This is a genomic window from Paenibacillus sp. MDMC362, from assembly GCF_003269305.1.
In the GTDB taxonomy this organism is placed as follows: domain Bacteria; phylum Bacillota; class Bacilli; order Paenibacillales; family Paenibacillaceae; genus Paenibacillus_AQ.
In genome coordinates this window covers 1-57,671 of record NZ_QLYT01000008.1, presented here as the reverse complement: position 1 = coordinate 57,671, position 57,671 = coordinate 1, and the positions used below count along the sequence as shown (strand labels likewise).

Below are 57,671 nucleotides of genomic sequence, written 5' to 3'. Positions count from 1 at the left end.
GTTTGGTTACATTCGCAGCAGCCGCAAAAAGTTTTGGAAGTAGAAGCATTTAAAGGGAAAGAATATAAGGTATACGCAAATTTAGTTTGGAGGTGCATCCTAATGGATAAGATGAAGGTTACTTACGAGGTTATGTTAGGTCTGGCGGCCGAAATGGTGTGGGACGAAGCATTGCGCAAGCATCGGAGTGAAGAGCTGTATAAAGAAATTGACGAAGCGCTGGCTTCCGGCGACGAAGTGGCTTTCCGAAACCTGACGGATGAACTGAGGACTTTGAATTGAAGAAATGCTTTAACGCATTTCTTCTTTTTTTTGCTTTACCCGCCCCTGCACTCGTATAATGATAACAAAATGATGATGAGTGAGCAGAAAGGATGTACCTTGCATGAAATTTAGTGAAGTGGAAGAGCAGACTTGGCCGGAACTTCAACCTTTTTTTGATACCTGCCTGATTCCGTTTACCGGATTATCGGGTATGGAAACCCCGTGGGAGGCGACAGCTGCGCTTGAACGGCTGCGGGATTTTATGGATTTGGCTGAAATTCCGTTTAAGGGAAGATTGGTTACATATCCTGCTGTACAATATGGAAATACTGAAGATATAAAGCTTCTAAATGAAGTTTGTCACAATGTCAAATCCAGCGGGTTTAAATTTGTTGTTATCATGACAGCGGATGTTGAGCTCTCTAAAGAGGATGTGCCTGAAAGTACGCTGGTCCTGTCCCGGCGCAGGTTGCAAGGCATCGAAGGCGTCCCCCTGTCAGCCATCGTTACCGGGCAAATCAGTGAAATGTGGCAGCAGGAAAGCTGAGTCTAAATGTGACAAAAAACCAACAATTTATGAAAGGGCTATTGGAAGCGAACCCAAATTTGGGGTTCAAATTCTTGACGGTCTTGGGAGCCTAAGATATTATTAGTATGTCCTAGTAAGTCGTGTGATTTTAATCATTGATGACACTTAAGAACGGTTGACAAAGGGGGTTGAACACAGAATGAGCAGCAACCACAATGACGAGCATGAAGAATCGCACAATCCACCCCGACAGAAAGAGATGTCCCGCAGACAATTTCTTACATACACGTTGGGCGGTGCCACAGCTTATATGGCTGCTGGAGTAGTTTTGCCAATGCTTCGCTTTGCCGTTGATCCGATTCTTCAAAATAAAGAAGAAGGGTCTTTTGTAAAGGTCGCGGAAGAGAGCAAAATTACCAACGATCCACAGGAATTCCATTTCGAGCTCAAACAGCAGGACGGCTGGTACAACAGTACGGCTACTTTGACGGCGTGGATTCGTAAGAACGATCAGGGTGAAATTGTAGCGCTTTCACCGATCTGTAAGCATTTGGGATGCCTTGTTGGATGGAATAACAACAAAAATTTCCCTGATGAATACCACTGCCCTTGCCACGGTGCGCGTTATACACCGGACGGTAAGAACCTGGCAGTAGCGCCGAAGCCGCTTGACCAGTACGAGACGAAAATCGAGAACGGCTGGATTTACCTCGGCGCCATCGTGCCAAATACCGTAGTTAAATAGGAGGCGTAGATTCAGATGTTGAAGAATGTCTACAACTGGATTGATGAACGTCTCGATATCACGCCGATTTGGAGAGACGTTGCAGATCACGAGGTACCGGAACACGTAAACCCGGCCCATCATTTCTCCGCGTTTGTGTACTGTTTCGGCGGCTTGACGTTTTTTATCACAGTCATCCAGATTCTGTCGGGGATGTTCCTGACGATGTATTATGTACCGGATATCATAAACGCTTACAACAGTGTTGAGTACCTGCAGACGCAGGTTGCCTTCGGACAGATTGTCCGCGGTATGCACCACTGGGGCGCAAGCTTGGTAATCGTGATGATGTTCTTGCATACGATGCGCGTGTTCTTCACCGGTTCTTATAAAGCGCCGCGTGAAATGAACTGGGTTGTTGGTATGCTCATTTTCTTTGTTATGCTCGGTCTTGGTCTGACAGGTTACCTGCTGCCATGGGATAACAAAGCTTACTTCGCTACAAAAGTTACATTGGAGATTGCGAACTCCGTACCTTGGCTTGGACCTATCATTAAAGAATTGCTGCAAGGCGGTACGATCGTAGGCGCCGAAACGTTGACGCGTTTCTTCGCGATTCACGTATTCTTCCTTCCGGCTGTCCTTCTTGCTCTATTGGTAGGACACTTTATCATGATCCGCAGACAAGGTATTTCCGGTCCACTATAAGAAGAAGGGAGGCGCATATTTATGGCACATGGTCATAAATCTGATGAGAAAGTAGTTTATGTCGGCGATTCGCGTGTGAAAAAAGGCAGCGGTTGGGTTACGCCGCCGGATTACACCGCATATCCCGGCAAATCAGAAGCGTTCATTCCTAACTTCTTGTTGAAGGAATGGATGGTTGGTGTAGTTGTACTGGTCGGTTTCCTTGTGCTGACCATCTCGGAGCCGGCTCCGCTCGGTTATCCCGCGGATCCGGGAGCTTCAGTAATCCCGATGCCGGACTGGTACTTCCTGTTCCTGTATGAATACCTGAAGCTTCCATACGCTTCCGGTGATTATGTAGTACTTGGTACGATTGGTGTTTCGGGCGTGGCCTTCGGCGCATTGCTCCTTGTTCCTTTCCTGGATACGGGAAAAGAGCGGCGGTTCTACAAGCGGCCTATTACTTCGGCCCTTATGATTCTGTCGTTATTTGCAGTCATCTATTTGACGAATGCAGCATGGACGCACTATGTGCATGAGCTGGAAGCTACCGGACAGAAGCCTGAGCATATTCAGCGTGAAGAAGAGGCGGAAGAGAAGCATGCAGCTGGCCTGCCAACGAGTAGTGGTAAGCAGCCAGAAGACAGTATTGTAGCGATCGTTGATAAGGATAATCCCGCGATGGAAACCTTTAAGACAGCTACCTGTATCTCTTGTCATGCTGCAGATTTGAAAGGGGCATCCGGACCGTCGCTTCGCGGTGTCGGGGATACCCACACGAAAGAAGAGATCATGGCTATTATTGAAAATGGCCAAGGCGGCATGCCGGCTATGAAAGACACTGCGCTTGCGGCCGGAGTAACCGAAGAACAACTCGATCAGCTGGCTGATTGGCTCGCAAGCCAAAAGGCAGAAGCAGCTGCAGAGTAAGATGCACAGACGAACCTGACCGCATTGCGGTCAGGTTTTTTTAAATGTTAAATATAGATGAAATGTATGTGGGGATTAGGTATAATCGGCATTAGTCGTAAAATGAACAATACAAGGAACAGGACAGGAGGACAGAGTTTGTCGATTTCGTATTTTTGGAGCCGGGAATTTCTAAGTAAGCGTTCGATTCTCTGGTTGCTGCTCATATGCAACATCCTTGGAACGATTTATGGATACATATGGTATGGGAGTCAAATGGTCGATACCGTGGAGCATGGCTTGCTATGGCAGGTCATATTCGTACCGGACAGCCCGACGGCCAGTTTATTCTTCAGTTTAGCGCTTCTGCTGCTCCTTTACCCGCCTCGGGGGCTTGGAGGTTCCTTGTTTCAGCAATTCATTGAGGCGCTGGCGGTCGTTACTTCGGTGAAGTATGGAATATGGGCTGTTGCTATCATATTTGCCGGACAAGCCCAAGGGGATGTGCTGGCATGGCAGGATTGGATGCTCGTTGCTTCACATACCGCGATGGCGGTAGAAGCGTTATTGTTCGTACGATTGTTTCATTATCGCTGGACAGCGCTCACTGGGGCCATTGCATGGACACTGTTGAATGACACCGTAGATTATACGTACGGCGTATTTCCTTGGCTGCCGGGTCAATTATATGATGACCTTTCAGCGGTCGAGCTGTTCACCTATCTATTGACTCTCTTCAGTGGTTTTGCCGGCTGGATCTTCATGAAATACGGGAATTCCAAACACCGTTAGCCGTGCAGGCAACGCGGTTCTATGAGCATCCCTTCTGCCATACATATACGGTAGGAGGGATGTCCCATGTTTCGAACCTTTCCGAAGCTCCTGCTGTGCCTGTCTGCACTGCTTATGCTGGTTACCGTCAGCATGGGTGATTCTGTATGGGCTACCCCGGCAAATGAACAGTCGGAGACTTCGCCCGCCGCATCCATACAGGCCAAGGCGCTGAACAAGGAAGTGGAGCAGCTATACCGTCATGTGGAGGAAGGCAATGTCCAAGCCGTGCTGGATGATATTCGCCGGGTATCCGGGTTGTTTGAGGCTTCGTCATTTCAGGGGTTGACCGGTGTAGAAGGTATTCATGTTTTGGCTGAGAGCATTCTGGAGATGAAGGAAGCCACGGCACGGGCCACGCAGGAGCCGCAGCACTGGATGGTGTCCGCAGGTAAACTCCGTATGGCAACCGATAGCCTGATCCATGCCAGAGATGCGTTATGGCTCCAATATTACAAGGTCATACGTGAAGACCTGAGAGTCATGGGGGAATATGCCGCCCAGCAGGATCAGGCTGGCATGAGACGAGCGTATGCCAGCCTCAGTGAACATTATGAACTCATCCGTCCTTCCGTTGTCATACAGCGAAAGCCTGAGGATGTCAACATGATGGAGTCCTGGATATCCTATGCCGGGGGTCTGGTGTCTTCGGGGGACACGGCACAGGTGCAAAAAATGGTTCCGCAGGGCGAGGAAATGATCAACACATTGTTTGGCAAGAAAAAGGATGAACCTGCCCTAGCTCCACTGGGAGAGGTCAAGGAACCATGGACCTGGCAGCTGGTCATCGGCGCTTTCATTTTGGCGGCATTAACGTTTGCTGGATACCGCAAATACCGTGGTCAGCTGTATAGCTCAAAACCAATGTTCCCTCGCAAAATGTAGGCGGGAATCCATAGCTGTTCCGATTGTGGCCCGGTGCGAACCGGGCTATTCCTCTTTAAATCCTTCGCCATGCACATCATTGACATCATTAATGATTATAAATGCCCGAGGGTCCAGCGATTTGGCGATTCCCGTTAAGCGGCGAATTTCCTGCCGGGATACGACGCAGTATACCATATGCTTGGCTTGCTTGGAGTAGGCGCCGATGGCGGGGATTAGCGTAACCCCGCGATCCATCTCGCTTGAAATGCGATGGGCGATTTCGGGCGCCTGATCACTGATGATGGTGAAGGCTTTGGCGGCATAAGCGCCTTCCTGTATGAAATCGATGACCTTGGAAGCGATGAATACGGCGACGAGGGTATACAATATCCGCTCGAGCGGGATAAAGAATAAGGAAAGCCCGATGATCAAGATATCCAGGGATAGAATAATTTGGCCCATGCTGAAGCCGAATTTCCGGTTAATGATTCTGGCAATAATGTCTGAACCGCCCGTCGTACCGCCAAACCGAAACACAATGCCGAGCCCTGCCCCCAATGTGACACCTGCGTAGAGCGCAGCAAGAATATAGTCCTGTTCGGTATGAAACGGCACAACATAGCCGCGGTCGATTAGCGCTTCAAACAGCCACAGAAACAGGGTTAATGAGGCAATGCCCAGACCTGTGTAAATAGACTGGCGTTTACCGAGAATTTTCATGCCGACCAGGAATAGCGGGATATTGAGCGCCATGGTTGAGATGGACGGCGATATGTTAAAGGCATAGTTAAGCAGTACGGTAATGCCGGTGACGCCCCCCTCCATGAGCTCATTCGGAATGATGAAATACATAAGGCCGAATGCGTAAATGGCGGAGCCGGCGATGATCGGAATGATCGTTTGAAGCTGATGGAGCAATTTGGACGATTTCATAAGACCCCTCGCATTCCCGATGGTGGATATTACCCGTATGTCCGGGTTGCTCGTACACCTACCTAGTATGTGCCGATCATGTCGCAGCCATAAAAAATTATTTGTTTTCAAATCCGCTTTACGATAACATAGGTTTAAAACCAATCGCTCGTCATGAGAGAATGCTGCTTTTCAGCTTGAATTTACAAGTTGAGGCAGACTGTGCAGTGAAGGGAGTTATAAAGTCTTGGGAAAATCAATGGCTGAAATGCAGCAGGAAGTCGATCAATACATATCACAATTCAAGGAAGGTTATTTCAGTCCTTTATCCATGATGGCCCGGATGTCGGAAGAGGTGGGCGAGCTCGCCAGAGAGGTTAATCATCAGTTCGGAGAAAAACCGAAGAAAGCGGATGAAGCAGACAATTCCATCGAAATGGAACTTGGAGATATATTGTTTATTACGATTTGTTTTGCCAATTCCCTTGGCATCGATCTCGCGGAAGCGCACGCGAAAGTCATGCATAAATTTGCGACGCGTGATGCCGATCGTTGGACGAAAATAAACACCGATTAGGCTGTTGCTACATATGCTGTACCAAACCCGCTGTGGGGAGGGACAGCCCGTGAAACCTGAAAGTTATATACAAAAAGCATATCGATGCATACTTCAGAATGATTTCGAAGAGGCGTTACGTTGGTTTGAGCAAGCGATCATTGCGAATCCGGGAGATGCGGAAGTGCATTACCGATGCTCCATTACCTACGGCAGAAGCAACAAACTGGAAATGGCGATTACTCACGCGGAAGAAGCCGTCCGGCTGCAGCCGGACAAACCGGAATTTGCACTTCACTTACAGCATATCAAAGCGGCGGAGCTGGTGCAGCGTGCCAGAAAAATGGTGGAGAATCGCAAGGATGTAACCAAGTCTGAACTCTATCAGGCCGTGTCTCATCTGAAATCAGCCGTAGCGATGGACCCTTTATACGCCCAGGCCTACGTATGGCTTGCTCTGGTCTACAGCGAACTTGATGAGCATGCACGCGCCATTTCCACGCTAAAAGAGGTCATTTCATTGTACCCGCAGGAGAGCGGGCTTCAGCATATTATGGAGGAACTCAAACAGCGCTTGAAATCATATATGCAGGTACAGCATCGGATTGAAAGTGAGGACATGTAGAATGGCAAACAAATGGACAGTTGCGGTCGTCGGTGCCGGCGGCCGTATGGGTAAAGAAGTAGTGAAGCTTGTTTTGGGCGATGACGAACTGGAATTGGTTGCCGCTGTAGGCCGGTCGGATGCAGGTGCTGATGCAGGGACGCTTGTGGGTCTTCCTGCCTGCGGCATTACGGTGACTTCCGATCTGGAGATGGCGCTGGTCGAATCGAAACCGGATGTCATGATTGATTTTACAGCACCGCAGTTTGCCTATACCAACACGGCTCTGGCCATTAAGCACGGCGTACGTCCGATCATGGGCACAACCGGCTTCACGCCAGAGCAAATCGAAGAGTTGGACAAGCAGTGTGCGGAGCAGAATATCGGCGGTTTGATCGCCCCGAACTTCTCCATCGGAGCGATCCTGATGATGAAGTTTGCCGCTGCGGCTGCCAAATATTTGCCTCATGTTGAAATCATTGAAACTCATGGCGACCAGAAGCTTGATGCGCCATCGGGAACATCGATCAAAACAGCTGAAATGATTGCCGCAAACCGCGAGGAGATCCGGCAGGGCAATCCGAAGGAAGAAGAGGTCATCGAGGGCGCCAGAGGCGGGTATTATAACGGCTTCCGCATTCACAGTGTTCGTCTGCCGGGCGTATTTGCCCAGCAGGAAGTTATATTTGGCGGTTACGGACAAAGCTTGAAGATTCGACATGATTCCTATGAGCGTGCAGCTTATATGCCGGGCGTGAAGATGGCTATAGAGAAGGTAATGGGGTATACCGGCTTGGTCTATGGATTTGATCATTTTATCGACTAACATAGGGGAGAAATTACTATGAATATTGCATTTATCGCTCATGACCGAAAAAAAGAGGAAATGGTCAATTTCGTTATCGCGTATGAAAATGTATTCGAAGATCATAATCTTTACTCAACGGGAACGACGGGAACTCGTATTATGGAGCAAACCAACCTTAGCATTCACCGTTTTGCTTCAGGGCCGCTTGGCGGCGACCAGCAGATAGGCGCACTCGTTGCGGACAATGAGATGGATTTGATCATTTTTTTACGGGATCCTTTGATGGCACAGCCTCATGAACCGGACATTAACGCACTTCTTCGTCTGTGCGACGTGCAGGGAATTCCGCTTGCTACCAATGTGGCAACGGCCGAGATTCTTGTTAAAGCGCTGGACCGTGGCGATTTTGCATGGCGGGAACTCGTTCATAAATACAAACCGGGTGTGGATAGCTAATGAACAGCAAACTGGATATCTTAATCTTCGGAGCACATGCAGACGATGCCGAGATCGGAATGGCGGGAACGATTGCAAAGCATACGGCTGCTGGGCTGTCGGTCGGGATCTGCGATCTGACAAAGGCCGAGATGTCGTCCAACGGCACGGTCGACCTTCGCAAGAAGGAGGCAGACCAAGCTGCCCGGATTTTGGATCTCAAGGTCCGTACGAATCTGGGATTGCCGGACCGCGGCTTATTTGTGACACCGGAAAACATTGAAGCGGTCACAGCCGAGATTCGCAAGTTTGCTCCCTCGATTGTGTTTGCTCCCTACTGGGAGGATCGCCATCCGGACCATGTGGCTTGCAGCCGATTGGTTGAGGAAGCGGTATTTAATGCCAAGCTTCGCCGTTACATGCCCGAGCAGCCGCCGGTTAAGGTGGACGAGCTTTATTTTTATTTCATAAATGATATCGGAAGAACGGACCTGGTCGTTGACGTTACGGATGATTACGCCGTTAAGGAGCAGGCCCTGTCTTGTTACCGTTCCCAGTTCCAAAAGGCTGAAGAAGATGCAGTCTCTACCCCGCTGACCGAGGGGTACATAGAGCGTGTGCGGGCCAGGGATTCACTGCTTGGAGCGCGCAGGCTTATTCCTTATGCAGAAGGTTTCGCTTGTAAAAGTCCGTATGTTGTTCATCTATTCGGCTCCAAGCAGGCATAATATATAGAGGCGTACGTAAAGGAGGCCTGACATGAATCAACAACCATTAAAAATCGGCATTACCTGTTACCCTTCATTGGGCGGGTCGGGCGTGGTGGCGACAGAGCTGGGGAAACTCCTGGCCGAGCAAGGCCACCAGGTTCATTTTATTGCTCACAGCATTCCGTTCCGGTTAGGAACTTTCCATAAAAATATTTTTTATCATGAAGTTGAAGTGAACGACTACTATGTGTTTCGATACCCGCCATATGATTTGTCGCTAGCGACAAAGATGGCTCAGGTAGCCAAAATGCAGCAGCTTGATGTGCTTCATGTGCACTATGCGGTGCCGCATGCCGTGTGTGCCTTCTTGGCAAAGCAGATGGTCGGAGATCAACTGAAGGTCGTCACGACGCTGCATGGAACCGATATTACGGTTCTGGCACAGGATGAATCGCTGAAGGACCTGATTCGGCTCGCCATTAACGAAAGTGATGCCGTTACGGCTGTCTCTCGGGATCTCATTCGAGAAACGCGGGAGCTGCTGGATATAAGCCGGGATATTGACCTTACCTACAATTTTGTGGATCCCCGGGTGTATTATCCGCGGGATTCGAAATCGCTGCGTAAAGATTATGCGGATGAGAATGAAAAGATTTTGATGCATATTTCCAACTTCCGTCCGGTAAAACGGGTAGCAGACGTGCTGGAAATATTCGCCCAGGTCCAGGAACAGGTACCGGCGAAACTGCTGCTTGTCGGGGAAGGGCCGGAGCTTCCGAAAATCCAATGCCGGATCAATGAGCTCGGACTCGGCAGCAAGGTGCATTTTCTAGGCAAACAAGATGAAATTGCGCACGTGATATCGATGGCCGATGTGCTGCTGCTTCCTTCCGAGAAGGAAAGCTTTGGGCTGGTTGCTCTGGAAGCGATGGCCTGCGGAGTGCCTACCGTCGGCTCCACGGCAGGCGGGATTCCCGAGTTGATTACACATGGCGAAACCGGCTATTTGGCTCCAATCGGAGACACCTATTCAATGGCTCAGCATGTGCTTGAAATATTAAAGGATGAAGCGCTTAGTGAGCGGCTTCGCAAGGCTTGTCTCCATCGTTCTAAGACGATGTTCTGCAATGAATTGATACGGGGCAAGTACGAAGAAATATATTACCGAGTATTGGGACGGGAGGTTAGCGAGCTGAAGCCGGTCTGCGGCTAAGCTCGACCCTCTCGTTGTTTTTCGGATAAAGGAACGGGAAACTATGGCAGATATGTTTAATTCAATACGATGGAGCAACGCGGATCCTGATATGGCTGAGCGGAGTGCGGACGTGGTCCGGACTCTGCTTCGGCATGGACATGAAGCGTATTGGGTCGGAGGCTGTGTCCGTGATGAATACATGGGACGCAGGGTCAATGATATGGATATAACTACCTCCGCCTTGCCCGAAGTTACCTGTTCTATCTTTCCCAAGGTTATTCCTACAGGAATCAAGCATGGGACCGTGACGGTGCTGATGGAGGGCCAGTCTTTCGAAGTGACGACCTATCGCGTGGAGAGTGGTTACGAGGACCATCGTCATCCAACGGAGGTTGCTTTCGTCGAAGAAGTGACGGAGGATTTGCGACGGCGAGATTTTACGATGAACGCGATGGCCCGAGGGATTGATGGCTCCTGGGTAGATCCGTTTGGCGGACGGGCCGATATTGACAGGCAGGTGATCCGCTGCGTGGGCGATGCACGCCTCCGTTTCCGCGAAGACGCCCTGCGCATGGTTCGCTGCATCCGTTTTGCTTCCGTGTTCGGTTTCTCTATTGCGGTTCATACATGGAGAGGAATTCTCTCGGAGAGAGACACCTTAAGCTGGATTGCGATGGAACGCATTCGCAGTGAATTTGAAAAGATTTTAACGGGCCCGGCCCCCTTACGCGGATTGGAGCTGTTTGTCCGCAGCGGCTTGTACGCCCGAATGAAAGCACCCTTTCCATATACCGGGCATGACACGAAAGCGATCGAAGCCATGAATGGGATCAAGCCGGAGCACTCTACGATCCGCTGGACGCTGCTGCTGCTTGCCTGCGGCATTTCAGCCCAGGAAGCAGAGGAGCTGTTGAGATCGTGGACGTTCTCCAATAAGCAGCGGGAAGCCATCGTGAAGCTGCTCGCGCTTCATGAGTCCTATCGACAAAAGAAGGAAGGGGAAGCTACCGAAAGCGCCAGGCACCGATGGGTTAAGCTCGTCCTTGCCCACGGAGCCGAGGCAGCTCAAGGATGGCTGCAGCTGCAGAAGGCGTTGAACCATACGGGAGCAGCCTCAGCTTCATTAAGCGTAATTGAACAGCTTGACGGTTGGCTCCGGGAACTCCGGATTCGGAGTTTGAAAGATTTGGCCATTACCGGAAACGAACTGCTTGAATCGCTGGACAAGCGTGGAGGCCCATGGCTAGGAGCACTTCTCGGGCAATTGCTGGAGAAAACGGCGGCAGGTTTGATTAACAACGATAAGGAATCGTTGATTGAAGAAGCAAAGCGGGTGGTAATTCAGAATGAAGGACTATGATCAAGACAATACGCTTCTGAAAATGTTCCAGGAGCATTCCGGGCAATTTTTGTCCGGAGAAGAGATCAGCCGTAAATTGTCCATTAGCAGGACGGCCGTATGGAAGCAGATCAATAAGCTCCGTCAATTGGGATATGATTTTGAGGCCGTTCCGCGGCTTGGCTACCGCATGTTAGATGAACCGGACAAACTGAGCGTGGCGCAACTGAAAGCGGGAATGACCAGTCAAACCTTCGGTAAAAAGCTGATGCTGCTTGACAAAACGACATCAACTCAGGAAGATGCCCGGCAATTGGCGGAAGAAGGGGCAGCCGAAGGCACCCTTGTGATCTCGGAAGAGCAGACAGGCGGTCGCGGAAGAATGGGAAGGAAATTCCATTCCCCCAGAGGCAAAGGCATATGGATGAGCCTGGTGCTCAGACCGAAGCAGCCGCTGCATTTAACCCAGCAGCTGACCCTATTGACAGGCGTAGCGGTATGCCGTGCAATTACGAAGTGCGCCGGTGTTCAGACCGATATTAAATGGCCAAACGACATTCTGTTTCAGGGTAAAAAGGTTTGCGGCATTCTGCTGGAGTCTGCAACAGAAGACGAAAGGGTGCGCTACTGCATAGCCGGTATCGGAATCAGCGCCAATCTGAAGGAATCGGATTTTCCGGAGGAACTGCGCGGCGTTGCGACGTCGATTCGCATGGCTTGCGGAGCAACCGTCAACCGGACAGCGCTGATCCAGTCCATCATGGCGGAGATGGAGGTTCTATATGAATTGTATAACGAGCAGGGCTTCGAGCCTATCGCCTCTCTCTGGGAAGCATTATCCGGGACGGTGGGCAGGGAAGTTCAGGTGCAGACGGCCCGTGACCGTTTTAGCGGGATTGCCACAGGACTCAATCGAGACGGCGCGCTGCTGGTTCGCAATCAAGATGACGAGCTAATTCCCGTATATTCCGGTGAAATTCTTTTTAATACCAGGTAAATGAAACATGGTGAAATCATGGCTCGAATTTGTTATACTATGACCAAGAGGCGGTATCGCCATAAGCGAATTGCACTCTTCAGCAAGTAGCAACGAACAATATTTATTTTTTAGAACACCTTCATAACTGTTATGCCGGTTACGTTGGATTCTGCTCTGAGCCGAAAGGACCGAGACAGAAGGGACGATCGCAAGTGACTCTTTTTTGCCTTTCGGACTTTTTAGCAAGTATGTGCTAAAAGGTTTTTTTTATTGTGTCTAACTTATTTACACAAAGGAGGCTGTGTCACAATGGCAGGCAAACAACCACTGAACATCGTAAAGATGAAGAACATGAAGAAGAAGGGTGTACCGATCACCATGCTGACCGCGTATGATTATCCTTCCGCCAAACTGGCGGAGGAAGCGGATATTGATATGATATTGGTAGGAGATTCCCTCGGTAATGTCGTGCTTGGCTATAACTCCACCATTCCGGTTACGCTTGACGACATGGTATACCATACCCGTGCAGTCGCTCGTGGGGCGGAAGAAACGTTCATCGTAGCGGATATGCCGTTTATGACCTACCACGGAGATATTGATGAAAGTCTCCGCGGGGTGCGGAGATTGATGCAGGAAGGCCATGCGCATGCCGTGAAAATGGAGGGCGGAGAAGAAATCGCCGGCACCGTGAAACGGATTGTACAGTCCGGCGTACCGGTGCTGGGCCATATCGGGCTGACGCCTCAATCGGTGAATCAGATTGGCGGCTATCGCATTCAAGGCAAGGATGCCCAAGACGCGCAGCGGCTCATGAATGATGCGAAGGCACTTGAAGCGGCTGGAGCATTTGCCATTGTACTGGAGTTGGTTACGGAAGAGGCAGCTGCGGAAATATCCAAAGCGCTAAGCATACCGACGATTGGCATCGGAGCGGGACGTTACTGTGACGGTCAGGTGCTGGTATTCCATGATATATTGAAGTACGCGTCCCCTTATCGGGACAAACGCTTCGTGAAAGTCTACGCCGATGTCGGCTCCATCATCCGGGAAGGCATCACGCAGTACGTGAAGGAAGTGAAGGACCGCTCATTCCCGGCCGAGGAGCATGTCTTCAAGGCCGAGAATCATGCAGGTTCGGAAACGACAACCACATTATATGGAAGCCAAAAGGAAAAGGTGGGCACGACATCATGAAAGTGATTCGCACCATTGCGGAACTAAGATCAGAACTCCAGGACCGCCGAGAATCCGGCAGTGGTCCGGTAGGACTTGTGCCTACGATGGGTTATTTGCATGAAGGGCACGCCAGCCTGATGCGCAAGGCGCGTGAAATGGCAGGTACGGTGGTCGTCAGTATCTTTGTCAATCCGATTCAATTCGGACCGGGTGAGGATTATGAGACCTACCCACGGGATGAGGCACGCGATCTGGCGTTGGCGGAATCCGAAGGGGTGAATGTGGTTTTTATTCCCACGGTTCAGGAAATGTATCCCCAGCCAACCAAAACGAAGATTGCCGTATCGGACATTACCTCATTGTTGTGCGGGGCCTCCCGTCCCGGGCATTTTGACGGTGTTACCACGGTTGTTAATAAATTGTTTAATATCGTAAAACCTGACTATGCTTTCTTCGGAATGAAGGATGCCCAGCAGGTGGCCGTGATTGAGCAAATGGTACAGGACCTGAACATGGACGTGACCATCGTGCCTTGTCCGATCATTCGCGAAGCTGACGGCCTTGCTCTAAGCTCGCGCAACGTGTATTTGAAGCCGGAAGAGCGGGAACAGGCACTTGTGCTGTCGGGCTCATTGCGGACGGCCCAGGAGGCAATCCGGCAGGGACAAGCGACGACGGCAGGAGAGATCCGTGCGCATCTTCGGGATTATATATCCCGGTCCCCGCTCGCAGATATTGATTATGCAGAATTGCTCACTTTCCCGGAACTTGTTCCGGTGGAAGATTCATATCGCATTGCGGATGAAGGCAGAACCGTCATTATGGCGCTGGCCGTACGATTTGGCCGTACCCGCCTCATTGACAATGCGTTACTTCAACCAAAAGTAGGGGGATCCCATGTTTAGAACAATGATGAAATCCAAAATCCACCGCGCGACGGTGACGGAAGCCAATCTGAACTATGTGGGCAGCATTACCATTGATGAGGATCTAATGGAGGCTGCAGATCTTCTGGAGAATGAAAAAGTTCAAATCGTGAACAATAACAATGGCGCCCGTTTGGAAACGTACGTGATCAAAGGCGAACGCGGCAGCGGCGTGATTTGCCTGAACGGGGCAGCTGCAAGGCTTGTACAGCCTGGCGACAACGTCATTATCATTTCTTACGCCATGATGTCCAAAGAGGAATACGACAATCACACCCCAACGGTCGTGATCGTTGACGAATTGAATAAGCCGGTAAACACGGAATACCGTGAGGTACACGCCGCGGTTCTCTAAAGGTCATCCAAGAACCAAAATGTGTCGGGACCTTAAAGGGATGAAAAGACCGTCTTCTACAGAAAATGAGTTCAGGTCGACGCACTGATCTCATTTTTCCGCTAAGGGTGGGATGCAGCTATGTTTCAACATGTATTCGCTGAAATGAACAACATGTTAGATGAAATTGTGAAGCATTACCCTTCTGCTCAAGGTCCCCAAAAACAGGCGCTGGTACAAAACTGGAACATGCTCAAAAGCATGAGCGAGGGCATTATCGAGGAATGGCTCCATTTTGAAGAGAAGATGGCCATCTTCCGCGAGAGTGCCGCCTCGCCTCCTGTTTTTCCACCGACCGAAGCGCCTGAATTGCAGCTTGATGCATTTATTCGCGGTCAAGGTTATTACAAGTTGTTGATGTTCCAGCCGGCCATACAGCAGTTTGAGGCGGCAGCCACCGTATTTCCGGAAAGCCTTCTGATCAAGCTGTATATCGCGATGTCCCATCTTTATTTGGGGCAAACCATACCAGCATCCGATGTATTGGTGTCCATCCTGCCCCTGGCAGACAACAAGAAGATGCGGGCGATGATTTACAATGCGCTTGGATGCATCGAGGTGTTGAATGGACAGCAAGGGAAGGCCGAGGAGCATTTCGCACTGGCGATTCACAGCGACCCGACGCTTCCTGACCCCATTATCAATTTGGAGGTATGCAAGCAGAATCGCGGAGAACTCCAATACGGCAGCCAATTGATCTCTTTGCTGTAAAAATCAAGCCGGAAACAAGAAGCGATGCCAGGGCTCATCCTTGAGACCTTTGGTATCGCTTTTTGCCGTATGGAGCTTATGGAGAGAGCGGGGATTTTTTACCCGGAATGTTCAAAACCCGCAACTTCTGGTATGCTGTTAATTAGTCTGGAGGAAAGGGATTTTATCGAAATGAAATTTGCCGTATTGGATTTTGAAACCACGGGCAACCAGTCAGCAGATGAGATCATTCAGGTTGGACTGGCCATCATCGAAGAGGATCGAAGCATCTCCCGCGTATACGGCACCTATGTCAATCCCGGGATTCCGATCCCTCCTTTTATTACCGGTTTGACCGGCATTTCCGACCGTGATGTAGCGGATGCTCCTTCATTGGAAGAAATGATGATGGAACTCGTGCCCATGCTCGACGATGTTGTATTGGTTGGGCATAATGTCGCTTTTGATTTTAACTTTTTGCAAAATGCACTCGATCGCTGCGGTTATTTACCGTTCAGCGGCCGAATTCTAGATACGATGCACTTCTTAAAAATATGTTTTCCCTCGCTGTCTTCTTATCAGCTTGGGATGGTGTCCTCCCATTTCGGCCTGGAGCATGACCGTCCGCATCAGGCGGACAGCGATGCGCTTGCCACAGCCTATGCGCTGCTGAAATGCCTGGAGGAGATCGATGAGCTTCCCCTGCTTACCGTGCAGCGGTTAAGCGACCTGTTTGCCGACGAGGACAGCGACCTGGCCTGGTTCTTTGACGGCATCCGTGCTGACAGGGAGCTCCAGGCTGTACAAGCCGGAGACACCCATACGTACTATCGTCAATTCGCCCTGGCCGTTGACGATTGGAACGATATTGCGCCTGCCAGAGATGAGACGGAGCCTAATCCCTTGGCTGATGTAAGCTTTGAGCAATACATGAATGATGTCCGTGAACGTCTAAAGGAAACGCTGCCTCATTACGAGAGCAGGGATGCCCAAGACATGATGTTTCAGGAAGTGATGCAGGCACTCGATGATAATAAACATTTATTGATCGAAGCCGGCACGGGAACGGGCAAATCCCTCGGTTATTTGCTGCCGTCGATTTATCAAAGCGTGAAGCAGGAACAGAAGGTTATGGTGAGCACGCATACGATCAACCTTCAAGAACAGCTGCGTGACCGGGATATTCCCCTGCTCACCCAGGTTGTTCCTTTTCCTTTTAAAGCGGCTATTTTCAAGGGAAGAGGCCATTATTTGTGTTTGAGAAAATTTGAACATAAAATAAATAGAAGAGATTTTCATTCCCCGAAGGAAGATGTGATCACCGCAGCGCAAATGCTGGTTTGGCTGACCCAGACGGAGAACGGGGATGATGAGGAGCTGAACCTTGGCGGCCGCGGAGGGGACTTCTGGGAGACCATCTCCAGCGATTCGGATTCCTGCCTGGGCCGTGCCTGCCCATGGTTCCGCAAATGCTATTATCACAGGGCCAAACATGAGGCGGGCATCGCGGATGTTGTCATTACGAACCATTCGAAGCTGTTCACCGACGTGAAAGCGAATCACCAGCTGCTTCCGAGTTATGAGCGTCTCGTCATCGATGAAGCGCATCATCTGGAGGACGTCGCGGGCAAGCACCTGGGCTTGCAGATGAAATATTTTTCGGTTGTCCATACGTTGACCCGTATGTACAAAGACAGCCGAAGCGGTCAGCTTCCGGCTCTTCGCCAGCTGCTGCAAGCGTCGTCCCATGAGAAGGCTGTCGAGTGGTCTTCCATCATCGACCGGATTTATCCGGATCTGATCACCGTCAAAGAGAATTGGGACCGGCTCAGCGACCAATTGTTCGGACTGCTTCCGGAGCGCGGAGACGCGACTCCGGGGGATGCCGGTCAATTCTCGCTTCGCTTATCGCCGCTGAAGAAGCCGAAGGATTGGAATTCGCTGGCCGAGCTGGAGCATCAAATCCATCTGACGCTGGGCGATGTCGTTCGCAAGGGTGACAAGTTGATTGCCGAAATGAAGGAAGATCTGGACGACTACAGCGCGGACAGTCTGTTAACAGACCTATCGGGTCTATTTAAGGACCTGGCGGCACACCGCGAGGACCTGAGGACCTTCATGTCCCTGAACGATGAGGGCACGGTATACTGGATGGAGGCGAACGGCAACTTCCGCGGCAAATCGCTGCAGCTTTATGCGGTGCCTGTCGACGTCAGCACCCACTTAAAGGAATTGTTTTTTGACAAAAAACAAAGCGTGATTCTGACATCGGCGACCTTGTCGGTGGACAAATCGTTTCAGTTCATGATCGAGAACTTGGGTCTTCAGGAAGCGGCAGACAACGGCAACCTGAACACGGTCCTGCTGCCGTCCCCGTTTAATTACAGGGAGCAGGCTCTCCTTGTTGTGCCGCGCGATTTTCCGAGCGTGAAGGGCTCGGTCGGGGATGCACTCTTTGTGAATACACTTGTGCAGTCATTGGCTGATACGGCCATCGCGACGCACGGTCGCATGCTTGTCCTGTTCACCTCGTACCGCATGCTGCGTCAGGTGCATGAGCCCTTGAAGGAGGCGCTGGGATCCAGCGATATTACGGTACTGGGACAAGGGATGGACGGAACCAGCCGTACCAAGTTAATCCGGAGATTCCAGGATAGCAGCGCTTCGGTTCTGCTGGGCACCAGCTCCTTCTGGGAAGGAGTAGATATACCCGGTGAGGCGCTCACCTGCCTTGCCATCGTCCGGCTGCCGTTCCAGCCGCCGAATCACCCTCTGGTCGAAGCCAAGAGCGAGCTTCTGCAGCAGCAGAAGAAGAACCCGTTCATGAAGCTTTCGGTTCCGCAAGCGGTCATTCGCTTCAAACAGGGATTTGGCCGACTGGTACGGACCGCGCAGGATAAGGGGATTGTCATCGTCTACGATACTCGGGTCATTGAATCCTATTACGGGAAGTACTTCTTATATTCCTTGCCTGGACCGAAGATGGAGCATATGCCGACAGAGGGGATCGTTCCCCGAATTTCGGAATGGCTGCAGGAAGAGGCAGGCATAGAGAACCAAGCTGAATAAAGTAAAACCATTAACAGCACAAACAAATGTAGTTATTAACCTATTATTAGGGGGAGCATGCATGAAATCGGAAAAAATTTCGGAAGCCGTGGTCCGCAGATTACCTGTATACTTGCGCTATTTGAATGAGCTTCAGAAAAGGGAGGTCTCCACGGTTTCCTCCCAGGAACTGGGGCAGAAACTGGATCTCAATCCTGCTCAAATTCGTAAGGACCTAGCGTATTTCGGTGATTTTGGACGGAAAGGGATCGGATATGACGTATCTTATCTGATCGAGAAAATTCGCCAGATTCTAAAGCTGGACCAGAAGATCAATGTTGCATTGATTGGGGCCGGTAATCTTGGACATGCATTATCGAATTACAATGCATTTCTGAAGGACAATATGAAGATTGTGGCGGTTTTCGATTCGTATTCTCCCAAAGTTGGTATGAAAATTAACAATTTGGTCGTACAGCCAATGGAGGAGCTGGAGAAGACGGTCCATGAGTACGGCATTCGTATCGGGATTATCACCGTTCCGGATTTTGAGGCGCAGAATGTAGCGAATCAACTTATCGCAGCAGGCATAGAGGCTATCCTGAATTTTGCGCCGACTATCCTGAAAGCTCCATCCCATATCCGGATTCATACGGCTGATTTTACTACGGATTTGCAGAGTTTGGCCTATTATTTGGATAACGGCAAGGAGGATGCAGCACATGACGACAACGAAGTGGATGGTTAAAAACGGAACGTTTGCGGTATTAGAGGAAGGAAGATCCGTGTTACGCGGATATATGGTCGTGGAGAACGACCGGATCACCTACTTGGGTGAAGAAGAGCCGACTGTTCAAGAGGGGACAGAAATCATCGACGGAACCCATCTGTTTTTCCTGCCTGGATTGGTGAACACGCACGGACATGCGGCCATGTCGCTTCTTCGCGGGTATGGCGACGATCTGGCACTACAGGTTTGGCTTCAAGAAAAAATGTGGCCGATGGAAGCCAAATTCACGGCCGACGATGTATACTGGGGAACCTCCCTCTCCGTGCTGGAGATGATCAAAGGCGGAACCACGACATTTGTGGATATGTATGATCATATGGATCAGGTTGCAAAGGTAGTGCAGGACTCAGGCATGCGCGGCGTTCTGACACGCGGCGTCATCGGATTATGTCCGCCTGAGGTGCAGCAGCAGAAGCTGGATGAGGCGGTTGCATTCGCGAAAGACTGGCACGGTCAGGCTGACGGTAGAATTACGACGATGATCTCACCGCATGCACCGTATACATGTCCGCCGGATTTCATCGAAAAATTCGTGCAAGTTTCGCATGATTTGAATTTGCCTTTGCATACGCATATGTCCGAAACAGAAGCGGAAGTAGCTCAGAACGTAAATGACTACGGACTTCGGCCTGTTGCTCACCTAGAGAAGCTTGGCATGTTCTCCCGTCCAACGCTGCTTGCTCATGCCGTCCATCTGACCGATGAGGAAATCGAAACTTTGGCCAAACATCAAGTCATGGTTTCGCATAATCCAGGCAGCAATTTGAAGCTTGCCAGCGGCATCGCTCGCGTGCCTGCACTGCTGAAAGCCGGGGTCACCGTGTCTTTGGGTACCGATGGACCTGCCAGCAATAATAATCTGGATATGTTTGAAGAGATGCGGCTGGCCGCACTGATCCATAAAGGAGTGAGCGGGGATCCAACCGCGATTCCAGCATCCGAAGCCCTTCGAATGGGAACAGAATATGGAGCCAAATCAGCCTTCCTTATGGATATTGGTACACTTGCGGTAGGCATGAAGGCAGATATGATCGCACTGAACACGGATCAGGCGCACTTCCTTCCGAAGACGGATTACATTTCTCATGCTATCTACTCCGCCAGTGCCAAGGATGTTGAGCATGTGTGGGTTGACGGCAAGCAGGTAGTGAAGAATGGCGCGAGTCTTACTCTCGATGAGGAACGTATCCGCCGGGAAGCGCAGCGTGCCTTTGAGCGTCTTACAACCCTCTAGGGAATAATCAAGGGGAGCGAGGAAGACGGATTTGAAGAAAAAAACGAAGTGGATATTGCTGAGTGTATCCGGCGTGCTGCTGTTACTGCTTGGTTTGCAGCTCTATTATTCATATGTGATGAAAGATACTTGGGGCGAAGAAAGAACGGCAATTGCTGCCGCCAAACAGCATGGCCAATTGGTTACGTCCGGAAAAACCTATAAATCGGTGTGGGGCGAGGACAATAACTATTGGGTGATAAGCGGGAAGGATCAGGACAATCAAGATCGTATGGTATGGGTGAAATTTACGGATGACAACGTACCTGTTGAGGGTGCCGATGCTGTCCAATCCGTTTTGTTGAATACGGGGTTGTCCGAAGCCCAGATGCGGGAACAGATTCATGACGAATTGCCTGGTGCAGAAATTAAGCGGCTGTTGCCGGGAATGTATGAGGGCGAGTATGCCTGGCAGCTGCAGTATGAACACAACGGTCAGCGCGGTTATCGGTTTTATCGTTTTCAAGACGGTAATACCATCGGAAATGACATTATTCTTCCAAATCAATAATTAACAAGTAGAGAGGCGCCCTTTAATTTCGCGGGTTCCTCTCTTATTTCTTTATAATTGTAAGCGCATTCAGAAATAATATGGAAAAACTGTTCTAAATATTTTCACAGACATGCATGAAAAAGTATATAAGATGTGATATACTCTTACTTGTACAAAATGAGCATATAAACTACATGCATCCCTATATATCGTTGTTTTATGTATTATTGTGTTGCAACATGATAGACAAAATTCCATGCAGAAATGAAGGAGGAACTTCATGAAACTACGCATTGTACCTATCGTGCTGACTGTCGTGATCTCAGCATCGGTTCTCTTTGGCGGATGGTTTCTGTATCGGCAGATGGCCTTGCAAAATCCGTTGGCCAATGTTGTGTCACAATATGAAGGCGTGAAGGATTCACATATAGATATTAAACAGAATACCGTTACTTTGAATCTTGATTTGGCTCCGGATACAAATTTGCAAGGCTTGGTCCAGCATATCAAGAAGGAAGGCAAGTCTGTGATTGGCAATCGGGAATTGAACATCCAGGTGGAGGACCATTCCTCGGAAGCACTGGATCAATGGTGGGAGCAGGCGATGCTGTCAGTAGCTGAAGCGATGGATAATAAGCAATATACCGATATTCAATCATCGCTCGAACGGCTTGCTGCCCAGTCTCCGAATTTGAAAGCAAAAGCAACGATTGATGACACCAACGTTTATGTTAGCTTGTCAGACGGCAAGTCTGGTAAATTTATAATCTTGCCACGTCAGTCTGGCAACATGGAGGTGTGGAATCATGCCTAAATTAGCTAAAGAAATCATGTTAGGCTTTATTCCGGTTTTGTTGGTATTCCTTGTGTTTGTCGGCGTGAACATCGTTCCCTTGCTCATCGCTGCAGCACTTGTAGGCGGATTGTTGTTTATCGCTAAGATGAAGGGCGGCATCGCTGTAGGCGCAGCCAATGAGCGGAAGCGGAAAAAGAGCGGACCTGCCAAGCTGACGTTCGAAGAAATCGGCGGGCAGGATAATGCCAAGCAAGAGCTGCGTGAAGCACTGGATTTTCTGATACGTCATGAAGACATTAAGAAATTCGGCATTCGTCCATTGAAGGGCATTCTCCTCACCGGGCCTCCGGGAACAGGGAAGACGTTGATGGCTAAAGCCGCTGCCCATTACACGGATTCGATCTTTGTCGCTGCATCCGGCAGTGAATTTGTTGAGATGTATGTCGGTGTTGGTGCAGGGCGCATCCGCGATTTGTTCAAGGATGCCCGTAACCGTGCAGCAAAGGAAAACAAGCAAAACGCCATTATCTTCATCGATGAGATCGATGTCATTGGCGGTAAACGCGAAGGCGGTCAGCAGCGCGAGTACGACCAGACGCTGAATCAGCTGCTAACCGAGATGGATGGCATCTATTCGCAGGATGCTCCTCGTATTCTGGTTATTGCCGCGACAAACCGGAAAGAAATGCTGGATAGCGCACTGCTGCGTCCAGGGCGTTTTGACCGTCACATTCAGGTCGATCTGCCGGATAAGAAGGGACGCACTCATATCTTGAATCTGCATGCGGGCAATAAACCGCTGCACGAAGATGTTGACTTGGAGAAAATCGCCGAGGAAGCATACGGCTTCTCGGGAGCACAACTCGAGAGCGTCATGAATGAAGCGGCCATTTACACGATGCGCGAGAATGAACAGTTTATCCATCAGCGTCATTTGTCCATGGCGATTGACAAGGTAATGATGGGTGAGCGTTCCGACCGTGAATCGAATTTGGAAGAGAAGAAGCGCGTTGCCATACATGAATTGGGACATGCTATTATGGCAGAGCTTGTGCGTCCCGGCAGTGTGAAGCAAGTTGCGCTCAGCCCGCGTGGTAAAGCGCTAGGCTATGTGCGTCATAATCCGCAAGAGGAACAATATCTATACACGAAAACCTTCCTGGAAGAGCAAATTATGATCGCGCTTGGCGGTGCGGCCGCCGAAGAGATCTTTTACGGGGGGCGGAGCACGGGCTCGAGCAATGACTTTGAGCAATCGCTGAACATCGTGGAGACAATGATGAAGTCAGGTTTGACGTCACTGGGCATTGTTAACATGAATATGGTAACAACTGAAGAGTTAATGAAAGAGAATAATGTGATTTTGGAAGAGTTAATGAACCGCACCAAGAATCTCTTGGAACAGAAACGGCCAATATTCGACAATTCGCTTGATATCCTGTTGAAGGAAGAAATTCTCTCGGGGGAACAATTTCGTTGTCAATTTCGTGAAAACGCGCTTTTACCAGCATAAATTGTTATGCTGGTTATTTTTTTTTACTTTTTTGTCGTGCTAAGATATTATTATACTTTGTGCTCTGAAAATGTATTTTTCGACAAATGGGGTACAATAAAGTATAGAGATAAGGAAAGGGTGGAGTAGAAACCATGTACTTCAAAAAAATCGGCGTCGTAGGCGGCGGGACTATGGGGCAAGGCATTGCGGAGATGCTGGCAGCCAAAGGTCTTGACGTACTGCTCGTAGAGAAAACTCCAGAGAAACTGGACTATTCATACCGAATGATCGAGACCAGTCTAGATAAACAATTGGAGAAGTGGGGAATTACCCAAGCAGAGAAGAAATTGATCCTGAACCGGATTCAAAAAGTAACTCATTTTGCCGAGCTTAGCACCTGCGATATGGTGATTGAGACCATTATAGAGGACTTGGAAGCGAAGAAAGAGGTCTTTACACAGCTTGATCAAGTATGTCCGAGCCACGTGATATTAGCAAGTAATACATCCACGCTTAGTTTGACGGAGCTCGCCAGCTCTACCAAATATCCTGAGCGTGTTATTGGCATGCACTTCATTCATCCTGTCTCCAAGGTGGACCTTGTTGAAATCATCCGCGGCCTGAAAACTTCCGATCATACGTTTACGGAAACGAAGCGCTTTGTTGAAGAAGTTTCGGATAAAAAAGGCATCATGGTATATGAGTCTCCAGGCTTCGTTACAACCCGCATGATTACCCTCATGATCAATGAAGCAATGCATTTGCTGCAAGAGGGCGTGGCTTCGGCGGAGGATATCGATGACGCCATGAGAATCGGTTATAACTTCCAGCATGGACCGCTTGAGATGGCCGACCGTTTCGGTTTGGATTCCATTCTCGCTGCGCTGGAGCGCATGTTCCGCGAGTACGGCGAACTGAAATACCGTCCATCGATTGTCTTGAAGAAACTGGTCCGTGCAGGGCAACTGGGCGTTAAAACCGGAGAAGGCTTTTTCAAGTACGATAAGGATGGTGACCGGGTATGAATATTCTCGTAATTAATGCAGGCAGTTCTTCACTGAAGTATCAACTGTACAACATGACGGATGAATCCGTGCTGGCAAAAGGCTTGGTTGAACGGATCGGCATGGATTCCTCCATTCTGACGCATAAGCCGACGGGAAAACAGGATGTAACCGAAGTCAGCGAAATTCTGGAGCATACCACGGCCATCCGCAAAGTGCTGGGCATGCTCACGAACGAGGAGCACGGTGTGATTGATTCCATCGACAGCATTCAGGCCGTTGGACACCGCGTCGTGCACGGCGGGGAGTCTTTTAAAGAATCCGCGCTCGTTGACAGTGACGCCAAAGCGGAAATTCGCCGCTTGTTCGATTTGGCTCCGCTTCACAATCCTGCATCGATGATGGGGATTAAAGCAGCAGAAACCAATATGCCTGGCGTCCCGCAGGTCGTTGTATTTGATACGGCGTTCCATCAGACGATGCCGGAGAAATCATACCTGTACGCTATTCCGAGAGTACTTTATAATAAATATAAAGTACGTCGTTACGGTGCGCATGGCACGTCCCACGCCTATGTCAGCCAGGCGGCGGCAGAATTCCTGGACCGGCCGCTGGAGGATCTGAAGATCATAACCTGCCATATCGGTAATGGTGCTTCCCTGACAGCAGTAAAAGGCGGAAAATCCATCGATACCTCCATGGGGATGACCCCGCTGGAAGGGCTCATGATGGGTACGCGCAGCGGTGATTTGGACCCTGCAATCGTTCCTTTTGTTATGAACAAGGAAGAGCTGACCGTCAATGAAGTGAACTCCATGCTGAACAAGCATAGCGGACTATTGGCCATTTCCGGAATCAGCAGTGATATGCGTGAGATTACGGAAGGCATGGAAAAAGGCGATCCAAACTCCACATTGGCCTTTGAAATGTACGAGTATCGCCTTCGTAAATACATCGGATCTTACGCGGCCGTCATGAATGGCGTGGATGTCATCGTATTTACTGCGGGCGTCGGCGAGAATTCGATCGTTCTTCGTCAAAGAGTGCTTGAGCAGCTTACCTATCTCGGAGTAGAATTGGATGAGGAGCTGAACAGCATTCGTTCCGGCGAGCCACGCCGTATTTCTGCGGCGAATTCGAAGGTCGAGGTACTTGTGATCCCTACCAACGAAGAACTGGTTATTGCTCGGGATACGCATCGTATCGTACAAGCTTCCAACCGTTAAATAGTAGTGATATAAGGGAGAGATTTGCATGGCCACCAAAAGTGTGATTCGTAACGTCAACCAGCATGTCGGCGAGACCGTCACGATCGGCGCCTGGATCAACAACAAGCGTTCCAGCGGGAAGATCCAATTCCTGCAGCTTCGCGATGGATCCGGATATATCCAGGGTGTTGTTGTGAAGAGCGAAGTATCCGAACAAGTATGGGATGACGCGAAAAGCCTGACACAGGAAAGCTCGTTGTACGTGACGGGTGTTATACGTGAAGAGCCGCGGAGCCAATCGGGTTACGAGATGACGGTTACCGGCATTGAAATCATACATCTTACGGAAAACTATCCGATTACGCCTAAAGAGCATGGTGTCGATTATTTAATGGACCATCGTCATCTGTGGCTTCGTACCCAGAAACAACGTGCGATCATGGTGATCCGTGCTGAAATTATCCGTGCGGTTCAAGATTACTTTGATTCCAACGGATTTACGCTGGTGGATCCGCCGATTTTGACCCCAACTTCCGCGGAGGGTACAACGAACCTGTTCCACACGAAGTATTTTGATGAGGATGCCTATTTGACCCAGAGTGGACAGTTATACATGGAAGCTGCCGCTATGGCGCTCGGTAAGGTATATTCCTTCGGTCCGACGTTCCGTGCCGAGAAGTCCAAAACTCGCCGTCACCTGATCGAGTTCTGGATGATTGAGCCTGAGATGGCCTTCACGGACCATGAGGAGAGCCTTCAGGTACAGGAGCAGTTCATTAGTCATGTAGTGCAATCCGTGGTTAAAAACTGCCGCCAGGAGCTTGAAACGATCGGTCGCGATATTTCCAAGCTGGAGGCGATCCAGGCACCATTCCCGCGGATTACGTACGATGAGGCGATTGATTTCCTGCATACGCAAGATTTCGATATTCCTTGGGGCGAGGATTTTGGCGCGCCTCATGAAACGGCCATTGCCGAGAAGTATGACAAGCCGGTCTTTATTACCCATTACCCGGCGGGAATCAAGGCTTTCTACATGAAGCCGGATCCGAATCGTCCGGAAGTCGTTCTGTGTGCGGATATGATCGCTCCGGAAGGTTATGGCGAGATTATTGGCGGATCGCAGCGGATCGACGATCCGCAGCTGCTTGAAGAGCGCTTCAAGGAGCATGATCTGTCGATGGAAACCTATCAATGGTATATGGATTTGCGTAAATACGGCACCGTTCCTCATTCCGGCTTCGGTTTGGGTCTGGAGCGTACCGTTGCCTGGATTTGCGGTTTGGACCATGTACGTGAAACGATTCCGTTCCCACGGACGCTGTACCGGTTGTATCCGTAAGCCGTGAGAGGTGAGTCTATGGACCACGACGATAACGTGGACACAGGCGTGAATGGGTGGACGGCCGGCGCCGCTGCCGGCATGAGCCAAGGTTTGGCGATCATTCCTTATGCCTTGCTGAAGCATTACCGGTCACTTGGTTTAAGCGACCGTGAAGCCATGCTGGTCATTCATTTGATTGGGTATCAGCAGGTGGAGTTCAAGGCGTTTCCTTCGCTGGAGGAGCTTGCGGAAGTGACGGGGGCTTCCGCTGAATTCATCGCTACCAGCTTGCAGCGCTTGATGAAGGTAGGGCTGATCGGGATTGATGAGTATGTGGACGAAACACAGGGGATTCATTACGAGCGCTACAATCTGCACGGATTGTATGAAAAACTCGCTTCGTGCCTGGCTGAAGAGCACAAAGAAAAGACCCCTGAAGGAACCAAGTTTGCGTCTCCGCTTTTGAATGCCCGCCCTGCTACCAGCAAATCAGCTGTTTCGGGGAATCCTGTTCCTGAGAAGGAAGAACGGAATTTGTTCACCATTTTTGAAAAAGAGTTTGGCCGCCCGCTGTCGCCCATGGAGCTGGAAACGATCTCCGGCTGGGTTGATGCCGATCGTTATCCGGACGAGTTAATCCTGTTGGCTCTGAAAGAAGCGGTATTTGCGGGCAAACTGCACTTCCGCTACATTGACCGGATCCTGCTTGAATGGAGCCGCAACCGGGTGCGTACCGCACAGGATGCCAAAGCTTATACGCAGAAATTCAGAAATATCGGAAGATAGATCAGAAGCACGTCCGCTACGGGCGTGCTTTTTTGTGTGCATGATCTGTTTTATTTCATGCAGTTTAAGTCCTGCGATTAGCAGGAGAACTTCCCGGGATCAACGAATGGATATAAGTGCAGCACGCTAGAAGGGGAGTTGGAGATGAGATACAAGGCCATTATTTTTGATCTGGATAACACGTTATTAGACTATAGTCAGAGTGAAAGGACATGCATGCAGCAAGCACTCGAGCACTACCGGCTGCATGAGGATCTGACGTGGGAGGAATTCTGGAGCACGTTCGGACCGATTAATTTTAATTATTGGATGAAGCGAGTTCAGAACAATCACGATATTAGGCAGGTGCTGGAGCATTCCTTTACGGATACCTTCCTAAGGTTGAAGCGGGAGTTCAATCAATCTCGGGAGATATCGGAAACCTACTGGGGGTTGTTTTGCAGTTCCAACCATATGGAGCCGAATGCCGACCTTATTTTGGAGCATCTGCATGGTGACTTTGCAATAGGGGTCATTTCCAACGGCATTGGCGAAGCACAGCGTAAGCGCTTGACAACAGGAGGATTGTTTCATTATTTTGACTCCTTCATCATTTCGGATGAGGTGAAGTGCTGGAAGCCGGACCCGCAGATCTTTGAACTCGCATTGCAGGAATTGGCGGTAGGTCCGGGCGAGGTGTTATACATAGGGGATTCGCTTACGGATGATTATGAAGGAGCAACGAGAGCCGGAATTGATTTTTGTTATTATAATCGCCGGGGTATTCCTTTAAGTGAACATCATCGTCCTGCTTTTGTGATCAGGGATCTCCTGGAGATCAAGGATCTGGCTTAGGAATCATGCATGGAGGAGGAAAATCTAATGAGATACAATCATATTTTATTTGATTTGGATGGCACCTTGACTGATCCGCGTGAAGGCATTACGAAAGCCGTAAGGTATGCACTCGGTCAGCATGGGATTCACGTAAACGATCTATCCGAGCTGGAAAGTTTTATCGGTCCTCCGCTCCAGACGACCTTTACCGAAAAATATCATTTTAGCGAAGCCGAGGCTTGGGGCGCCGTATTGAGCTACCGTGAATATTACAAAGACACCGGCCTCTATGAAAATGAGGTGTATGGTGGAATCCGTGAACTATTGGATTTGCTGTTATCCCAAGGGCGCCGCTTGTATGTCGCTACCTCCAAACCTACGGTTTTTGCCGAAACGGTCCTTGAGCATTTTCAGTTATCCGCTTATTTTTCCATGGTGTGCGGGAGCGAACTGGACGGTACCCGGTCCGCCAAGACCGAAATCATTCAACACGTTCTGGATACATGCCGGATTCAACCGCCTGCAGCCGTTATGATTGGAGATCGCAAGCATGATTTGATTGGAGCCCGGAACTGCGGGATACACAGCATTGCTGCGGGCTACGGTTATGGTTCCGAAGAGGAGCTGGCAGCATGCGAGCCCACCTATTATTATAAAACCGTGGATGAGATGCTTCGGTCGTTTGCAAGCTTAGCGGTTTGATATCGGCTTATCAGAAGAGCAGAGCCCTTCGATTTTTCGCCTAACATCGGTTATAATGGTCATAACCAGTCGGAATGTCATAATTTGTGAAGGGAGGGGTAAGATCATGATGGGAAGATTGCAGATGTGCTCTATGCAAAGTCTATATGATGAACAACGGCGGTTGTTTGCATGGAGCGATGAGAAAGTTACCGCCTGATTACCTCGTGTAGAGAGGCCGTTTATCTAATGGACTTTGCATCCTTAAAACCTTTATTTTAAATTTTAAGGAGCAGAGCTACCATGAAATATATAAACGCGGATATTATCCTTCCAGAGGAATTGTTGAAGGAAGTGCAGAAATATGTACAGGGCGGGATGGTGTATATCCCGAAACCTGAAGGATTACGCAAGAAATGGGGAGAAAACTCGGGCAGCCGGGTGTATTTGAAAAAAAGAAACCTGGAAATTCGGCAGTTGTTTGCGTCGGGTGCTACGATTGACCAGCTTTCTTCTCAATTTTGTTTATCCTGCGATTCCATCAAAAAAATTGTATATACCAAAAACAAGTAATGCAAAGTCACATTGGAACTGATTCTGATGTGGCTTTTTCTTATGTATAAAAGTCAGTTTAAAACAATCGTTATATAGAAAGGGCAGTTGCTGAGCAACTATAATCATTCAGGAACGTTCAAATCCATAGAGCAGAGGTGAGTTCATGAATGAGTTTTTTCAATTTGAAACCGAAGAACAAAGATGTGCGCTGCTCGCAAAAGCCAAAAGGATTGCGATATCGGCACTTCAGCAATATAACCTGGGTTGGGTTGAGATTGAATTTATCGGCATTTCGGACCGATTACATATCAAGTTAGGACTAGCTTAGATGAAACATACTTGTTGAGAATTCATTCGGATCGCCGGTGCAGTCATGAAATAGACTTAGAGCTTCAATTCCTGGATGCCCTTATTGCAGCAGGCATCAAAGTGCCGACAGGTATAACCACTCCAAGTGGGTTAAGATGGTTGAATATCGGTACGGAGGATGGATTCACATCCACCCATGTCACCGTGATGAGATGGGTGGACGGAGTGCATGCCCATGAAGCGCTTACAGAATATCAAGCTTATCAGGTAGGTGTTTTGATTGCCAGACTGCATGAAGCTGCATTTGGCTTCAAAAGTTCATCTGATCTTCGCAGGCCCGTATGGGGGATGCTCAGTTATAGAGAAGCCCTCGCCAAGCTGGAACGATATGCGGGAACGTTTTTGTCGGAATTCTCATGGTCACTGTATCAAATCGCAGCTGAAAAGGTTATATCGCAGCTTGATCAAATGAAGGCTGATGATTATAACTATGGTGTCATTCATGCCGATTTGCATATGGGGAATGTAGTATTTGAAGGGGATATTCCTCACCCGATTGATTTCGGTAGATGTGGCTACGGTTTTTTTCTATACGATCTGGCGGCGGTTATGTTGTCGCTTGTTCCGAACCAACGATTTAAAGTGCTTCAAGGATATGAGAGCATACGGTCGTTGGGATCGGATTATTTTCAGTCTCTGGAATGTTTTTTCATCATGATCATGATGGAGAATTATAGCCACCATGCCTCCAATCCAAAAGAGACAGAAAGTATCAAGGATGAGCAAATCTATGCGCTAGCTTATATTCATGAATATTTGCGCGGACGCCCGTTTCTGCTGAATGTGGTAGAGCCCATAGAAATAGACGACGCACCAATCTCTAGTTGATCCGGCCATCATAGAAGGGTATCATGATAACATAATACGTGTTACTGAATGGGAGAGAACAGCTTGCAAGTTACGAACCGCCCAGGTGAATATATCACCTGTTTGATCATCATGATCGCCACCATCGTATGGGTTCAATGGACATCATTCCTTCTATCCGCGGCGTGGGGAATCGGACTGACGCTGCTAATATATACTTTGTGCAGGCTACGAAGCGTACGCAAGATATCGATTCAGATAAATGACACGGCCATCGTGGCGCTTATCATGGTGATAGGTTATTTGCTCTATCATTCTTCTGGTGAAATCATCAAACATGGATTAGCGGGGCACGATGCCTGGGCCATCATCCTATCGAGGTTAAGCCTGATATTATTTGTATTACCCTTTGCACTCGCTGCCATGTTAACGAAGAATAAACCGTTATATCTTGCCACGGGTTCATGGGGAAAAACGATTTATTTTCCATGGATATTCAAAGGTCCGGTTCAAGATCCGATCTGGCGTTTCATGCTCATTTTCCTGGTTGTCGTCTGTGCCATTTTTTCATTTTTTATTGACTGGGGACAGCCGCATTTTTTAGTTCTTATCGGTTATGCACTAACATTTGCGGTGATCAATGCCGTCCTTGAGGAGCTGCTGTGGCGGGGATACATACTTAGTCATTTTGTAAGTGGATTTGGTGAGCTGAAAGGGCTTGTCATCGCCGGAGTTACCTTTGGTTTATACCACTACCACCTTGGTTTTTCATGGCCGGTTTGTCTGCTGTTTTCAATCTTCGGTATCATGATGGGTGGCGTGGCTATTCGTTCCAAAGGGTTGGTTCCGGTGATGGTTATGCATTTTGTGATGAATGTTTTATTTGTTCTTAGCGGCATGATCCTGTAACCTTTCCAAGAAGGGCGTCGATAGACGTTCTTTTTTTGTTTTGACCGGTATGGGCAGACTAGGGGACAAGCAGTGTTGATCTTGTTTCTATATTTATTAACAAGTTTTTTGAAAAAAGTGCAGGGGCAGCTCTCAAGGCTGACGTCTATGTATTTGGGAAGGAGGGGAGAGTTATTGATGCTGAAACGTTAATCACGCGCATCCTGCAAGGTGATCAAGAAGCCTTTCGGGAACTGGTGAACCATTACAGCCAGCACGTGTTCCACACGGCATACTCGGTTCTGCGGGATGCCAAGGAAGCGGAAGATGCGTCGCAGGAAGTGTTTATTCAAGTATACAAAGCTCTCCCCCAGTACCGATCTGAAGGCTTTAAAACCTGGATTACACGCATCACGCTAAATAAAGCGATTGATATGAAGAGGAAGCTTTCCCGTAAACCGCCGGAGCAGCTGCACGGCGAACACGATGAAGTGCTGGATAAACTCCCTTCCCGGGACGAAGACGTGGTTTCTCTGCTCGTACATAAGGAGAGAAGAGAGGAACTTCGAGAGAAAATTAAACAATTGCCGGACAATCACCGTGCCATTATAACGGCTTTTTATTTGGAAGAGAAAAACTACGAACAAATCGCAGCCGAGCTGGATGTCACGGTCAAGACGGTGGAATCGAAATTATACCGGGCCAGACAATGGATTCGGAAATCTTGGAAGGAGGAGGAATGGAAATGAACGTGAAGGATAACGAGCTTAAGATGCTGACGGCACGATATGTTAGAGGAGAAGGCTCGGCAGAAGAACGGTTTTCTTATGAAGAGCTCATGTTATCGGATGACAGCGTGCTGGAGATCTACATGCAGGTACTGGCGGAGCTTGATTCCGAACTCCCTGGCCTGTCAGACCCGGAAACATTTGCGCAGCAGGTGGTGGAACACGAACAAATTAAGCCATACACCCATAGAGCACTGCTGCGGATTCAGGAACGTCCGAAGCGATGGTACGAACGCGCGATCGTCCACTACACCATTGCCGCCTCCATTACCATGCTGTTTCTCTTCACCGGGGCATTTGACCGACTTCTTCCCGGCGAAATGAATCATAATGTTCCATTGTCCGAAACACCCTCCTACAGTGAGCAATGGGTAGAAAAAACAACGGGCTGGCTTGACCAGCTATTGTCCAGATAAGAAAAAAGAAAGGAAGATGCCAAGTGCAACCGCAAAAAAGTAAAGGGTTTGCCTTTATATTAAATATCCTTCCGGGCCTCGGCCATTATTATTGGGGGAGAAAGGGGCGCGCCCTTCTATATCCGTTCTTGTTCTTCGGAAGCCTGTTCGCTGGATTTGTGCTTGGGATCATGACGGCTTCCGACGCGGTTTTTGCGCTGGGAATTATCGGAGCCCTAATGATGTGGGGAATTAGCATGCTCGACCTGCTAATTGCTTTGATCCGGCACACGCCTGTAACGATCATCCACGATGAATATGGACGTCCGATGGAGATTCGTCAGGAAAAGAGCGATGAGTCAGAACGCTTTTATACCATATTGCTGTCCTTTATACCCGGTTTGGGGCATTTTCAACTGGGATTGATGCAGCGAGGGTTGTCATTCCTGATCGCATTCTTCGGACTTGGAACGATTCTGCTGTTCTTGACGGGCTTGACTCACGAATCGGTATTCCTCCTGTTTCTGGGTATGCTGCCTATTATTTGGCTGTACTGCATGTTTGATGTGGTTCAGCTGGTTCACCGTAAGCAAGCTGGAGAATTTCTTATCGATCGCACGCTGTTTGATGAACTCGAGAGCGGCAGAGAGAGCGGACGCCGGAGTAAAGTGTTTGCCACCTTGTTATCGGCTTTTCCGGGAGCGGGTCAAATGTATTTGGGACTGCAAAAACGCGGACTGCAGCTCATGGTCTTATTTCTTGGCAGCATTTATGTGTTGGATGTGCTCAAGCTGTCGCTGTTCCTGTTCTTGATCCCGTTGATCTGGTTTTATGCATTCTTTGACGGTCTGCAGCAAGTAAGCCGTTACGGCAGGGAGCCGCTGCGCGATCGACCGATCATCGCGGGCCTTGGGAATCAGCAGCGCTGGCTCGGACTTGGACTGCTTGTCCTCGGTATCTATTTCGTATTTAGCAGTGTTGTGATGCCTTATATCGATACACATTTTCCTCATCTGCAGCTGGATTACCGCATTCGCTCCTACTTGAAGACCGCGATTATCGCCGTTCTTCTTATCGGAGGAGGAATCAAGTTGATGACTGGCTCGAAAAAGGATTCGTTAAGGGGAGAGCGTTCATATTATGACACCGACAACGAATGAGATGTCATTCATGATCAGGGAAACACTCGATCGAAGTCTGCACGGCCCTGGAGAGTGGCAACACTCTCCAGGGAACTAGTCCCAGCTCGTAATCAGCATATATTCAGCAATCATCTCTTCGGGTTTCTGACCTTCTGCAGAACCGATCATTGATATGAACGAGATATGGAGGGAGATATCGTGGCCAAGAATCTGTATTATCTATTGTATATTGCCCTATTTGTTGTGACTTGTTTGTTTATCTTCAATGCTTATGCATCACCGGAGCAGGTACCTGTGCCTTCGATCTCTTTAACGGAGCATGAGCAGAATCGGCTATAGTTTATATAAAGAAAAAACCTGTAAAACGATGTTGAATCGTTTACAGGTTTTTTAGTTTTCGTTCAACGAGTATGTAAATCAGGATAAAAACGACCACGGTCGTAATGCCGGTCGTCATGAAATGGCCGGTAAGCCTGGCGATCAGCAGCAGGATGACCCCAAAGATCATCAGCAGCAGACTCACATAGGCATTGGCAACTTTAAAGTTTCGTTCATTTTTGAGAGATGACGTAGTCTTATAAGCATAAAAACTCTTGGAACTTTTGGGCGGAATCAAAAAGAGGACCAAACCATACAAAACAAATACGATGCCAATGGCTAAACTTTCGAGCATCCCTATACACTCCTAACGGAAATATAACGCCGGATGCACCCCAAGAACGCTGGATAATGGAGCATCCGGCTGTTCAAGCCCTATATCTGCAAATATGAATATATTACTTGGATCCGGCTGCATTCAGAAGCAGACGACGGTAGGCGTATTCGAATATAAACTCAAAAGCCTCCAGATGTTTCTTGGCTTCGAATGCATTTTTGCCCCAGGCATAGATGCCGTGGTTACGCAGCAATATCCCGGGTACAGCAGGATCGAGCGCATCCGGAACGAGTTCGGCAATCCGCGGAATGTCTGCGTAGTTCGGCAGGATCGGAATGCGAATCGCCGCGTCCTCTTCCCATATGTTAAAGGCTTTGATCAGCTCGATTCCTTGGGCAGGGACATAACCTTGTTCCCCATACCAATCGCTGATCAGATTGTTGTCGATGGTATGCACATGGAAAATGGCACCGCAGCCGGTTTTGCGGTAAATTTCGCAGTGAATCAAGGTTTCCGCGCTAGGTTTTAAGCCGGTTGCTTCGCAAGGCACGCCGTTCTGATCCACAAAAAGATAATCTTCAGGCGTATGTACCGACTTGTCTTTTCCGCTGGCTGTCACCGCAAAATAAAACTGCTCCGGGTTAAACTCGCCGACACGGACAGATAGATTACCGCTGGTGCCGGGGAACCAGTTTCTAGAAGCGAACAGTTCCTTGATCCCTCTAAGATCCTGCAGGGCAGCCTGTTTCTGTTCGAGCTGAATATCTGAAAATGCCAATTACAGCACCTCCCGTTTAAACTTGTCTTTCATGTCGTTCTGGATATCGGTAAATGTCTCGAAGGGTACATGATGTACGCCCAGCTTCTTGCATTGCTCGGTGAGCGAGGAGCGGGAATAAACCAGATCCGCTTGTTTGGCACCTTCGAAATCGGTCAGGCTGTCACCGATCAGAATGCGGTAATACCGATCGGCAGCAAAACGGTCCATCACCGTGACCTTGCACATGCCGCAGTCGTTATGGCAGGAATCCTTGCAAGGATGAGGCCAAGTAATCTCAATGCGATCCCCTTCGAAATTGGAGCCGTTGCAGAAGATATGGTCTGCCGGGATGCCAAAAGGCTTCAGCAGAGGATCGACAAAGAAATCGATGCCGCCGCTTGTGACGTAGAATTCAATCTGTTCGGATTTCAAATAATCCAGGAATGCACTGAAGCCTTCCCGAATCCCTGCATGGTTTAGAACAAATTCGGTAATTTCTTCTCTCATCGAGGAAGGGAAGAGCGCGAACATGCGGCCTACACCTTCTCGAATTGAAATGGTGCGGTCAAGCGTATCCTGCATGATCGACTCAAAGCCTTCCGGTTTGAAGTGCTTCATGATGGCGACGATGTTATCGTTGTTCGTGATGGTACCGTCGAAATCGCAAAAAATGATCGGCTGTTTATCTCCAGATGTCATACTTCTCCTCCCCAGATGTCCAGTGCGGCTTTCAGCTCCTCGTGTTCTTCGGCAAAGTGGGCGAGCGGTACGGATTTCATCGTCGCCTCTATAGCTTGTACAAAGGCTTTGCCGCCCGCCTCGGTTCCCATCGGATGTCCGTGGATTCCGCCACCAGCGTTAACGACCACATCGGTTCCGAAGTCTCGGATGATGCGGGGAACGAGTCCCGGATGAATGCCTGCGGATGGTACCGGCATGCTTCGTTTCATGCCAAGTTTAGCGCTGTGCAGCTCGTCGCGAATTGCGAGATTCTCTTCTCTCGGCATCGTTACAGATCCGTAAGGAGAAGGGAAGAGCACCAGATCCGCGCCGGCAATCCGCATCAGCTGGCCGAGCAGCACCGGAGCCGTTATCCCATAGTATGGGGAAGGATAAATGGCGCCGGCAAGCGCAGGGTGAGCCGCGATTGGTACGGTAATATCCGGATCACTGCTTAACTCGTGCAAAACGTCATACCCGTAGGACAGCACATTAAAGAGCAGGGCGTTAGCGCCGGCATCAATCGCACGCAGCGCTTGCTCACGCAGCCGCGACGTCCGTCCGGTCAGATTGGCTGCATACAGCAGTTTTTTGCCTGTCTGTTGTTCCACGTCGGCAGCAGCCTGGATGCACATGCTGACCCGTTTTTCGATCGGGGTGAGGTCGTTCTCGAACAGGATTTCATCATCTTTGATAAGATCCACCCCACCAAGCGCCTGACGGATAAATTGGGCTCTAAGCTCGTCCGCATTCAGTCCGATTACTGACTTGAATATGCTCATGAGCAGAGGACGGTCATGGACGCCGAGTAGATCGCGGACTCCGTCGATGCCATATTTCGGTCCGGGAAACGCACTCAGGAAGTCGGGAGACAAATCCAGGGAAGTCAGTTTGATGCGCCCGTCCATGGAAATTTTGCCGAACACGGTCACCAGCAGGGCAGGGATATCCCGGCTGAAATTAATGTCCGGATAAGCAATGCTGACGTCCGCATACCGGCTGCCTGGCTCCCAGCCCTCGTGAACCTGAATGTCAACAACTTCGCCAAGATGCTTCTGCATCGCTTCACGCTTGGCTTGCGGCAGCTCGGTCCAGCTGCCGACCGTCATGCCAACGGCGATGGAAGTCGCTTTCTTACGAAAATCCGCCTGGTCGTCATAAATTCGGTACGTTGCGATACAGCGGCTCATGAGATCTGCTCCTTCAGCATGGCGCCCATTTCTTTGGAGCGCTCAGCACAGCGGTTCACGGCGGCAATGACGGTTTCGAAGAAATCGCCTTTGTCGAGCGTTTCGAGGGCCGCTTGCGTTGAGCCGTTCGGCGATGTAATTTTCGCGCGAAGCGATGAAGGCTGTTCCCCGGTCTGCTGCACCATCCGGGCGGCGCCCAGAATGGTTTGGAGTGTCAGCTCGCGGCTTTGCTCCGGCGTCAAGCCGCCGCGGATCCCTGCGGCAGTCATGGCTTCCATCATGTAATAGAAGTAAGCCGGACCACTGCCGGATATACCGGTCAGGATATCCATCTTCTCTTCTTCAATGACCGTTACATTACCAACAGCTTCGAACAAGGTCATGACCAGCTGGCGCTGTTCTTCGCTGATTTCCTTCGAGAACGCGATTCCTGTGGAACCAAGCCCAATGGAGGCGGATGTATTCGGCATCGTACGAGCAATGGGCTGTTGGGTTCCAAGCAGCGTCTGGGTCGTATAAATCGATAGTCCGGCAATCACCGAGATGATCAATTGATCGCTTGACAGCTTCGGTCCCAGTTCTTTTAACGCTTTAGCAGCATCCTTCGGTTTCATGGCAAGCACGATCACCGGCGAAGTTTTCAGAATTTCGATTTTAGCGGCATCGTCGTTGTTGATCTGGACACCATAGCGCTCACTCAGTTCCTGAAGGCGCTGAACATTGCTTCGATTGAGCATCGTAATATTCTCAGGGAGCACGACAGAACGGCTTACTAATCCTCGTACGATCGCTTCGGCCATCGAGCCGGCGCCGTAGAAGGTGATTGCTTTATCTATTAAAGGTCGGTTCTGCGGGGATTGGCACATCGTTGTTTCCTCCTTCATGGCTTTTGATGAATGATTTATTCGCGTATTTGACCACTACCGATAATAACATATTTGGAGGAAGTAAGCGCGGGTAATCCCATGGGTCCTCTTGCATGCAGCTTCTGGGTGCTGATCCCGATTTCGGCGCCAAAGCCAAATTCAAAGCCATCGGTGAAGCGGGTGGAAGCGTTATGATAAACAGCAGCTGCGTCCACTTCCTGCAAGAACCGCTGCGCATGATCCTTATCCTCCGTAACGATACATTCCGAATGCTTCGTTCCATAAATCGAAATATGCTCAATGGCCTCATCCAGGTGATCCACGATTTTAATGTTCAAGATATAGTCGTTGTACTCGGTAGCGTAATCCTCAGACGTCGCTTTAGCAGCCCATGGAACGTAATCCAGGGTGCGCTGACATCCGCGCAGCTCGACGTTACGCTCACGGAAGGCTTCGGCGAGCACGGTCAGATGCGATTTGGCATAATCAGCATGGACGAGCAGGGTTTCCATGGAATTGCAGACCGAAGGGCGCTGCACCTTGGCATTGAGACTGATGGAAACCGCCATATCCGGCTCTGCCGATGCATCTATATAGGTATGGCATATCCCGGCTCCGGTTTCGATTACGGGAACCGTGGCATTCACCACAACGTTCTGGATCAGCGAGCTGCCGCCGCGCGGAATAATGACATCCAGCAGTCCGTTGAGCTTCAGCATTTCATCCACGGAGGAACGGTTCGGGTCCTCGATAAGCTGCAGCGCTTCCTTAGGCAGTGCGGTGCGTTCCATAGCTTCGTGTAGCACCTCGATGATTTTGCGGTTGGAGGAGAGGGCGGAAGAACCGCCGCGGAGTACGACCGCGTTGCCTGTCTTCAAGCACAGGCCGGCTGCATCGACCGTCACATTTGGACGTGCTTCATAAATGATGCCGATCACGCCAAGGGGAACACGTTCCTTGACGATGTTCAGTCCGTTCGGGCGATCGATCGTTTCCAAGGTGTCGCCGATTGGGTCCGGCAGCTTCACGATTTGGCGTAAGCCTTCGGCAATGCCCTCGATTCTGGCTTCATTCAGTGCCAATCGGTCCAGAAGGGAGGCTGAGGTGCCAAGTTCCTTCCCGCGGCGTAGATCCTCCGCGTTGGCTTCCATAATATCAGCCGTCCGTTGGATCAGTGCGTCTGCCATGATCAGCAGAGCCTGATTCTTCTCCTCGGTGCTCAGTCTGCCTAGACCGAAAGCGGCCTGTTTGGCCAGCTTGGCTTTATTGCGAACCTCACTCATAATAATTCCTCCTTAGTTGAATGATTAGGAAAAGCATTATTGGTTATGGGATCCAGATTATTTTAACGTGATCCATTCGTCTCGGTGAATGACCTCAAGCCGATGGATTTCCCCGATGATGCCGATCACTTGACTGCTCGGTAAACCGAGTACGGCTTGCAGCTGCTCCTCATCGTAATTGACGATCCCCCTGCCGAGCCTTTCGTTGTTCATATTGACGACTTCCACCACGTCCCCTGCATGGAAGCTGCCCTCAATCCGTTTAATGCCAACGGGAAGGAGGCTGTGGCCTCCGTGAATCAGCGCCTTTTCGGCGCCTGGATCGACAACAATCCGGCCTAGCGGCGAGGACATAAAGCCGAGCCACTGCTTTTTCATCGGCAGGGAAGATAGTTGGGTAGCAAAATAGGTGCCCTTACCTGCATGCTCAAGCGCCTTGAGCAAGTCACCAGTCTCGCTGGCTTTGCCGATGAAGACGGGGACGCCGCCGCGGGTGGCGATTTTGGCAGCATCGATTTTCGAACGCATGCCGCCAGTACCTACGCTGGAGCCAGCGCCTCCGGCCATGCTGTAAATCTCATCGGTAATTTCATCAATTTCCTCATATTTCGTTGCATCCGGCGACTTGCGTGGATCAGCCGTGTACAAACCATCCGTATCGGTCAGAATGATTAATTGCTGGGCGCGGACCAAGTTCGCAACCAACGCGGATAACGTATCGTTATCCCCAAATTTCAGCTCGTCAATGGAAACGGTGTCGTTCTCATTAATAATCGGAATAACGCCTTGCTTCAGCAGCTCCGTAATCGTCATATTGGCATTATTCATGCGTTTGCGGTTCGCGAAGTCCGTTCTCGTCAACAGAATTTGCGCGGCCTTCAATTGATGGGACGCCAGCGCGTTCTGGTAAGCACGCATCAGCAGCGCTTGGCCCAGTGCGGCGGAGGCTTGCTTCTCATGCAGCAGCTTCGGTCTGCTCTCGTAGCCGATCTCCCGAAAGCCTGCTGCTACTGCGCCGGATGTCACCAGCAGAACCTCATGACCGGCCTTTCGGAGAGCGGCAAGCTCTCCGGCAAAGAAGGCGATGGAATCCAGATTGAGTCCGCCCTCGTCTGTCGTTAGGGAGCTGCTTCCGATTTTTACGACGATGCGTGATAGCATCGTGATCACTTCCTTGTATTTATGATGGGTAGGTATAGCTGTAACGAATCCGTTTCCTGAATACAAAAAAACTTCCGTCCTGTATGAAAAAGGACGAAAGTTTGACTTCCGCGGTACCACCTTTGTTGATGAGCGCAGCTCATCCGGCTTTGGCCCTGTAACAGAAGGCACTGTCCTGGCAAGCCAGGCCGCTCGGGGGTAGGTTTCGGAAAGGGGGTCACGGCAAATTCTTTCAGCCCATGGAATTCGCTCTCTGGTCATCGTGCCATATGCTTTCGTACTGGTCCCGTCATTGCGTTTGTGAAAACTGCATTTAATTGTTATTGCAAGAATAGCACATCGTTTTTGTTTTTTCAAAAGGAAATAGGTTAACCGAACAGGTTCAGCTTGCCGATTCGGTAGGCGGCTTCCCGCATTCGCTCTTCGCTGCTTAAGAGGCCGACGCGGACATATCCTTCGCCGTGATCGCCAAAACCGACACCAGGCGCAACCGCGACCTTGGCCTCCTCAAGCAGCAGATCGGCAAAGGATACCGAGGTAAAACCCTTCGGTACCGGGAGCCAGCTAAAGAAGGAGCCAGCCGGTCTTTGGGCTTCCCAGCCGATTTCGGACAGGGCGCCATAGAAGGCGTCCCTTCTCGATTGGTAGCGTGCCACCAGTTCCTCAACGCAATCTTGCGGCGATGTGAGAGCCGTGGCCGCTGCCGCCTGAATGCCGCCGAACAGGCTGACGTAGATGTGGTCCTGCAGCATATTGATCAGCGAGATGATGTTTTTGTTCCCCAGGGCAAAGCCAACGCGCCATCCGGCCATATTATAGGTTTTGGAGAGCGTGTAGAATTCCACGCCAACTTCTTTGGCTCCTTCTGCCTGCAAAAAGCTGACTGGACGATCACCATCAAACCCGATCGCTCCATAAGCAAAATCGCTGGCTACGACGATCCCGTGTTCGGCGGCGAATGCTACCGTATCCTCGTAGAAGGACAGGGGTGCGACGGCGGATGTCGGATTATTCGGGTAATTTAAAAACATCAGCTTCGCTTTTTCTCTGTCTGCTGGTGTGATCGCGCCATAGTCGGGAAGAAACCGGTTAGCAGCGGTTAACGGCATGAATTTCATCTGGGCACGGGCCAGTGCAACGCCTGACCAGTAATCCGGATAACCGGGGTCCGGGACAAGACATACATCGTCCGGATTCAGAAGCACTTGCGGAAGCTGTACAAGCCCTGTTTTTCCTCCAAACAGAATCGCAACCTCCGTCTCCGGATCCAGATCCACGTTGTAGTCTTCCTTATATCGATGCGCAATGGCTTCTTTAAGAAAGGAAAAACCGGTAAAAGGCGAATATTTGTGAAACTGCGGATTGTCAGCCGCTTCCTTCAAGCTGGAGACGATATGAGGCGGCGTGGGCTGATCGGGATTTCCCTGTCCCAGATTGATTACATCATGCCCCTGCGCCACTTGGCGGTTTACCTTGGAGACCAAAGTCGCGAAAAATTGCGTGGGCAGTTGGGACATCATCTCGGCCGGCTCTATTTGGAATTCGTTTAATTTGTTGTTCATGGCAGTTTCATCACTCCGTTATCTAATTACGCTCGAATACAGCTGATATTGAAAACAATTAGGATTAATTTAACACGATTTATCAGGGGTGTATAGAGGGAAATGGTGCTTGGGTGTTGCAGCAACAGGGCGGGGGAGGCTATGATGATGACATATAGAGAACGGATGAATTCCTGAAAAAGAGCCCGATCATGGATTTCATGATTATATCGGAGCAGGGGCTGGATTCAACCGGAATAACAGGAGGCTGCAAGATGACTGGAGAAGCAAAGGCTCAGTTGAATATCGCACTTATCCAAGCCGATATTGAAATAGGAAACGTGATTGCTAATATGAGCAAAATGCTCGGCATGATGGAGCAGGCCGCAGCGGCTGATAGGAAGCCGGACGTCATCGTGCTGCCGGAAATGTGGAATACGGGGTATGCGCTGGACCGAATTCAAGAGCTTGCCGATCCCATGGGACAGGAAACCTCTCGCATGCTGAGCGAATTTGCACGAAAACATCGTATCCAAGTCGTAGGCGGGTCTGTAGCCGAACGAATCGAAGATCGGATTTATAACAGCATGTATGTATTTAACCGGAGCGGGGAGCAGATCGCCAAATATTCCAAAATGCACCTGTTCCGCCTGATGGATGAAGAGAAGTTTCTGCAAGCTGGGCAGCAGCCCGTTACCTTTGAGCTGGAACAATTAAAAGCGGGCGCGTCGATCTGTTATGATATACGGTTCCCGGAGCTGTCCCGCACCCTCGCACTCGGCGGCGCTCAAGTGCTGTTTGTGCCAGCGGAGTGGCCGCATCCGCGGCTGCATCATTGGAGAACGCTGCTCATGGCCAGAGCGATCGAGAACCAAATGTATGTCGTTGCGTGTAATCGAGTTGGAAGCAGCGGAGAAACGGACTTTTTCGGCCACTCCATGATCATCGATCCATGGGGGGAGGTCATTGCCGAAGGGGATGAGCAGGAAATGATCCTGACCGGTACGCTGGATTGCGGTCTTACGGATGAAGTGAGAGGACGCATTCCGGTTTTTGAAGACCGTCGTCCGAATTTGTATTTTCAATAAAAGTGACTATGGTTAAACTCCTCTAAAAAATGAAGTTTCATCTGGGCAGAGGCGGGTATACTATGGGTAATCCGTCTGAGAGGAGGCTTTGAATGATGGCAGAGAACAACCAATTCGACAGCCAAAACCATGAGCAGGAAGAAGAGCAGAAACAACAGTTTCGCAACTTTGTGGAAAACGTTGCCGGGGGCGGCAACGGAAAGAACGAGTCGATTCAGGATCAGTCCCGTACTGCGGATGAACAGAACCGATTGATTGACCAGCATAATTTGCGCAAATAAAACTCCGTTTAAGACGAAATGGGAGTGCTATAATTTTACGTTGAAAAGAAGCTCAGCTTGGTCTTGTTCATTGACCTTGGCTGAGCTTCTTCTCTTAATTTATGGGCAGCGTGAACTAGTCCTGAACACTCTCCACAACCAGCTTGTCCATGACCTGCTTAAAAGTATCGATGAACGCATCCGCCGCTTTGGACAAATAGCGGCCGTTGCGGTAAGCCACAACCAGTGTGCGGCTCGGAACCGGATCAGCGAGCGGCAAATAGACCGGAATAAACTCGCTTCGTTTCGCACGGGCGATAAAACGAGGCACCAGCGTTATGCCCATTCCGGTTGCGACCAGAGATTGGAGCGTCTCGATGTTGCTGCTCTCGAATACAACGTTCGGTTCAAAGCCGGCCTCCCGACAAATATCAAAGGTAAGCTTCCGGAAGCCCTGTCCTTTTTTGAGGACAACAAACGCTTCGTTCCGGATTTCATCGATTGTGATGGGCCGTACGGGATCGGAGGCTGCCCGCAGCGCAAGCGGGTGCTGCGGAGGAACAGCCAAGTCGATCATTTCCTCACCGATCGGAATCCAGGACAGCGACGGCTCGGACAGCGGCAGCGCCAGGAGGCTAAGATCGGCCTTGCCGCTGGCCGTCAGCTTCTCCAGGTTCATGGAGGAGTCTTCCAACAGGGTGATCTCAATATCCGGATATCCCTTTTTAAAGGCTGGCAAAACCCGTGGCAGCAGGTGAGAACCTGTAATCGGCATGCTGCCGACTACGACCTTACCCTTTCGAAGCTGGGAGATGTCCGACATCTCCTGCTTCAGCTGCTCGACGGCGTCCATGATCTTCTGGGCATGCTCGACAAAGCTGGCTCCGGCATGGGTAAGCTCAACGTTGCTCGTATTGCGCTGGAACAGCAGCACGCCGAGCTCTTTCTCCAGCTTGGAGAGCTGCTGGCTCAAGGAAGGCTGGGCGATATGAAGCTTCTCCGCGGCTCGGGAAAAATTTTTATCCGCCGCGATTTGCAGCGTATATTGCAGTTGTCTCAGTTCCATTTAAGCATCACTCCGTTATAGCTGAATCCTATTACTTTTATAGATATTATATCTTGGAACAATGAAGAAGGAAATGATATATTACTATCAACGTAAAGATGATGCGTTGTAGATCTTCCTTATATTTATAGAAGATAACAAGCAATTATCTTCTCATGGACGTAAAGAACAATGGGGTGATGATGATGAGTAAGAAGACAATGTTCGAAAAAATTTGGGATAACCACGTTATTCATCAAGAAGAAGGCAAGCCGGGTATTTTGTACATTGACCTGCATTTGGTTCACGAGGTAACTTCACCGCAAGCATTTGAGGGTTTGCGTCTTAGCGGCCGTAAAGTACGCCGTCCTGAACTGACCTTCGCAACGATGGATCACAACGTTCCAACGAAAGACCGTTTTAACATTACGGATCCGATTTCGAAGCAGCAAATCGATACACTGACCAAGAACTGTCAGGATTTTGGCGTTACCCTGTATGATCTCGATACGATTGATCAAGGCGTTGTGCACGTCATGGGACCGGAACTCGGCTTAACGCATCCGGGCAAAACGATTGTATGCGGCGACAGCCATACATCTACTCACGGTGCGTTCGGCGCCCTTGCGTTCGGTATCGGAACAAGCGAGGTTGAGCATGTTCTGGCAACCCAATGTTTGCAGCAGGCCAAAGCAAAGACCATGGAAGTGCGCTTTGTCGGTCGCCGCAATCCGGGCGTAACGGCTAAGGACATGATCCTTGGCGTCATCGCGAAATACGGAACGGATTTTGCAACTGGCTATGTAATTGAGTATACGGGTGAAGCGATCCGCGAATTGTCGATGGAAGAGCGCATGACCGTGTGCAACATGTCCATCGAAGGCGGAGCCAGAGCGGGCATGATCGCTCCGGATGAAACGACGTTTGAATACTTGCGCGGACGTCAATATGTTCCGCAAGGCGAAGCTTTTGATGCTGCAGTAGCAGCTTGGAAAGAGCTTGTGACAGACGAAGGCGCCGAGTTCGACGTGGTGGTTGAGTTCGATGTAGAATCTCTGATCCCGCAAGTAACCTGGGGAACGAGCCCGGGTATGGGTACTGACATTTCCTCGACGGTTCCTAACCCTGCGGATTTCAAGACCGAGAACGAGCGCAAGGCAGCGGAGAAAGCGCTGGAGTATATGGCGCTTGTGCCAGGGACGCCAATGTCCGAAATTCCGATCGATTATGTCTTTATCGGTTCTTGCACGAATGGACGCATTGAAGATTTGCGTGCGGCAGCTGCCGTTGCGAAGGGCCATAAAGTGTCCAGCAATGTGACAGCCATCGTTGTTCCCGGATCAGGCCGAGTGAAGATCCAGGCTGAACAAGAAGGGCTTGACAAAATTTTTGTTGAAGCGGGTTTCGAATGGCGTGAAGCAGGCTGCAGTATGTGTCTCGCGATGAATCCGGATGTACTGAAGCCGGGACAACGCTGCGCATCCACGTCCAATCGTAACTTCGAAGGACGCCAAGGCCGCGGTGGCAGAACGCATCTCGTATCGCCGGCAATGGCAGCGGCAGCTGCGGTTAAAGGACGCTTTGTGGATGTACGTGACTGGAACTTTGCAGCCGAAGAAGTTGTGAGCTAAGAAGGACGGAGGAGAAGTTTATGCAAGCATTTACGAAATTACACGGTATTGTCGCACCTGTAGACCGGGTGAATGTAGATACGGACGCCATTATTCCGAAACAGTTTTTGAAACGGATTGAACGTACAGGATTTGGACAGTTTCTGTTTTACGAGTGGCGGTTTGATGAAGAGGGAGGCAATATCGACAGCTTCTCGCTGAACCAGCCTCGTTACCAAGGCTCGACCATTCTGATTTCCCGTGCCAACTTTGGCTGTGGTTCTTCCCGTGAGCATGCCCCTTGGGCGATTCTCGATTACGGATTCCGCGTGGTCATCGCTCCATCGTTTGCTGACATTTTCTACAATAACTGCTTTAAGAACGGGATTCTTCCGATCAAACTGTCGGAGGAGCAGGTGGAAGAATTGTTCCAGCGCACAGAAGGTAATGAAGGATATAAGCTGAACGTCGATCTGGAGAGCAAAACGATAACGGATGATCAAGGACTCCATATTGACTTTGATCTTGACGAGCACCGCCGTCAATTCCTGCTTCAAGGACTGGATGACATCGGTTTGACGCTCCAGCATGAAAGTGCAATCGATGCATACGAGAAGAAGCATGGGGAGCGTCTGTTCGCTTAATCTCGCAATTCCATCGCAAAAGGTTACAAGATTATTAAACTTCCATTTCCTGTGTAGGAAATGGAAGTTTTTTTTGGTATTATGGAATTAATATGCAGCGGCAGCCAAGAGGAACCATTGTTTTATGTCAGTATTTGTCCGGCAGCGTCTGGTCGGGAATGTGCTGATTTACATATTTTTAGTTTTATTGCTAGATTCGCTTTTCAAATTTAATCATGGGATGATCGAGGTGGATTCATGAAGAAGTTAGGGTTTGTAATGATGTTGATAGTCTTCTTGCTGGCGTTTCCGAAAAGTGGTGAAGCCAGTTCTTCAAAGGCGGCCATTTTTCTTGACGGGGAACCATTGAATTTGTCTTCGGGCGTCCAGGTAGCCAACTTGAAAGGCAACGTGATGATTCCCATCCGCGTGGTATCCGAGAATCTCGGCTTCAAGGTAGGCTGGGAGAAGGCCAGCCAAACCGTTACCGTTGAGAACAGCGAGAAGACGGTCCGCATGGTGGTCGGCAGCCAACAGGCAGAATTGAACGGTGCTCAGGTTGATCTGAATTTGCCGCCTGTCTTGAATGGGAAGAGCACGCTTGTGCCGCTTCGGTTTGTTAGTGAACAGATGGGGCTTGATGTGAAATGGGACAACCAGAGCAAGGCAGTGCTCCTCTCCAGCTCCGTTCCGCCGGTCTCCGAAGGAGAGGTTGATCCAGGTGCCGGAAACAATCCGGGCAATCAAACACCTCCGCCTGTCGAAACAGGGAACCAGGCAGCTATGACGGGGCTCAGCTTTAGCGACAACCGGTTGATGATTGCTACAGAAGGTGCGATTACGCCAAATGTCTTTAAAGTGACAGGACCCGATCGGATTGTTATCGATCTTCCCGATACCGTATTCTCTTCTGCATTCCTGGCCGGACATGCTGTGAATGCGCAAAGCGGCGGAGAGATGGAAATCACGGATTATCCCGAGGTTATGAAAGTACGATATGCCACGTTCAGTGACAATCCGTCGACTGTGCGTATTGTTATCGACCTGACAGGACCTACAAATTATGGAGTGACCCAAGAAGCGGGGCTCATTATTGTTGATCTGAACGCAGAAGGAGAAATCCTCGTACCGCCCGTTCCCCCGATAACCGGCAACGGCAAGAAGACGGTTGTTATTGATGCCGGTCACGGCGGCAGTCAGCCGGGTGCGATCAGCGCGAACGGCAATCAGGAGAAGGTTCTTAACCTTAATATTGCTTTGAAAGTGGAAGCCTTGCTGAAAACAGAAAAGAACATTAATGTCGTGATGACGCGGAGCGACGATTCAACGCTGGGTCTTAGTGATCGCGTGAAAGTGGCGAACTCCATAAATGCCGATATATTTGTATCGATTCACGGAAACAGCAACAATTCCAGCAGTCCGCACGGCACAGAGACTTACTTCACGAGAGATGCCAGCAAACCTTTGGCGAACGTGATGCATAAACATCTTGTCAAGGCGACTGAACTCATGGATCGGGGAGTCAAATATAGCAGTCTTCATGTGACGAGAGAAACGACGATGCCGGCTGTCCTGCTCGAGATTGGCTTTTTAAGCAACAAGGGTGACGAAGCCCGGTTGTTTGAAGACGATTTCCAAAATCGTGTTGCACAAGGTATTGTAGCGGGTATTAAAGAATATCTTAAAGTACAATAATGTGTACAAGATTTGATGAACTTAGAGGGGGACAAAAGTCATGAACAAAAAATATTGGATGACAGGATTGCTGGCGCTGCTGCTTGCATTTAGTGCCGGCTGTGGACAGAAGCCGACTGCAGCCCCTGCCGGGACAAATCCGGAGACCGCAACAGAAGAAGTACAAACGCCACAGAATACTCCGGAAGAAACGGTGGCTGATGATCATAAGGAAGATGAAGCAATACCTGTAAACGCAGGCGAGGGAGCAAGCACACCACCGAAGAGCACAACCGGTGAAAGTACTGGAACCCCTGTGGATACAAAGGATGTGAAAGCTACGGAGGATCAAGCGAAGAAGGCCAATATTAAAGTCTATTATACGGATCCCGAAATCATGGACTTGAAAGAGGCAAGCAAAGAGATCACGTATTCGGGTGAAGAGGATAAGTATAAGAAAGCCTTTGAAGGACTTCAAACGAGCAGTGATGCCGAACTAAGTCCACTATGGTCGGATAAAATCACGTTGAAATCTCTCAAGTTTGAACATGGCGCTTTGACGCTGGATATCACCAAACCAGCGGAAGCCAACCTCGGAGCTGGAGGGGAAATGTTTGCGATTGATGCCTTACAGAAAACTTTCTTCCAGTTCGATGAGGTGCAGTCCTTGGAATTGCTGGTAGACGGCAATCAGATTGAAAGTTTAATGGGACATGTTGAACTGGAACATCCAATGACTCGTAAGTAGTTATGAAGTACTATTAACGAAAATCATATGAAGGACCAAACACCTATTTCGGTTTTTGAAATAGGTGTTTTTTTGGTAAAAAGGGAACAATTTCGCAACTTTCATCGTGACTTTGCGTCTATAGGTTGTCAGGTAATGTCGGACAGGCCGAGTGCAGAAACGCCAATCTGTGGCAAAATAATAGGATGGTAGGGGTGAAGGATGAAGAAGTTCGGTTTTTTAATGTTTCTGGTTGTCATCATGATTGCGTTTCCTAAAATGGCGGATGCGAGTTCGTACAGCGCAAAGATTTACCTGGATGGCCAACAAATCAATCTGTCATCTGGCGTGAAGGTCGAGAACAATAATGGCACCGTCATGGTTCCGATCCGTGTCATTTCCGAGAATCTGGGATTTGACGTGTACTGGAACAAGGCGACCAAGACGGTAACTGTCCAAGACGGCTCGCAGACAGTAACGATGGTGATTGGAAGTCAGCAAGCTGATATCAACGGTCAGCGCGTACAAATGACCAAGGCACCTGTTCTTCGTGGCGGAACAACACTTGTTCCGATACGGTTTGTAAGTGAGCAGATGGGCCTTCAAGTAAGATGGGATAACGCGCAGAAGTCCGTCTATCTGACCTCGTCCTACGACGGGAGTAACCCTGGTGAAGAACCCGGCGTAGCTACGTCGACCGTGGACGGTATCAGTTTCAGTGAAAACAGGCTGATGGTCGCCGTTACGGGCAATGCCAAGCCGAATGTATCAAAGCTTAGCAATCCGGACCGTATCGTCATTGATATGGTGAACACGGATTTCTCGGATACGTTCAGCAGCAATGCCAGCTTTGATGACGTGTTGAAGACCGGTCAGATGGACGTAACGGGATATCCGGATGTCAAATCTGTACGCTATTCCTTGTACAACAGCAATCCGATGACCGTGCGCATTGTCATTGATCTCAACTATGCCAAAAATTACACCGTTTCTGGCCTTGAGAACGGATCGGGCCTGTTCATTGTGGATTTGAATACGGGCTCTAACCCTACACCTGGTACAGGCGGGAAGAAGCTTGTGGTTATAGATGCGGGTCATGGAGACCACGATCCGGGAGCTATCGGGGTAACCAAGAAGAGGGAGAAGGATTTCAACCTCGCGATGGCGCTCAAAGTTGAGAAATTGTTGGCCAACGAACAAAATATCGAAGTCGTTTTGACTCGCAGTAACGATACTTTCCTCGAGCTGAAGGATCGCGCAAAAATTGCAAATGATCTGAAGGCAGATGTTTTCATATCGATACATGCTAATAGCGGCCCTTCCACTGCAAGCGGAACCGAAACGTATTACTACAATGAATCTGACAAAGCGCTGGCGAATGCACTCCATAAAGAGATCGTAAAGGCTATGGGCTTAAAGGATCGCGGAGTGAGATACGGCAATTTCCATGTCATTCGCGAGACCAAAATGCCTGGCGCTCTGCTGGAAGTCGGGTTCCTGAGCAACAAGACCGATGAGAGCAAGCTTTTTGATCCGGCAACGCAGGATCGGGTAGCCGAGGCTATTGTCAGAGGCATCAAAGGTTATTTAAAGGTTGATTAACGATACGACAGTGAACGTGATTGCAGGAGGTGGCTACTTTTGAATAAAAAAATATGGTCGGCTGGCCTATTGGCAGCCGTGATGCTGATAGGTGCCGGTTGCGGACAGAAACCCGGAGCAGCTCCAAACGATACACCGGAGCAAATAACGCCTGCACCGGATAATCAGACAGGACAGGATAATAATGGAGCGTCGAACGGATCAGGTGGATCGTCTACGGGCAGCGGCAGCGAAGTGACAACGCCGGAAGCAAAAACGGAGAGCATCAAAGCCTATTACACGGATCCTGATTTGATGGAGCTGGTAGAAGGTACGGCGGAAATTTCGTATAAGGAAGATCAAGAAAAATACGAAGCGGCCTATCAAGCATTGCAAAAGAGCGATAAGGCCGATATGGTTCCCCTGTGGGAGAAAATCGGACTGAATTCGTTGAAATTTGAAAACGGAGCTCTGACGCTCGATGTAACGGTTCCGGACGAAGCCAACCTGGGTGCAGGCGGCGAATCGTTTGCCATCGATGCGATCAAAAAAACCTTTTTCCAGTTTGATGAAGTGAAATCACTTCAAATTCTGGTGGATGGTCAGCAGACCGAATCGTTAATGGGTCATGTCGATTTGGAAAATCCGATGACTCGGTAATGATGGTTGAAGGAGATCACGATCTGCTGTCGAATATTAGTATATGATGAAGCAGTAGTTATTGAGAGGGGAAAGAAAATGGTACTTAGACACAGCAAACATGTTCATTCCAAAAAAGTGGTCTCCGCCGTCATGGCCGGACTTATAGCATTCGGAGGCGGGGCTTCGATCGTCTCGGCAGATGAAGAAGCGGCAAATGCGACAACGGCAAATGCATCCCAAACGGCCATAAACGCATTCAGTGACGTTAGTGCCGGATATTGGGGAGAAAAGTATATTTATCAGCTGGCAGCACAGGGGATCGTGACCGGGAATAACGGAAAGTTTCGTCCGAACGATCCCGTAACGCAGCAGGAAGCCGTAACGATGGCGATCCGGTTCTTAAGCATGCAGGATCAATTAAGCAGCGGCGCTGCGACATTACCGACAAATATTAAAGTGAATGACTATTTTACGAAGTATGTTGAACTGGCTTTTCAGCAAAACCTGCTCGACAAGCAAAAAGAATCCGGATATACGGACGAGAAAGTCATTTGGGGTGCGCAGAAAGCATCCCGGGAATGGATAACCGAAGTCCTTGTCCGTTCCATTGGACGTACGGCGGAGGCTGATGCAGCCAAAAATAAAGCGACAGGCTTTGCGGATAACGCCAAGATATCCCCGGATCGTCTGGGCTATGTTAATGTAGCGGTTGAGTTAGGTCTTGCAAAAGGCTTGAACGGCAACAAGTTCGATCCGCAAGGGGCCGTTACCCGTGCCCAGCTTGCAACATTCCTCAGCCGGGCCCAAGCCTACATTACCACAAATTACGAGAACCAATACAAAGGTTCTATCGCTTCCATCGAGAACGGCAAGCTGGAGCTTTATGCCGATGGCAAGCTGAATTCATTCAAGCTGGATAGTTCCACAGCGTATTTCACCTCGGATTCGGAGAAGAGATTGCAATTCTCGGAGATCCGTCCTTACACACAAGCGGTGGTCATCGTGAATAACGGAACGGCTGCTTACGTGGAAATTACGGATCCGACCCAGCAAGTGGAGCGGTTTGACCGCACATATGCACGATTGTCGCCGAACAACGTCATTTGGCTGGATACTGGCAGCACCTTTGAAGAACTGAGTTACGAGCCAAGCACGGTGTTCCTGGATCAGAACGGAACCAAGATCGATCCGAAGACGCTTGCAGCCGGCAGTCTGCTTACCATTGAGCGTGAAACGTACAGCCCACAGAAGAAAATTGTATCTATCCGCGTCAAGAGCGGCTTGGTTAACAAGACGGGAGCAGGCATCGTCCAGAACGTGGATACGGTTAACAAAAGAGTAACCCTTAAGGATAGCAGTGGTTATGAGGATACGTACACGTGGGATAATGCCACCGTCATCCGATATCAAAATCAAATTTTGGCTCCGGCTGAGCTCAAAAATGGCTATACCGTGAACTTTACGGTAGAAAACAGCATTCTTCAGACGCTGGAAGTTACGCAAAGCGTCGATCGTACCGTGCAAGCAATGCTGTATTCCATTGAAGAGAACGGTAAGACCATCACGTACAAGCGAAATGGAAGCACGCAGCTCGAAACGAAGTATCTGGCAGAGAAGCCGGAAATCATTATAAACGGCGTGGCTAAACCTGTTCTGTCCGATTTACTGGCTGATGCCGTATCCGGTGACCAGGTAACACTGACCATTAACGCTGAGGAAAAAATTTCGAGAATCGAAGTAACGGGGCGTCAAATTGAGCAGTTGGATGCCGTTACCGTCGTAAATTACGACGGTAAGACACATTGGCTGACCGTCAAGGATGCGAACAACCAGCCGCGTGTAATCGTCCTGGATGACAAGACGAAGCTGGACTCGAGCTACGGAACCACGCTGGATAAAGTTGGACCACTGCTTATCTCGGGACGCAAGGTAAGTGTCTCCCTGATTGGTACCCGCGTACTCTCATTGGAAGTGGTATACAAAGTTGAAGGTAAAATTAACACCATTAACACATCCAAGCAAGTGATCTCGATTATGACCGCTAACGGTAAAGTGGAAGAAATCTCTTACTACAATAGTCCGGTTGTGGAAATATTCGGCAGATCAGGCGCATCCCTGGCAGATTTGCGGATTGGCGACGAAGTGTTAGCCCAGCTGTCGAACAATCAGGATTACTTACAGAGCTTAAAACTCAAAACTTCCGCACAATTCGAGGTTGTTTCAACGGAACCCACAAGGAACCGTATTCGTGTGAAAGCTAACGGCTCCACAAGCGATATTTATACCGATAAATCCATATTGATCGGTGAAAACGGACAAGCAATTCTGCTCGCTGATTTGCGTCCGGGAGCACTCGTTAATATAACGTTCCAAGGCTTAACGCCTGTAGCGATCGCCGAAGTTAAATTGACGCTTGGCGAAGTGACTAGCGTGGATCCTTCCGCAAATGCGCTGACTGTGAAAGATCATACTGGCAATAGCCAGACGTTAGGAGTAAGCGGTGGAGTTAAAGTCATTAAGAACGGTTCAACGGCTTCGAATGTAAGCCCATTGACCTCAGGAGATCGCGTAGAGATTCGAAAGGATATTCAGGGCGTAACCATGATCCAGGTTCTGGAGAAGGTTGAACGTGCATTCTGGCAGGCAAGCAGTACAGAAATTCAAGTAAAACGCAAATCAATGAACGATAATTTCCGGTATGTATTATCGGATAAAGTATTTGTTCATCAAGGTGACACTACTTTGTCCGTGCAATCCCTTAAGGAAAATGATAATATTGTACTGTACTTAAACAACGGTGTCGTTGTTGAGATCGTAAAACAGTAAATTATCGACCTGGGATTGCTCGAGAAACACCGTCTTGATGCGGGGATTTCCGCATCAAGATTTTTTTTTGCGGGAGGGAAATCATATGAATGCGGCAACGGTACGGCATATTTTGGATACGATGGAGAGCATGTTTCCGGATGCACATTGCGAACTGCATCACAGCAATGCGTTTGAGCTGACCATCGCCGTGCTGCTGTCCGCCCAGTGCACGGATGAAACGGTTAATAAAGTGACAAAGGATCTGTTTCAGAAATACAAAACACCTCTGGATTATGTATCGGTACCGATCGAGGAACTTGAGCAGGATATTAGGCGGATCGGGTTATACCGGAATAAGGCCAAACATATTCAGAATTTGTGCAGGATTCTGATCGAACAGTATGGCGGCGAGGTACCGGAAGCTCATGATGAGCTGGTCCAATTACCTGGTGTTGGACGCAAGACAGCCAATGTCGTCGTTTCCAATGCCTTTGGCGTGCCTGCCATCGCGGTAGACACGCATGTGGAGCGGGTTTCCAAGCGACTTGGACTGGCCGCCTGGAAAGATTCCGTGCTGGAAGTGGAGAAAAAGCTGATGAAGCGGGTACCGCGTGATGAATGGACGCTGACCCATCATCGGATCATTTTTTTCGGACGGTATCACTGCAAGGCTCAAAATCCGCAATGCCCGGTTTGCCCATTGCTGGATGTTTGCCGCGAAGGAAAAAAACGTATGAAAACCTTAGCAGTCAGGAAGAATAAGGAACAATTGTAAAACAGCAAGAAATAGACAAAAAAGAGGTTCATCTGATTCATATGGAACACGGCACTTTTATGAATAGCTAGCGAAATGGACATAATTGCAAGCAAGCGCAATGCTTGCCTTTGTCTCCGGATTTCCATCTTTAGCCGCATAGAAGAATGGAAATCTGGAAACAACAGTGATCAAAAGTCGGTTTTTCGCGAGGTGAAAGAGGACGGTATCCTGGATCGGCATGAGCTAAATTTAAAAGAGGATGGGATTACACATGAAATGCATCTCTGTTTACACCGACAATTTTGAATTGTTCTCAGATATTTTTGAACATGTGGTGGAGAGCCAAAGCCAGCTGAGTGAGAATGAAGAGCAAGAAGTCGAAGGCGTGACGTTCAGTCATTCCGGGGATGCTCCCGAGCATTATCTGGAGCGTATGTCGCAGAAGCCTGAAGTGGTGGTCATGCGCGATAAATCACGCGGTTTAACCATTCTGCAGCACGGAAATGTTTTCGAAATTTTGATTCCGGCAGAAGAAAACACCGTTGTATCTTAAGTTCTTCAAATTTGATGTTCTAGAAAATGAGATAAACCTGGTTCTTACGGGTGATCGAGTGTGATTTCACCTCATTCCTCCTGTATTTGCCGGCATTAAGAAGGTTTGGACCCATGGCAGGCAAGGAAGATCACTTCCTTGACCTGCCATTTTGCATAGATAAGGGACTGTCATTCCAAGACAACGGCCGAAAATGAAATGCAATGATTCCTTTACAGTGCAAGCGGTGATAAAATAAAATGATGTGAATAGATTGTGTCAGAAATTGAGAGATCAATGGACAGGAGCGAGAAATGACATTGAAGTTGATGGCAGAGCATGAAATCGGATACAGTGTTACGGAACTAACCAGAGTTCGGGACCGTTTTTTGGAGTGGAATGACGAATCTTCCTCCGCTCTGACGGAGGATTTAATACGCAAGGGTACAGGTGGCGAATTGACGCTGGCCTTCTGCGGACATTTTTCCGCAGGGAAGTCGAGCATGATTAATGCGCTTTGCGGAAAAAAGGTGCTGCCCTCGGGTCCGGTACCGACCAGTGCGAATGTGGTTACAATCCGAAGCGGTGAGCCGCGGGCGTTGATTCATCGATCTGCTGCAGAACCTGGAGAGCCTTTAACGGTAACCATTGACGAACTTGCCGAATACTGCAAGGAGGGCCGGGAGTATTCCGCGATTGAAGTATGGGATGAGGTGCCGCTGCTTGGCGAAGATGGCGTTTTGATGGATACCCCCGGGGTTGATTCAACCGATGACGGGCATCGGCTTGCCACGCATTCTGCCCTCCATATGGCTGACATCGTTTTTTACGTCATGGATTACAATCATGTACAGTCCGAGAGTAATCTGATGTTTGCCAAGAGTTTGTCGGATTGGGGAAAACCGCTGTACCTGATCGTAAATCAGATCGACAAGCATCGTGATGACGAGCTGACGCTTTCTTCTTATCTGAATGACGTGAAGAAGGCGTTCGCTCAGTGGAAAATCACGTATAAGGGGCTGCTATGCACGTCCCTTAAAGTTCAGGATCATCCCTATAATCAATGGGGGTTACTAAAGTCCTTGATCGGTGAACTGATATCTCAGAAGGAGCCGTTGCTGCGCTACAGCGTATCCTGCTCCATACGTCATGCTGCCGATCAACATGTGGAAGCCTATACCAGAAGCCATCAGGAAGAGAAGGAGCGGCTGCTGGAAGAAATGGGCGGCGAGGAAGCCGCAGCGGCGATGAAAGCGCGGCTGCAGGAGCTGGAGGATCAAAAAAGAACCGTCCAGCTGCTGCCAGAGACCGTTCGCTCGGAGCTGCGCAAAGAAGCGGATACCCTTCTGGCAAATGCCAATCTGACGCCGGCGGATGTTCGGGATTTAAGTCTGGCCTTTCTGGAAAGCCGCAAAAGCGGTTTTAAAGTCGGGTTTGGGTTTTTGTTCACAGGCGGCAAGACGGAGGAAGAGCGTCGGCGCCGTCTCGAGGCTTTCTATCAGCGGCTGGAGGAACAAACCGCATCGCAGATCGATTGGCATCTGCGTTCGCTGTTCCGTAAAAGCGTGGAACAGCATACGGACTGGAATGCCGAATGGGAGAGCCTGATGGACGCTGAGCTTCCCGGTGTGCGGGAGGAAATGATTACGCGGACCGTGAATCCGGAAGCGACGGTGTCCGGTGAATACGTACTGAACTATAACCGGGAGCTGGCCGAGGAAATCAAGGGCAGCTACCGCAGGGCCGTGTTGGTGCTTGCCGACCGGCTGAAGGAGGTATTGACGGACGCTGCGGCCGTCCGTCTGCAGGACCTGGAGCGCCAGGGAGCCGAGCTCCTGGCGCAATCTGCGGCTTCCGCCAGCTACGCAGCCCTGCAGCAGGCGGAAGCCGCCCGTGCGGCGAGTATCATGCGGTTCTGAACTACTGCCCGCATCAGGGGGCGCCAATCTGCG

The 57,671-nt window shown here is 49.6% G+C and carries 61 protein-coding genes; 51 read left to right on the top strand and 10 right to left on the bottom strand.

Annotation, left to right across the window (positions count from 1 at the left end):
* Positions 1-102 precede the first annotated feature (102 nt).
* The 7 genes from DP091_RS02445 (at position 103) to DP091_RS02415 (ending at position 4,829) form a co-directional block, all read left to right on the top strand.
* Positions 103-282 (top strand): IDEAL domain-containing protein, encoded by a 180-nt coding sequence (locus DP091_RS02445; RefSeq protein ID WP_006209497.1) that lies wholly within the window; start codon positions 103-105, stop codon positions 280-282.
* Between the two features lie 103 nt (positions 283-385).
* Positions 386-811, top strand: coding sequence for a DUF2487 family protein (locus DP091_RS02440; RefSeq protein ID WP_113056913.1), 426 nt, complete (start codon positions 386-388; stop codon positions 809-811).
* Between the two features lie 181 nt (positions 812-992).
* Complete coding sequence (locus DP091_RS02435) at positions 993-1,538, top strand: Rieske (2Fe-2S) protein (RefSeq protein ID WP_015734548.1); 546 nt, start codon at positions 993-995, stop codon at positions 1,536-1,538.
* 15 nt (positions 1,539-1,553) lie between these two features.
* A complete protein-coding gene (gene qcrB, locus DP091_RS02430; protein ID WP_006209500.1) occupies positions 1,554-2,225 on the top strand; it encodes a menaquinol-cytochrome c reductase cytochrome b subunit in 672 nt (223 codons plus the stop codon).
* Positions 2,226-2,246: 21 nt separating this feature from the next.
* On the top strand, positions 2,247-3,134 hold the full coding sequence (locus DP091_RS02425; RefSeq protein ID WP_113056912.1) for a menaquinol-cytochrome c reductase cytochrome b/c subunit: 888 nt from the start codon (positions 2,247-2,249) through the stop codon (positions 3,132-3,134).
* Between the two features lie 138 nt (positions 3,135-3,272).
* Complete coding sequence (locus tag DP091_RS02420; RefSeq protein WP_113056911.1) at positions 3,273-3,905, top strand: DUF1405 domain-containing protein; 633 nt, start codon at positions 3,273-3,275, stop codon at positions 3,903-3,905.
* Between the two features lie 66 nt (positions 3,906-3,971).
* Positions 3,972-4,829: a sporulation protein YpjB gene (locus DP091_RS02415; RefSeq protein WP_113056910.1), complete on the top strand. Its 858-nt coding sequence runs from the start codon at positions 3,972-3,974 to the stop codon at positions 4,827-4,829.
* Positions 4,830-4,874: 45 nt separating this feature from the next.
* Here DP091_RS02415 and DP091_RS02410 read toward each other — a convergent pair whose 3' ends face one another.
* Positions 4,875-5,744, bottom strand: a complete 870-nt coding sequence (locus DP091_RS02410) for a YitT family protein (protein WP_113056909.1) — start codon at positions 5,742-5,744, stop codon at positions 4,875-4,877.
* A 226-nt stretch (positions 5,745-5,970) separates the two neighbouring features.
* On the opposite strand from DP091_RS02410, the gene DP091_RS02405 reads away from it, so the two are divergent.
* The 32 genes from DP091_RS02405 to DP091_RS31195 all read left to right on the top strand — a co-directional run bounded on the left by DP091_RS02405 (position 5,971) and on the right by DP091_RS31195 (position 34,535).
* Complete coding sequence (locus DP091_RS02405; RefSeq protein WP_071218387.1) at positions 5,971-6,300, top strand: nucleotide pyrophosphohydrolase; 330 nt, start codon at positions 5,971-5,973, stop codon at positions 6,298-6,300.
* 49 nt (positions 6,301-6,349) lie between these two features.
* Positions 6,350-6,904, top strand: a complete 555-nt coding sequence (locus DP091_RS02400; RefSeq protein WP_113056908.1) for a tetratricopeptide repeat protein — start codon at positions 6,350-6,352, stop codon at positions 6,902-6,904.
* 1 nt (position 6,905) lies between these two features.
* The gene (dapB, locus tag DP091_RS02395) at positions 6,906-7,709 is read left to right on the top strand and encodes a 4-hydroxy-tetrahydrodipicolinate reductase (protein ID WP_113056907.1); all 804 of its coding nucleotides are present in this window, start codon (positions 6,906-6,908) and stop codon (positions 7,707-7,709) included.
* Between the two features lie 18 nt (positions 7,710-7,727).
* Positions 7,728-8,147: a methylglyoxal synthase gene (mgsA, locus tag DP091_RS02390; RefSeq protein ID WP_113056906.1), complete on the top strand. Its 420-nt coding sequence runs from the start codon at positions 7,728-7,730 to the stop codon at positions 8,145-8,147.
* A complete protein-coding gene (gene bshB1 / locus DP091_RS02385) occupies positions 8,147-8,854 on the top strand; it encodes a bacillithiol biosynthesis deacetylase BshB1 (RefSeq protein WP_113056905.1) in 708 nt (235 codons plus the stop codon). Before mgsA ends, bshB1 begins: the two co-directional genes overlap by 1 nt.
* A 31-nt stretch (positions 8,855-8,885) precedes the next feature.
* The gene (bshA, locus tag DP091_RS02380; RefSeq protein ID WP_113056904.1) at positions 8,886-10,049 is read left to right on the top strand and encodes an N-acetyl-alpha-D-glucosaminyl L-malate synthase BshA; all 1,164 of its coding nucleotides are present in this window, start codon (positions 8,886-8,888) and stop codon (positions 10,047-10,049) included.
* 43 nt (positions 10,050-10,092) lie between these two features.
* The gene (locus tag DP091_RS02375; RefSeq protein ID WP_113056903.1) at positions 10,093-11,391 is read left to right on the top strand and encodes a CCA tRNA nucleotidyltransferase; all 1,299 of its coding nucleotides are present in this window, start codon (positions 10,093-10,095) and stop codon (positions 11,389-11,391) included.
* A complete protein-coding gene (locus DP091_RS02370; RefSeq protein WP_113056902.1) occupies positions 11,378-12,367 on the top strand; it encodes a biotin--[acetyl-CoA-carboxylase] ligase in 990 nt (329 codons plus the stop codon). Before DP091_RS02375 ends, DP091_RS02370 begins: the two co-directional genes overlap by 14 nt.
* 291 nt (positions 12,368-12,658) lie before the next feature.
* Positions 12,659-13,546, top strand: coding sequence for a 3-methyl-2-oxobutanoate hydroxymethyltransferase (gene panB / locus DP091_RS02365; RefSeq protein WP_113056901.1), 888 nt, complete (start codon positions 12,659-12,661; stop codon positions 13,544-13,546).
* Positions 13,543-14,433, top strand: a complete 891-nt coding sequence (panC, locus tag DP091_RS02360) for a pantoate--beta-alanine ligase (RefSeq protein ID WP_113056900.1) — start codon at positions 13,543-13,545, stop codon at positions 14,431-14,433. The genes panB and panC overlap by 4 nt, the downstream gene beginning before the upstream one ends.
* Positions 14,426-14,809 (top strand): aspartate 1-decarboxylase, encoded by a 384-nt coding sequence (gene panD, locus DP091_RS02355; protein ID WP_071218377.1) that lies wholly within the window; start codon positions 14,426-14,428, stop codon positions 14,807-14,809. Before panC ends, panD begins: the two co-directional genes overlap by 8 nt.
* Positions 14,810-14,929: 120 nt before the next feature.
* Positions 14,930-15,559, top strand: a complete 630-nt coding sequence (locus DP091_RS02350) for a hypothetical protein (protein WP_071218376.1) — start codon at positions 14,930-14,932, stop codon at positions 15,557-15,559.
* A gap of 171 nt (positions 15,560-15,730) precedes the next feature.
* Positions 15,731-18,607, top strand: coding sequence for an ATP-dependent DNA helicase DinG (gene dinG / locus DP091_RS02345; RefSeq protein WP_113057249.1), 2,877 nt, complete (start codon positions 15,731-15,733; stop codon positions 18,605-18,607).
* A 61-nt stretch (positions 18,608-18,668) separates the two neighbouring features.
* Positions 18,669-19,334, top strand: coding sequence for a redox-sensing transcriptional repressor Rex (locus DP091_RS02340; protein WP_076320998.1), 666 nt, complete (start codon positions 18,669-18,671; stop codon positions 19,332-19,334).
* Positions 19,309-20,610, top strand: coding sequence for an amidohydrolase (locus tag DP091_RS02335; protein WP_113056899.1), 1,302 nt, complete (start codon positions 19,309-19,311; stop codon positions 20,608-20,610). The genes DP091_RS02340 and DP091_RS02335 overlap by 26 nt, the downstream gene beginning before the upstream one ends.
* Before the next feature lie 31 nt (positions 20,611-20,641).
* Complete coding sequence (locus DP091_RS02330) at positions 20,642-21,160, top strand: cell wall elongation regulator TseB-like domain-containing protein (protein ID WP_113056898.1); 519 nt, start codon at positions 20,642-20,644, stop codon at positions 21,158-21,160.
* Between the two features lie 262 nt (positions 21,161-21,422).
* Positions 21,423-21,956, top strand: a complete 534-nt coding sequence (locus DP091_RS02325) for a hypothetical protein (RefSeq protein ID WP_113056897.1) — start codon at positions 21,423-21,425, stop codon at positions 21,954-21,956.
* On the top strand, positions 21,949-23,451 hold the full coding sequence (locus tag DP091_RS02320) for an AAA family ATPase (RefSeq protein ID WP_113056896.1): 1,503 nt from the start codon (positions 21,949-21,951) through the stop codon (positions 23,449-23,451). The genes DP091_RS02325 and DP091_RS02320 overlap by 8 nt, the downstream gene beginning before the upstream one ends.
* A 134-nt stretch (positions 23,452-23,585) precedes the next feature.
* Positions 23,586-24,458, top strand: a complete 873-nt coding sequence (locus DP091_RS02315; RefSeq protein WP_071218369.1) for a 3-hydroxyacyl-CoA dehydrogenase family protein — start codon at positions 23,586-23,588, stop codon at positions 24,456-24,458.
* Positions 24,455-25,663, top strand: a complete 1,209-nt coding sequence (locus DP091_RS02310; RefSeq protein ID WP_113056895.1) for an acetate/propionate family kinase — start codon at positions 24,455-24,457, stop codon at positions 25,661-25,663. The genes DP091_RS02315 and DP091_RS02310 overlap by 4 nt, the downstream gene beginning before the upstream one ends.
* A gap of 28 nt (positions 25,664-25,691) precedes the next feature.
* Entirely contained in the window at positions 25,692-26,987 is a 1,296-nt protein-coding gene (gene asnS, locus DP091_RS02305; RefSeq protein WP_113056894.1) for an asparagine--tRNA ligase, read from the top strand.
* Positions 26,988-27,005: 18 nt separating this feature from the next.
* Positions 27,006-27,755: a DnaD domain-containing protein gene (locus tag DP091_RS02300; protein WP_113056893.1), complete on the top strand. Its 750-nt coding sequence runs from the start codon at positions 27,006-27,008 to the stop codon at positions 27,753-27,755.
* A gap of 144 nt (positions 27,756-27,899) precedes the next feature.
* A complete protein-coding gene (locus tag DP091_RS02295) occupies positions 27,900-28,589 on the top strand; it encodes an HAD family hydrolase (RefSeq protein WP_258394379.1) in 690 nt (229 codons plus the stop codon).
* Between the two features lie 27 nt (positions 28,590-28,616).
* A complete protein-coding gene (locus tag DP091_RS02290; RefSeq protein ID WP_113056891.1) occupies positions 28,617-29,273 on the top strand; it encodes an HAD family hydrolase in 657 nt (218 codons plus the stop codon).
* 282 nt (positions 29,274-29,555) lie between these two features.
* Positions 29,556-29,825 carry a CD3324 family protein gene (locus tag DP091_RS02285; protein WP_071218363.1) on the top strand — a complete coding sequence of 90 codons (270 nt, stop codon included), beginning with the start codon at positions 29,556-29,558 and terminating at the stop codon, positions 29,823-29,825.
* Positions 29,826-29,970: 145 nt separating this feature from the next.
* Positions 29,971-30,135 carry a hypothetical protein gene (locus tag DP091_RS31675; protein ID WP_258394378.1) on the top strand — a complete coding sequence of 55 codons (165 nt, stop codon included), beginning with the start codon at positions 29,971-29,973 and terminating at the stop codon, positions 30,133-30,135.
* 11 nt (positions 30,136-30,146) lie between these two features.
* Positions 30,147-31,004, top strand: coding sequence for a phosphotransferase enzyme family protein (locus tag DP091_RS02280; RefSeq protein WP_258394377.1), 858 nt, complete (start codon positions 30,147-30,149; stop codon positions 31,002-31,004).
* Between the two features lie 63 nt (positions 31,005-31,067).
* Positions 31,068-31,892, top strand: coding sequence for a CPBP family intramembrane glutamic endopeptidase (locus DP091_RS02275; RefSeq protein WP_113057248.1), 825 nt, complete (start codon positions 31,068-31,070; stop codon positions 31,890-31,892).
* A gap of 236 nt (positions 31,893-32,128) precedes the next feature.
* On the top strand, positions 32,129-32,620 hold the full coding sequence (locus DP091_RS02270) for an RNA polymerase sigma factor (RefSeq protein ID WP_071218426.1): 492 nt from the start codon (positions 32,129-32,131) through the stop codon (positions 32,618-32,620).
* Complete coding sequence (locus DP091_RS02265) at positions 32,617-33,075, top strand: hypothetical protein (RefSeq protein ID WP_113056890.1); 459 nt, start codon at positions 32,617-32,619, stop codon at positions 33,073-33,075. Before DP091_RS02270 ends, DP091_RS02265 begins: the two co-directional genes overlap by 4 nt.
* Positions 33,076-33,098: 23 nt before the next feature.
* Positions 33,099-34,214, top strand: a complete 1,116-nt coding sequence (locus tag DP091_RS02260) for a hypothetical protein (RefSeq protein WP_113056889.1) — start codon at positions 33,099-33,101, stop codon at positions 34,212-34,214.
* A gap of 180 nt (positions 34,215-34,394) precedes the next feature.
* Positions 34,395-34,535 (top strand): hypothetical protein, encoded by a 141-nt coding sequence (locus DP091_RS31195; protein WP_181469708.1) that lies wholly within the window; start codon positions 34,395-34,397, stop codon positions 34,533-34,535.
* A 40-nt stretch (positions 34,536-34,575) separates the two neighbouring features.
* Here DP091_RS31195 and DP091_RS02255 read toward each other — a convergent pair whose 3' ends face one another.
* The 8 genes from DP091_RS02255 to DP091_RS02220 all read right to left on the bottom strand — a co-directional run bounded on the left by DP091_RS02255 (position 34,576) and on the right by DP091_RS02220 (position 42,393).
* Entirely contained in the window at positions 34,576-34,869 is a 294-nt protein-coding gene (locus DP091_RS02255) for an SdpI family protein (protein ID WP_113056888.1), read from the bottom strand.
* A 103-nt stretch (positions 34,870-34,972) separates the two neighbouring features.
* Positions 34,973-35,629 (bottom strand): methylthioribulose 1-phosphate dehydratase, encoded by a 657-nt coding sequence (locus DP091_RS02250; RefSeq protein ID WP_113056887.1) that lies wholly within the window; start codon positions 35,627-35,629, stop codon positions 34,973-34,975.
* The gene (locus DP091_RS02245) at positions 35,630-36,310 is read right to left on the bottom strand and encodes a 2-hydroxy-3-keto-5-methylthiopentenyl-1-phosphate phosphatase (RefSeq protein ID WP_113056886.1); all 681 of its coding nucleotides are present in this window, start codon (positions 36,308-36,310) and stop codon (positions 35,630-35,632) included. It lies immediately after the preceding gene.
* Positions 36,307-37,521: a 2,3-diketo-5-methylthiopentyl-1-phosphate enolase gene (locus tag DP091_RS02240; protein ID WP_113056885.1), complete on the bottom strand. Its 1,215-nt coding sequence runs from the start codon at positions 37,519-37,521 to the stop codon at positions 36,307-36,309. The genes DP091_RS02245 and DP091_RS02240 overlap by 4 nt, the downstream gene beginning before the upstream one ends.
* On the bottom strand, positions 37,518-38,387 hold the full coding sequence (gene proC, locus DP091_RS02235) for a pyrroline-5-carboxylate reductase (protein ID WP_071218354.1): 870 nt from the start codon (positions 38,385-38,387) through the stop codon (positions 37,518-37,520). Before proC ends, DP091_RS02240 begins: the two co-directional genes overlap by 4 nt.
* A gap of 35 nt (positions 38,388-38,422) precedes the next feature.
* A complete protein-coding gene (locus DP091_RS02230) occupies positions 38,423-39,670 on the bottom strand; it encodes a glutamate-5-semialdehyde dehydrogenase (protein ID WP_113056884.1) in 1,248 nt (415 codons plus the stop codon).
* A gap of 57 nt (positions 39,671-39,727) precedes the next feature.
* Positions 39,728-40,831 (bottom strand): glutamate 5-kinase, encoded by a 1,104-nt coding sequence (proB, locus tag DP091_RS02225; RefSeq protein ID WP_220091160.1) that lies wholly within the window; start codon positions 40,829-40,831, stop codon positions 39,728-39,730.
* Positions 40,832-41,199: 368 nt separating this feature from the next.
* The gene (locus DP091_RS02220; protein ID WP_113056882.1) at positions 41,200-42,393 is read right to left on the bottom strand and encodes a pyridoxal phosphate-dependent aminotransferase; all 1,194 of its coding nucleotides are present in this window, start codon (positions 42,391-42,393) and stop codon (positions 41,200-41,202) included.
* A 254-nt stretch (positions 42,394-42,647) separates the two neighbouring features.
* Between DP091_RS02220 and DP091_RS02215 the strand changes: the two genes are divergently transcribed.
* The gene (locus DP091_RS02215) at positions 42,648-43,460 is read left to right on the top strand and encodes a carbon-nitrogen family hydrolase (RefSeq protein ID WP_113057247.1); all 813 of its coding nucleotides are present in this window, start codon (positions 42,648-42,650) and stop codon (positions 43,458-43,460) included.
* A gap of 92 nt (positions 43,461-43,552) precedes the next feature.
* Positions 43,553-43,741: a hypothetical protein gene (locus tag DP091_RS02210; protein ID WP_258394376.1), complete on the top strand. Its 189-nt coding sequence runs from the start codon at positions 43,553-43,555 to the stop codon at positions 43,739-43,741.
* Positions 43,742-43,856: 115 nt separating this feature from the next.
* Here the strand turns inward: DP091_RS02210 and DP091_RS02205 are convergent, their stop codons facing one another.
* Complete coding sequence (locus tag DP091_RS02205) at positions 43,857-44,786, bottom strand: LysR family transcriptional regulator (RefSeq protein ID WP_071218349.1); 930 nt, start codon at positions 44,784-44,786, stop codon at positions 43,857-43,859.
* Positions 44,787-44,971: 185 nt separating this feature from the next.
* On the opposite strand from DP091_RS02205, the gene leuC reads away from it, so the two are divergent.
* The 10 genes from leuC (at position 44,972) to DP091_RS02155 (ending at position 57,638) form a co-directional block, all read left to right on the top strand.
* A complete protein-coding gene (gene leuC / locus DP091_RS02200) occupies positions 44,972-46,396 on the top strand; it encodes a 3-isopropylmalate dehydratase large subunit (RefSeq protein WP_071218348.1) in 1,425 nt (474 codons plus the stop codon).
* Between the two features lie 20 nt (positions 46,397-46,416).
* The gene (leuD, locus tag DP091_RS02195) at positions 46,417-47,019 is read left to right on the top strand and encodes a 3-isopropylmalate dehydratase small subunit (protein ID WP_071218347.1); all 603 of its coding nucleotides are present in this window, start codon (positions 46,417-46,419) and stop codon (positions 47,017-47,019) included.
* A gap of 237 nt (positions 47,020-47,256) precedes the next feature.
* Positions 47,257-48,693 carry an N-acetylmuramoyl-L-alanine amidase family protein gene (locus tag DP091_RS02190; RefSeq protein WP_113056881.1) on the top strand — a complete coding sequence of 479 codons (1,437 nt, stop codon included), beginning with the start codon at positions 47,257-47,259 and terminating at the stop codon, positions 48,691-48,693.
* A gap of 40 nt (positions 48,694-48,733) precedes the next feature.
* Positions 48,734-49,420, top strand: a complete 687-nt coding sequence (locus DP091_RS02185; RefSeq protein WP_113056880.1) for a GerMN domain-containing protein — start codon at positions 48,734-48,736, stop codon at positions 49,418-49,420.
* 201 nt (positions 49,421-49,621) lie between these two features.
* The gene (locus DP091_RS02180; protein WP_113056879.1) at positions 49,622-51,001 is read left to right on the top strand and encodes an N-acetylmuramoyl-L-alanine amidase family protein; all 1,380 of its coding nucleotides are present in this window, start codon (positions 49,622-49,624) and stop codon (positions 50,999-51,001) included.
* A 39-nt stretch (positions 51,002-51,040) separates the two neighbouring features.
* Complete coding sequence (locus DP091_RS02175) at positions 51,041-51,640, top strand: GerMN domain-containing protein (protein ID WP_113056878.1); 600 nt, start codon at positions 51,041-51,043, stop codon at positions 51,638-51,640.
* A 78-nt stretch (positions 51,641-51,718) separates the two neighbouring features.
* On the top strand, positions 51,719-54,448 hold the full coding sequence (locus tag DP091_RS02170; RefSeq protein WP_113056877.1) for an S-layer homology domain-containing protein: 2,730 nt from the start codon (positions 51,719-51,721) through the stop codon (positions 54,446-54,448).
* Positions 54,449-54,533: 85 nt separating this feature from the next.
* Positions 54,534-55,205, top strand: coding sequence for an endonuclease III (gene nth / locus DP091_RS02165; protein WP_113056876.1), 672 nt, complete (start codon positions 54,534-54,536; stop codon positions 55,203-55,205).
* 253 nt (positions 55,206-55,458) lie between these two features.
* A complete protein-coding gene (locus DP091_RS02160; protein ID WP_006209564.1) occupies positions 55,459-55,740 on the top strand; it encodes a hypothetical protein in 282 nt (93 codons plus the stop codon).
* A gap of 293 nt (positions 55,741-56,033) precedes the next feature.
* A complete protein-coding gene (locus DP091_RS02155; RefSeq protein ID WP_258394374.1) occupies positions 56,034-57,638 on the top strand; it encodes a dynamin family protein in 1,605 nt (534 codons plus the stop codon).
* Positions 57,639-57,671 lie beyond the last annotated feature (33 nt).

Bases quoted from the DNA above. Each gene is read 5' to 3' on its own strand.
- DP091_RS02445 (WP_006209497.1), top strand. From the start codon at position 103: ATGGATAAGATGAAGGTTACTTACGAGGTTATGTTAGGTCTGGCGGCC.
- DP091_RS02440 (WP_113056913.1), top strand. From the start codon at position 386: ATGAAATTTAGTGAAGTGGAAGAGCAGACTTGGCCGGAACTTCAACCT.
- DP091_RS02435 (WP_015734548.1), top strand. From the start codon at position 993: ATGAGCAGCAACCACAATGACGAGCATGAAGAATCGCACAATCCACCC.
- qcrB (WP_006209500.1), top strand. From the start codon at position 1,554: ATGTTGAAGAATGTCTACAACTGGATTGATGAACGTCTCGATATCACG.
- DP091_RS02425 (WP_113056912.1), top strand. From the start codon at position 2,247: ATGGCACATGGTCATAAATCTGATGAGAAAGTAGTTTATGTCGGCGAT.
- DP091_RS02415 (WP_113056910.1), top strand. From the start codon at position 3,972: ATGTTTCGAACCTTTCCGAAGCTCCTGCTGTGCCTGTCTGCACTGCTT.
- DP091_RS02410 (WP_113056909.1), bottom strand. From the start codon at position 5,744: ATGAAATCGTCCAAATTGCTCCATCAGCTTCAAACGATCATTCCGATC.
- dapB (WP_113056907.1), top strand. From the start codon at position 6,906: ATGGCAAACAAATGGACAGTTGCGGTCGTCGGTGCCGGCGGCCGTATG.
- mgsA (WP_113056906.1), top strand. From the start codon at position 7,728: ATGAATATTGCATTTATCGCTCATGACCGAAAAAAAGAGGAAATGGTC.
- bshB1 (WP_113056905.1), top strand. From the start codon at position 8,147: ATGAACAGCAAACTGGATATCTTAATCTTCGGAGCACATGCAGACGAT.
- bshA (WP_113056904.1), top strand. From the start codon at position 8,886: ATGAATCAACAACCATTAAAAATCGGCATTACCTGTTACCCTTCATTG.
- DP091_RS02375 (WP_113056903.1), top strand. From the start codon at position 10,093: ATGGCAGATATGTTTAATTCAATACGATGGAGCAACGCGGATCCTGAT.
- DP091_RS02370 (WP_113056902.1), top strand. From the start codon at position 11,378: ATGAAGGACTATGATCAAGACAATACGCTTCTGAAAATGTTCCAGGAG.
- panB (WP_113056901.1), top strand. From the start codon at position 12,659: ATGGCAGGCAAACAACCACTGAACATCGTAAAGATGAAGAACATGAAG.
- panC (WP_113056900.1), top strand. From the start codon at position 13,543: ATGAAAGTGATTCGCACCATTGCGGAACTAAGATCAGAACTCCAGGAC.
- panD (WP_071218377.1), top strand. From the start codon at position 14,426: ATGTTTAGAACAATGATGAAATCCAAAATCCACCGCGCGACGGTGACG.
- DP091_RS02350 (WP_071218376.1), top strand. From the start codon at position 14,930: ATGTTTCAACATGTATTCGCTGAAATGAACAACATGTTAGATGAAATT.
- dinG (WP_113057249.1), top strand. From the start codon at position 15,731: ATGAAATTTGCCGTATTGGATTTTGAAACCACGGGCAACCAGTCAGCA.
- DP091_RS02340 (WP_076320998.1), top strand. From the start codon at position 18,669: ATGAAATCGGAAAAAATTTCGGAAGCCGTGGTCCGCAGATTACCTGTA.
- DP091_RS02335 (WP_113056899.1), top strand. From the start codon at position 19,309: ATGACGACAACGAAGTGGATGGTTAAAAACGGAACGTTTGCGGTATTA.
- DP091_RS02325 (WP_113056897.1), top strand. From the start codon at position 21,423: ATGAAACTACGCATTGTACCTATCGTGCTGACTGTCGTGATCTCAGCA.
- DP091_RS02320 (WP_113056896.1), top strand. From the start codon at position 21,949: ATGCCTAAATTAGCTAAAGAAATCATGTTAGGCTTTATTCCGGTTTTG.
- DP091_RS02315 (WP_071218369.1), top strand. From the start codon at position 23,586: ATGTACTTCAAAAAAATCGGCGTCGTAGGCGGCGGGACTATGGGGCAA.
- DP091_RS02310 (WP_113056895.1), top strand. From the start codon at position 24,455: ATGAATATTCTCGTAATTAATGCAGGCAGTTCTTCACTGAAGTATCAA.
- asnS (WP_113056894.1), top strand. From the start codon at position 25,692: ATGGCCACCAAAAGTGTGATTCGTAACGTCAACCAGCATGTCGGCGAG.
- DP091_RS02300 (WP_113056893.1), top strand. From the start codon at position 27,006: ATGGACCACGACGATAACGTGGACACAGGCGTGAATGGGTGGACGGCC.
- DP091_RS02295 (WP_258394379.1), top strand. From the start codon at position 27,900: ATGAGATACAAGGCCATTATTTTTGATCTGGATAACACGTTATTAGAC.
- DP091_RS02290 (WP_113056891.1), top strand. From the start codon at position 28,617: ATGAGATACAATCATATTTTATTTGATTTGGATGGCACCTTGACTGAT.
- DP091_RS02285 (WP_071218363.1), top strand. From the start codon at position 29,556: ATGAAATATATAAACGCGGATATTATCCTTCCAGAGGAATTGTTGAAG.
- DP091_RS31675 (WP_258394378.1), top strand. From the start codon at position 29,971: ATGAATGAGTTTTTTCAATTTGAAACCGAAGAACAAAGATGTGCGCTG.
- DP091_RS02265 (WP_113056890.1), top strand. From the start codon at position 32,617: ATGAACGTGAAGGATAACGAGCTTAAGATGCTGACGGCACGATATGTT.
- DP091_RS02255 (WP_113056888.1), bottom strand. From the start codon at position 34,869: ATGCTCGAAAGTTTAGCCATTGGCATCGTATTTGTTTTGTATGGTTTG.
- DP091_RS02245 (WP_113056886.1), bottom strand. From the start codon at position 36,310: ATGACATCTGGAGATAAACAGCCGATCATTTTTTGCGATTTCGACGGT.
- DP091_RS02240 (WP_113056885.1), bottom strand. From the start codon at position 37,521: ATGAGCCGCTGTATCGCAACGTACCGAATTTATGACGACCAGGCGGAT.
- proC (WP_071218354.1), bottom strand. From the start codon at position 38,387: ATGTGCCAATCCCCGCAGAACCGACCTTTAATAGATAAAGCAATCACC.
- DP091_RS02230 (WP_113056884.1), bottom strand. From the start codon at position 39,670: ATGAGTGAGGTTCGCAATAAAGCCAAGCTGGCCAAACAGGCCGCTTTC.
- proB (WP_220091160.1), bottom strand. From the start codon at position 40,831: ATGCTATCACGCATCGTCGTAAAAATCGGAAGCAGCTCCCTAACGACA.
- DP091_RS02220 (WP_113056882.1), bottom strand. From the start codon at position 42,393: ATGAACAACAAATTAAACGAATTCCAAATAGAGCCGGCCGAGATGATG.
- DP091_RS02215 (WP_113057247.1), top strand. From the start codon at position 42,648: ATGACTGGAGAAGCAAAGGCTCAGTTGAATATCGCACTTATCCAAGCC.
- DP091_RS02210 (WP_258394376.1), top strand. From the start codon at position 43,553: ATGATGGCAGAGAACAACCAATTCGACAGCCAAAACCATGAGCAGGAA.
- DP091_RS02205 (WP_071218349.1), bottom strand. From the start codon at position 44,786: ATGGAACTGAGACAACTGCAATATACGCTGCAAATCGCGGCGGATAAA.
- leuC (WP_071218348.1), top strand. From the start codon at position 44,972: ATGAGTAAGAAGACAATGTTCGAAAAAATTTGGGATAACCACGTTATT.
- leuD (WP_071218347.1), top strand. From the start codon at position 46,417: ATGCAAGCATTTACGAAATTACACGGTATTGTCGCACCTGTAGACCGG.
- DP091_RS02190 (WP_113056881.1), top strand. From the start codon at position 47,257: ATGAAGAAGTTAGGGTTTGTAATGATGTTGATAGTCTTCTTGCTGGCG.
- DP091_RS02185 (WP_113056880.1), top strand. From the start codon at position 48,734: ATGAACAAAAAATATTGGATGACAGGATTGCTGGCGCTGCTGCTTGCA.
- DP091_RS02180 (WP_113056879.1), top strand. From the start codon at position 49,622: ATGAAGAAGTTCGGTTTTTTAATGTTTCTGGTTGTCATCATGATTGCG.
- DP091_RS02170 (WP_113056877.1), top strand. From the start codon at position 51,719: ATGGTACTTAGACACAGCAAACATGTTCATTCCAAAAAAGTGGTCTCC.
- nth (WP_113056876.1), top strand. From the start codon at position 54,534: ATGAATGCGGCAACGGTACGGCATATTTTGGATACGATGGAGAGCATG.
- DP091_RS02160 (WP_006209564.1), top strand. From the start codon at position 55,459: ATGAAATGCATCTCTGTTTACACCGACAATTTTGAATTGTTCTCAGAT.
- DP091_RS02155 (WP_258394374.1), top strand. From the start codon at position 56,034: ATGACATTGAAGTTGATGGCAGAGCATGAAATCGGATACAGTGTTACG.